The sequence below is a fragment of the Streptomyces sp. NPDC048185 genome, from assembly GCF_043202495.1.
Taxonomy (GTDB): Bacteria; Actinomycetota; Actinomycetes; order Streptomycetales; family Streptomycetaceae; genus Streptomyces.
Genome location: NZ_JBIDAN010000011.1, coordinates 1 through 56,255 on the forward strand (window position 1 = coordinate 1; position 56,255 = coordinate 56,255).

Sequence of the window (56,255 nt, forward strand, 5' to 3'; positions counted from 1 at the left end):
CGCGATCTCCGGCATGCCCGTGACCGTGCGCTCGGCGGTCGGTGCGGTCGTCGTCACCATGATGTGCCCTCCCTCTCCGTCGGCCCCGTCATTGTCCCTTGCCGGCCGACGAGAGGGCGTATACCCCGAACACGGATGCGCATGCTGTGATCTTTCCGGTGAGCCGCCGCGGCCTCGGGGCCGGGCCTGACGCCGGCCCCGGTCGCCCGGGTCAGGGTTCCGAGACCTCGGCGTACAGCTGCGACAGTTCGGGGACGCCGTCCGCCGCCCAGGCACAGCCGGACGCCACCACGTCGAACTCGCGTCCCGAGCCGAGCCGGACGACCGGCCGGCCGTCGGCCCGAAGGAACCAGGCGGCACCGGGCACCGTGCGCACGATCACGGTCCCCAGGTACAGGCCCGCGTCGTTGCCGAGCCAGAGCATGATCTCCTCGTCGGCGCGCCAGCGCGGCAGCATCTGGTCGAGCTGCGCCAACGAGGCCTCGGAGTCGTCGAGTCCGATCCCCTCCTGCGACGCCTGCGAGCGGAGCAGATCACAGTCGGCGAGCAGCTCGGCGATGCCTTCCGGGTCGTGGACCCGGTCGGGCTCGCGCCGTCTGCCCAGGAAGGGGATGTTCATACTCCCAGACTGACATTCGTACCGTCGTGCGCACCACAGGGCACGCGAGGCGGGGCACCGCCCGGGTGTACGGGAGTGCGGACGACGCCTACACGTCCAGGTCGACGACGACCGGCGCGTGGTCCGAGGCGCCCTTGCCCTTGCGCTCCTCGCGGTCGACGTAGGCGTCGGTGACGGCCTTGGCGAACGGCTCGTTGCCGTAGACCAGGTCGATGCGCATGCCGCGGTTCTTGGGGAAGCAGAGCTGGCGGTAGTCCCAGTAGGTGAAGGGGTGGTCGTACTTCAGCGGGCGGGGCACCACGTCGTTCAGCCCGGCCTGCTGCAGGGAGGCGAGGGCGGCGCGCTCCGCGGGGGTGACGTGGGTGGCGCCCTCGAAGGCGGCGCGGTCGTAGACGTCGTCGTCGGTCGGTGCCACGTTGTAGTCGCCCATCACGGCGAAGGGCCGGCCGCCGGCCGCGTCGCCCTCGACGGCCGCGCGCAACGCCTGGAACCACTGGAGCTTGTAGGCGTAGTGGGCGTGCTCGACCTCGCGGCCGTTCGGCACGTACACCGACCAGACGCGGACCGGGCCGCAGGTCGCGGAGACGGCGCGGGGCTCCTGCACGCCCTCGTAGCCCGGGTCGCCGGGCAGGCCCTTGACGACGTCCGCCAGGCCGACGCGGGAGAGCACCGCCACGCCGTTCCACCGGCCGGTGGCGTGCACGGCGGCCTCGTAGCCCTGCTCGCGCAGCTCGTCGAACGGGAACTGCTCCTCGGCGACCTTGGCCTCCTGGAGGCACAGCACGTCGGTGCCGCTGCTCTCCAGCCAGGCGAGCAGCCTCGGCAGTCGGGCGGTGATCGAGTTCACGTTCCAGGTGGCGATGCGCATGTCCTCCAACCTACCGGGCGGTGCTGACAACCCTGCTCCGCCCGGTACGGGCCGGCAACGCCCGGGCGTTCACACCCGGACGGACTCCCCCGGGGCCAGCCGCAGGTGCTCGCTGCCGCCCAGCTGCCCGATCTGGCGGTCGTAGATGGGACGGGCGAGGTCGGTGAGGAGGGCGTCGTGGATGTCGTAGGCGCGCCGCGGCTTCACCTCGCGGAGGTAGTCGATGACCTCGGAGATCTTGTTCCAGGGGGCCATGACGGGCAGCATCAGCGTCTCGACCGGGTGGTCGGGGACGGTGAGGGCGTCGCCGGGGTGGAAGACCGTGCCGCCGTCGACGAGGAACCCGATGTTGGTGACGCGCGGGATGTCCGGGTGGATCACCGCGTGCAGTTCGCCGTGGACCTGCACGTCGAAGCCGGCGGCGGTGAAGGTGTCGCCGTGGCCGACGGTGTGCACGCGGCCCGGGAACGCCGCCGAGATCTTCTCCGCGACGGACTTCAGCGTCCAGATCCCGGCGGCCGGGTTGTGCTCCATCGCGGCGCGCAGCCGCCGCTCGTCGAAGTGGTCGGGGTGCTCGTGGGTCACGAGGACGGCGTCCGCGCCGAGGGCGGCGTCCTCCTCGCTGAATCCGCCGGGGTCGAGGACGAGCGTCCGCCCGTCCTTCTCGAGGCGGACGCAGGAGTGCGACTTCTTGGTGAACCTCATGGCCCCATCCTGCCGCCGGACCTCACGCCCGCGCGAACGGCCCCGCGCGCTCACTCGGGCGGCGTGGTCTCCTCCCGGACGACCCGCTGCGCCACCCGGAAGGCGCTGTTGGCGGCCGGTACCCCGCAGTAGACGGCGGCCTGGAGCAGCACTTCCTTGATCTCGTCCGGGGTGAGGCCGTTGCGCAGGGCGGCCCGGACGTGGAAGGCGAACTCGTCCAGGTGGCCGCCCGCGACCAGGGCGGTGAGGGTCACGCAGCTGCGGGTGCGGCGGTCCAGCCCGGGGCGGTCCCAGACCTCGCCCCAGGCGTAGCGGGTGAGGAACTCCTGGAAGTCCCCGGAGAACGCGTCCGCCTGCGCCAGTTGCCGGTCGACGTGTGCGTCACCGAGCACCTCGCGGCGGACCTTCAGCCCCGCGTCGTACGGGTCGGGCCGCCCCTGCGCGAGCTCCTGCGGCGGTACGACGGCCGGGGCGATCTCGGCGACGGGCACGACCCTCGGCGGCGCGGGCGCGGCCTGCGGCGACACGGGTGCGGCCTGCGGCGGTACGGGGCCTGTCTGCGGAGGCACGGGGACGGCCTGCGGAGGCACCGGGACGGCCTGCGGCGGCACGGGAGCGACCGGTGCCGGCACCGGCGCGGCGGCCAGCGCCGGCTGGACGGGAGCCATGGAGCCGGCGGGAGCGGCGTGGACGGCGGGCGGGACCGGGATCTGGCCCGTGGAGGCGTCGTGGGCAATCTGCCACGCGGTGTTGAAGTGGCGTACCAGCAGGTCGGTGACGGCCGCGGGCTGCTCGACCGGCACCAGGTGGGAGGCACCGGGTACGACGGCGAGGCGGGCGTCGGGGATGCCGGCGACGAGGGTCCGGGCCTCCGCCGGGCCGGTGACCTGGTCGTCGGAGCCGACGAGCACCAGGGTCGGCACGCCGACGTGGCCGAGTTCGCCGCGCACGTCGAACGCGGCGAGCGCCTCGCAGGCGGAGATGTAGCAGCCGGGGTCGGTGGTCCGCACCATCTGCACCGCCCACTCGGTGATCGCGGGCTGCGCCGCGGCGAACCCGCCGGTGAACCATCTCTCGGGCGCGCTGCGGGCGATGGGGTCCAGCCCGTTCGTCCGGACGATCACCCCGCGCTGCCGGAACTCGTCCGCCGTGCCGAAGCGCGGCGAGGCGGCGATCAGCGCGAGCGAGGCCAGTCGCTCGGGGTGGCGCAGGGCCAGCTCGATGCCGACGGCGCCGCCGAGCGCGCAGCCCGCGTAGCCGAAGCGCTGCACGCCGAGTCCGTCGAGCGTGGCCAGCAGGCGGGCGGCGAGGTCGGCGACGGAGCCCGCCGCGTGGGCCGGGGCGCCGCCGTGTCCGGGCAGGTCGAAACGGAAGACCCGCCACTGCTGAGCCAGCTCGGGCACCTGCCGGTCCCACATGTGCCATGTGGTACCCAGTGAGGGACCCAAGATCAGGACCGGAGCGTCTTCTGGCCCGTCAAAGCGGTATTGCAGGATGTTCGGGGGTGTCTCACTCACGCCCCAGACCCTCTCACGTCTCACGAAATCTCACACGGCCAGGTGAACCCGGCGGCTCGTGACCCTCGCGGCGCGGCACGCCCGGCACCGCCGAGACCCTCATGGGTCCACCTACGGGTTCTTCGATGTGCACGCCTGACCGTGGGGACAGTACGTCCTCCCGGCTCGCGCACCCTCCCAATCCCTGCGCCGCACAGCTTCCCACCCTCGGCACGGCTTCCAGACGGTCTGGTTTGCAGCAAAGCGTGTAGTGCCGTCCCCAAGGATCGGCATGACGCACCTGAAAACCTTCCGGGATTCACCGACGAACAGCCCGAACGCCACACGGCGGGCAAGCTCTGCGTTGCCTCGCAGGAGGGGAGACGTTGGCCGTAGGCTGGCCGCCCCTCCCCCCTTGCCGTCGCTGGTCCACAGCCAGCAGCGGCCTCCGGGTCCAGTCGATTTGACTGCCATACGGCTGGGCAGGTCGCTCAATCGGCAGGCCGCCTGAGTCACGCTTGCCCCTCCGTCGCAGCACCGTGCAGGCCGTCCCACGTTGTGGCGGCTCCGCGGAGGTCCTCCACGTCCGGCTTCACGTACCACTTCTTGGTGGTCTTGACGTTCGTGTGTCCGGCCCACCGGGCAAGGATGTGATCCGGCACGCCTTTGTTGGCGAGGTATGTGAGGCAGGAGGAGCGAGCGTCGTAGAGGCGCACTCTGCGGAGTTCAAGGATCTCCATGAGCCGGTAAGCGCGTCTGCGGAGCTGCTTGATCGTGAAGGCTTCCCCGGTCTCGTGCACCACGACGTATCCGGAGTCCAAGTAAGCCTCACCGAGGACGAGCTTCTCCTTGGCTTGGAGAGCCCTGAACGACTTGAGGGCAGCCAGCACCGGTGCCGGCAAAGGAAGATCCCGTTCCCCGGCCAGGGACTTGGTGTCCTTCTCCACAACGTACCGATTCCCCATCATTGTCCGCGTGTTGGCTATGGTGATCGTGGCGGCTTCCAAGTCCACGTCTTCCCATCGGAGTCCGCAGACTTCAGCCGGACGTAGACCCATGAGAGACAGCAAGAGAGCAGCGTAAAGCCGTTCTGTCCGGACACCGTGAATGAACGTCTGAATCTCCTGCACGTTCCACGGCTTCACCTCCTGCTTCTTCTTTCGCTCTTCTTTACGTGCCCTACGTGGGATGGTCACATGTTGGGCTACATTCATGGTTACTAGCCGACGCGTAACGGCTCGATTCAGGGCGTCCTTCAATCGGGCGAGACTCATCTCCACGCTGGTCACTCCAAGCGGAGTACCTGCTTTGTCACCGCGTACCCGCCCATGCTTCAACGCCCAGTGCATCCAATTTTCTACATCTTCCTCGGTGAGTTCTTGAAGCCGGATGCGCCCCAGCCTCCCCCGAACTCGATCGAGGGTAACCCGATAGTTGTAAATAGTGGTCTCTTCCAGATCCTCTGCCTTCATGGCCAGCCACTGATCAAGCCACTCATTTACATTTATCTGGTTGGGCGGTACGAACGTCCCTTCCTCGCGGCGGTTGGTGATGCGCGCGTACTCAGCCTTCGCCTCCTTGAGAGTGGCGAACGTACGAGTCAGCTGTTTGCGCCTCCCGGTGGCAGGGTCGATGCCTACGTCGACTACGAACCGGTAGCGCACCTGTCCCCTGGAGTTGGGTGGAAGCTTCTTGATCGGAACGGACAGGGGGGTACTCACTCTCCTTCAAGGGGACCTGCACGAGCAGGGCGCCGGATCATCTGGCTGGCACCGGACCAGTGCCATTCCGTTTCACGGGCTGCTGAGTTCGCTGCAGCTCCGCCGCCAAGCACAGCCGCGCATGCGAACGTCCTCAAGGAACCTCACAATCGCCGGTTTTGCTAACCGGCGATCGTCGTCTATGTTGCGCACCGCATCACGAAGGCAGCATCGGCTTAGGCTCGCCGCAGCCAGGGCCAGCCGACGCGCAACCAGGTGCGCGCCGTCCGTGGCGAGCACGAGCAGACCGTCATCGGTGAGGCGGTCGAGATTCCGGGCAGCGAGTCGCTCGTCCTGATGGCGAGTGCCACTTGCCGTGTTGCGGCGCCAAGACGTGCCGCACGGTATGCGAGGGCGGCACTGACGCTGCGATAGCCGGGTTGCAACAGGTCCTCGCCGAACAGGCCAGCCACGCAAAGGCAGACGTACAGCTCGGCGGAAAGGGTCCCGTAGTCGCCGGCTGCCTGGCTGTACCAGGCGTTCAGACGCGCCGCGGGTATAAAGAGCGGGTGCAGTGAAGCGAGCGGATCGAATAGCGGGGTCAGACAGGCGGACCTCCCCAAGTAGGAGCCTGCCAGCAAGGCAGTTAAACGGGTGCAGGATTCCAAGGCATTTCGCAACCCGAGCCGCAGTGGACCATCTGCACATCCTGGCCTGGTGTTTTCCGGGACGTTGTACGTTGACATGGTCCGGACGGAGGTATCCAGTCCTGTGGTCCTATTTCTCGTCTGCCGTGAGCGAATGGCCGCCGACAGCCAGCAAATCTTCCTGTCGTGGGCTTGTGAAGCGCACGAGCCCCGGCGCCTGCCTCATGCAGCCGCACGACCTCGTTGATGAGAACCTGCCACCGCGGTGCCGAAGCGACGCGCCACCCCGCATGGCCCACCGGCACCTGACTGGTACAGGCACGTGGTCGAGCCTCACTCGCCTTGAGGGGTGGCTACCAGCTTTCGGTGCGCCCTGGACGGCTGGGTAGGGTCGCGGTACCCAAGCTGGAGAGGTAGTTGCATGGCCCACGATATTGTGATTGCGCAGACGACCAGCGACGACGAGGGGCAGGCGACGATGCTGGCCCGAGGTGCGGTCGAGAGCAAGCTTGCAGCGGGAGTTCACATTGATGCGCCAATCACCGCCTTCTACTGGTGGAAGGGGAAGGTCGAGGCGGCGCGGGAGTGGCGCATCTCGTATATGACTACGACGGACCGTCTACCCGCGCTAGAAGCGTGGGTGCACGAGAAGCACTCGTACGAGATCCCCCAATGGATCACTCTGCCCGTAACCGGCGGGTCGGAGGCGTACCTGTCCTGGGTCTTCGAGGAGACGGAATCGGACTGAGGAGCCACGGGCCGGGCGTCGGCGGCGTTGGCGCCCTGGGCGTGCCGCGTGCCACCCGAGGTGGATCAGGATGCGAACCGCCGGAAATGAACGGCAAGTTCGTGTTCGCTGTCAGGAAGCAACGCTGCAATAGCCGCCGCCCGCTCCTTGCCCATGGTGTTGGGCTTGGCCTGTACCGCTGCAGCAAACTGGCGTGCCACGTAGACGCCTTGGTCGACGTCACCCCCACGCAGTAGGGCCGAAGCGAGATCACCGAGGACCACGACGCCCCCGTCCGGTAGTCCGTCTCCGAGGCGGTCGACCGCGGTATCAGCTGTGGACGTGAGCTCGGGACGCCTCAGCTGGCCGTACACGGACAGGGCCAACGAGTCCATGCGGTATGGGGTCACGAACCTGACCCATGCCTGCTCGCTGGCGTGGTCCGCGAAATCGTAAGCGAAGCAGGCTCGGTCTAACGCCCGGAGCGCCCCCACCTCGTCGCCGGCCGCCGCAGCTTCTTCCGCATGCCTACCGAGAACCCAGGCGGCAGCAGTAGCGTTACCGTGGCCGCGCACGTCGTTGGCGGCTTGGGAGAGGAACTCCATCTTCGCCTTTGGCGTCAAAGCGCCGTAGCTGCTGTAGGTCAGGGCCAGGGCTCGGAGTGGAGGATGCCCGGCAGCCGCCGCGCACTGCGACGTGACTTTGTAGTAGGCGTTGGCTTTGTCGTGCTCCCCCAGGTCCCAGGCCACCCAACCGGCCAGAGCGGCGGTTTCACCGGCGGCGATGGTGAGAGCGCCTTCGTGATCGCCTGCACGAGGCAGGGCCGCAGTGATCGCGTCAAGATGCGACTCGACCGTTTTTTGTAGCCGCCGCGCGCTGAGGTTGAGTTCCTGGACGTGCAGTTCAGCGGCTCGGTCGATGAGCGCGGCGGCAGCGGGCGAATCGATCTTGGCCCCCTTGCTGAGGGCGAAGGCGAGGCGCCCCCAGGGCTCGGCGGCCACGCTCACGCCGATGGTGGCGCTACCCAGGAGCGTGCGACGCTTCACGGCGTCTTGCTCCTCCCATGCATCGGCATGCCCCTTTCTCTTCCGAGCGCGGGCGGCCTTGGCCTCTCGCTGTAGTTCCTCGAAGGGGACACCGCAGGCCGCCGCGATGTGGCCGATCGTGTGGTTGGTAGGAATGTTCTCGAAGTTCTCATAACGGCTGATCTCTCGGCGGGTCATGGTGTCCCGGCCGGAGACAGCGTTGATCGCCTCCGCCTGCTCCTCCTGAGTCCGGCCCGCCTCCTGCCGAAGCCGGAGGAGCAGGTCGGCGAACGGGTCTGGCATGAGTGTGACCTCTGTTGGTGGGCGGAATCCAATCATGGCCTCAATTCCCCCCTGCAGTTTCCCCCTTGACATATTTTTCCCCCTCTGGATTCCCCTGGTCGACGGCGTCGCCGCGCGGTGCCATAGCCCACATGACCAGGCTCCAAGAGGCGGCCCCGCCCGGCGGGGGCATCCGTAGCTGTGCGGCTACAGCAGGCGCGTCATGCGTCAGGGCGGTTCAGGAAGACGAGCCCGGCGCATGGGCGAGGGCAGAGGTACCGGCGGCATCCCATGCCTGTCAGGCAGCCCTTCTCCCCGACCTCGCGAAGGTCGGGGAGATGCGGCGCATAGCCAGGGCGTTCCTGCGGCGGTGCCGTGTTTCGGAGCCGGTGGCGGGGCTCGTCGTACTGGCCGTCTCGGAGCTGGTCACCAACGCCGTAGTCCACGGTGAGGGCGAAGTCGTGCTCCGCATCACGGTGGGCGTCGACGTGGTGCGTGTCTCGGTAACCGACGACAACCCGGCGCCCGCTGTGCTCAAGGAAGCCGGACCCGACGGTGAATCGGGGCGCGGGATCCGGCTGGTCGATGCGATCTCAGACGCATGGGAGAGCAGCGGCGAGGAGACGTGGTGTGAGTTCCAAGACGCGAGGGCTGCAGCTTGAGCCAGACCTCCAGTTGGTTGTCGACGATGCAAATGGCAAGCCGGGCAGCTCAGTCGCTTCTGTCACACAGGGCGCTCCGAGGGCCGTTCGCTTGCCTTCGCCCAGTAATTCGGTTCGAGCATCTCGCCGGGCCAGGCGGGCTGACGGATCGGGCCACGAGGCCCCATCTGTTCGAAGTACGGTGCCAAGTCGATCACGGGCGTTCCGTCTACAGCATCGAGATCGGTGACCAACAGGTCCCGTCCCTCGACCTCGAGCAGCCGCGGGTAGCTGATCGCCAGTTGATTGGGACGCCGATGGTTGCGGTGGACGAAGGTACCGGTCGACGGCCAGTCCGGATTCCCGCGGGGGCTGCGTGCGTGGAGCTGGACGTCTTCCGGTCGCGCCAGGTGGAAGAGCCAGGTCACCGTCAGGTGGGAAAACTCTTCGATTCCCTGCAGCGTCTCAAGGGGGTACGCCTCGTTGAGTCGGATGACCGACTCGACTCCGCCCTGGTAATCGTCCTGAACGCGGGTGTGGCCCCCGACCACCGTTGCGATCGATTCGACCTCGTACGTTGCCATCGGCGCTCGTTCCTCTCTAACGGGGTCGCGTGTTCAGCAGCTGCCGTCAATAGCTGCGGACGTGCCCTGTGGTCAGCCTATGGCGCGCAGCATTTCCCGCGCCCGGCGGTCCAGTTCGGCGACGTGGCGGCCACCACGTTGCCGCACAGGCGAGAGGTCGCTCTGCATGCGGACGATGACGTCGCGGGCGCGGCCGGACTGGACGCCAGCCATGGCGTCCAGTGCTTGTCCCCAGGTACCACATGCCTCATCGAGGCGTCCCTGCTGGACCTGGACAGCACCGAGGTAGCCGAGGGTCACACTGTGGGTACGGGCATACTGCTGCCGCCGGCGGGTGGCGACGCTGCGCTGGAAATGCAACTCCGCGTCGAGAGGATTTCCCAGGTCCCGCAAGGCACACGCAGTCTCGTGGGCGAGGGAGGCTTCCTGGAAGAAGCTGACGCGGTCGGGGGCACCTTCGTTATCGGCACGTGCGAGGTCCCTCTCCGCGCGACTGATGGCCGCGAGAGTGCCGCGGCGGTCGCCGCCGGCGGCCAGGGCGCGGGCATGGACTACCGCGAGCAGGGCCTGCTCCCGCGAGCTGGCCTGGCCGTAGTGGGTGCGGGACATGGAGGCATCGGCCAGGTCGAGCGCTCTGCGTGGGTGCCCGAGGTCGACTGCTTGATGGGCGAGGGCACGCAGGATGTGGCCGCCCAGCGGTCCGTCTGCGGCTTCGGCCGCAATGCGTGCGGCGAGGGTGAGGTAGCGCTGGGCGGTCCGATGCTCGGAGGCGTCGAAGGCCATCCAGCCTGCGAGGTAGGTCATCTCTGCCACGGCCGAGTACGTATCCCGGCGGTGCTGTTCCGTTCGGAACCTGCTGCCCAGGAGCGGCACCGCTTCGTCGCGAAGATGGCCGGCCAGGGCCGAGCGCCCCGAGGCTCCACCGCGCTGCTGGTCCCTCGCGGAGTAGAAGGTGGTCAGTTTGCGGACATCGTCGATGTCAGCCTGAGTCACCAGCCGGGAGGAGACTGCAGGGCGCGAGGCCGCCGCGGCCGGGGCGGCTGCCCACCATGGAGCGGCAGGCAGGACGAGGCCGGCGGCCGAGTACGCGGTGGTAGCCAACAGCTTGCGTCGGTGCATGTCCAGATCGTCGCTTCCCAGCTCGGCCAGCACGGTCAGAGGGTCGACGCTCCAGTCAGAACTACTGTCAGTGGATCCTGTCGGCCCATCTTCCAGTCCGAGGTCAGCGAGGGTGAGGCGTCGGCCGAGCCTGCGGGACAGCGTCTCACGCAGGATATGAGGCGCTCGTCCACTGGGCTTCGTGCCCTGGACCCACATGGCGATGTGGGAGCGGGAAATAGCCTCCAGTTCGCGTACACCGCTCTCCGCGGCAACGCGAGCGACCGCGGCGGCTGCTTGGGGCTGGGACCAGCCCGCTTCGCGCAGGAGCGCGGCAAGGGCGACGTTTCTCTCACGGGCCATGTACTGCCCCTCGGTTCCGAAATGATCTTTGACGCCTTTGACGACCTTGAGGGCCGCGTAGGCATACCCCCTGACAGGGATTCGCGGTTCGCTCAACGTAGCCGCAGGATCACTCACCTTGCACGTCAGTTGCCTGCGGTGCACAGCGTTCCTCGCTCAAGTTGGCTTGATTCACCTAGGAGTTGCGTCATGCGTCCCTCGCTGGCCCTTCGCCGGGCGTGCCAACTCAGTGATCAGGGAAGGAGAAGCCACGCCCTTGGTGAGCCCATCCTGCGACGTGACCCGGCGGCCTCGGCGACGGAAACGGTGGCGCTCGTGCTGGGCGAGGACTCGCCGTTACCCGATACTGCCGCCGATGTGGAAGACCTCGCACTGCGGCTGCGAGGACACGTCAGCCAGCTCGGAGCTCTGACGCCTTCGCAAGAGCCGGCCCTGCTCCGTGCGCAGCAGCTCTGTTCGGGCGGCCTCCCCGATGGCTACATGCCCAGCAGGGTTCATCTGGTCAGGCTGGCCGAGGCGACCCAAGACCTTATCGCTGCCGTGCAGGCCCACGACGTGGCCCCTGCGAAGTCGGTCCAGAGACGGCGCTGGGGGAAGCCGCCGATCAACGTGCTGCGCGGCGCGGTCTTCGCTATCGCCCTCGCGTGCGTGGTTCTGGCCGCGTCGGTGCCCCGGACATGACCGCCGCCGGGGCAGTTCTGATCGCGCTGATTCTCGGTCCCATGGCGTGGCTGGCTCTTCGTGCTGAGCGAGTAACCGGCCCCATTGCTCCACGGGACGTGGATCCCCGGCCGGGGCAGAACAGACCTCCCCCGGACCGGTAACCACCGTGCCTCTCTCACCGACACTTCCCGGCCGCCCCGGCGGCCCCGAAGCCACCCCCGGGTCCACGGGGACTACGGAGACCCACACGATGAAACGCCTCCCGCGCATCGAGCAGTACGGCCTGATCGGCGACATGCAGACCAGTGCCCACGTCTGCGACGACGGTTCGATCGACTGGCTGTGCCTGCCCCGGTTCGACTCGTCGGCCGTCTTCGCCGGCCTGCTCGGCACGCACAAGCACGGCACCTGGCAGATCGCCCCGGCCGCGCCTGGCCCCTCCGGGCCCGGAGCGGTCACCGAGCGCCGGTACCGCGGTGACACGCTCGTCCTCGAATCGATCTGGCGCACACCGGCCGGGTCGGTCCGCGTCCTGGACTTCATGCCGCCTCGCGACGGGACACCGCAGGTGATCCGGATCGTCGAGGGTCTGGCCGGTGAGGTGGCAATGGTTTCGGCCATGCGTCCGCGGCCGGGATACGGCAGCGTCAGCCCGTGGATCCACGAGGCCGATGGGCGCATGGTCGCGGAGGCCGGCGCGGACGCACTGTGGCTCGACACCTGCGTCCCGCAGGCGGAGAAGGACGGGGTCGTCGTCAGTGCCTTTGCCATCCGCGCCGGGCAGAGCGTGGCGTTCGTGCTCAGCTGGTGCCCGTCCCACGCACCGGCTCCGGAGATCCCCGACCCGCACGCGGCGCTCACCGAGACGCTCGCCTTCTGGCAGGACTGGACGCAGCAGTGCACCTACGACGGCCCCTACCGTGAGGCCGTGGTCCGTTCCTTGATCGCACTGAAGGCACTGACCTACCACCCGAGCGGCGGGATCGTCGCCGCGCCGACCACCTCGCTGCCCGAGGAGATCGGCGGTCGACGCAATTGGGACTACCGCTTCACCTGGCTGCGCGACGCCGCTACGACCCTGGCCGCGTTACTGGAGACCGGCTACCGGCAGGAGGCGCAGGCATGGCGGCGCTGGCTTCTGCGTTCCGTGGCCGGCGACCCAGAGAACCTGCAGATCATGTACGCGATCACCGGAGAGCGTGATCTTCGGGAACGGGACTTGCCCTGGCTGCCCGGGTATGAGGGCTCGACGCCGGTGCGGGTCGGGAACGGGGCGGCGGACCAGCTCCAGCTCGACGTATACGGCGAGGTGATCGAGACCCTGTACCTCGCGCACGAGAGCGGTGTGGCCCACTGTGCCGACACCGCGGTCCTGCACCAGCGGCTCGTCGAGCACCTGGCACAGCGCTGGCGGGAGCCCGACGAGGGGATCTGGGAGATCCGCGGGGCACGCCAGCACTTCGTCCACTCCAAGGTGATGGCCTGGGTGGCGATCGACCGCACCATCCGCCTGGCCGAAGCCGGCGCGCTCGACATCGACCTGGCCCGCCTGACCGAGCTGCGGGCAACCATCCACCACGAGGTCTGCACCAGGGGCTTCGATCCGGTGCGCAACACCTTTACCCAGTCCTACGGTTCCAAGGAACTCGACGCCGCCACGCTGCTGATCCCCCGCGTTGGCTTCCTACCGCCGAACGACCCGCGCGTCATCGGCACCGTGGACGCAGTGCGCCGTGAACTCTCCACGTCTGACGGGCATGTGCGCCGTTACCCGACCATCGGCGACCACACCGGGGTGGACGGCCTGAGCGGAGACGAGGGCACATTCGTCCTCTGCTCCTTCTGGCTCGTAGACGCCCTGGCCCTGACCGGCCGCCTCGACGAGGCCCACGCCCTGTTCGAACGCCTCCTCGCACTGCGCAACGACCTCGGCCTCCTGGCCGAGGAGTACGACCCCGTCCAGCAGCGCCAGCTCGGCAACTTCCCGCAGGCATTCAGCCACATGGGCCTGATCCAGAGCGCCCGGCTGCTTGAACTCCTGGCGGCGCAGTCCTCCCACCGCGGCGCGGTCGCGTTTCCGTCACCCCGCTCGACCGCACGCAGCACACACAAGACCTGCGCAGACCTGACGCTGCAGCACGCCTAGCCACCCCCACCCTGACGAGGATTCCCATGCCTGACAGCGCCTTTTCGGCACGGCCGGCCGCCACCGGCCACCGCCGACGGCGGCCTCCGATCAACGCGTTCACCCTGCACCGTGTCCACCGCGCCGTCGCACTGCCCCTAGTGCTCCTTGCCGCCCTGCTGGGTGCCGCCTTCACCCTCTGGTCGGTGTCCGCGGTGGGCCCCGGCTGGCTCCTGGCCGGCCTGATCTGCGGACTCGCGGGCGTCGCCACGATGGCGGCTCGCGGAGCGCGAACGGCCGCAGGAGCCATACAGGCAGCGGCGGAGGAGGCCCGGGCAACGGCACTGGCAGCAATCGCAGGGGCAGCCGCGGCCATCGAGAAGTCGGTGCAGTGGTCGGCGGACGAGCTGTGCCGCGGGGGACGCCCGCCGCTGCCGGACCTGCAGGCGCCACCTGCCAGCCCTGACGCCGAGATTGACAAGGCGTTGAGTGCTCTCCAAGTGCGGGCCGTCGCGTCGCTGATACGGGTGCACGACGAGTCCCAGTCCGTCGTACTCCTGGAAGTGCTGCGTCGCCTGGCCATGCGCGAGCACGCGCTGGTCGGCAAGGCGCTTGAGGCACTGAGCCAGCTGGAGATGCTGACCGACGACCCGGAGCTGCTCGCCAAGATCTTCGAGATCGATCACCTCGTGACGCGGATGCGTCGCCAGGTCGAGAGCACGGCGGTGCTGGGCGGGCAGTCTCTGCGCAGCGTGCGTCGGCCCGTTCCCGTCAAGAGCGTGCTGCGCGGCGCCGTCTCCGAGGTCGTGCAGTATCCGCGGGTGGCGGTTGCGGCGGGGTCCGTGGGCGCGGAGCTGGGCCTTCCCGGCCATGTGGGTCCGGACCTGACGCACCTGCTGGCTGAGCTGATCGAGAACGCCTGTGAGTGTTCCGATCCGGCTACGAAGGTGATGGTGCGTGCGCAGCGGGTGGCGAACGGGTTGGCGGTCGAGGTCGAGGACCGGGCTATCCCCATGCATCCGCAGACGCGGGCGCAGATGAACCACCTGCTCCAGGCCCCCGAAGAGGTCGACGTCAGCGGCCAGGTGCGAGCGGGGCAGCTCGGCTTGCTGGTCGCCGCGAAGATCGCCCAGTCGCACGGGCTGTCCGTTCTCCTGCAGGAGAACGTGACGGGAGGCACCACCGCCCTGGTGGTCATCCCGGCACGGCTCCTAGTAGCGATTCCCTCCGTCGACGATGCGAGCGCGCTGCCCCAGGACGCCCGCCCCTTGGCGCCGCAACCGCAGCCGGTTGCCGCGACTCCAGCCACTCCGAGGCCGGGGCAGGTCCCACACCCCGGTACCGCAGGGGCTCCGGAACCCGCACGGGCAGGTCACTCTGCTGATGCGCCCGCCCTTCCCACGCGTAGACGCCAGGCCGGCACCTTCCATCCGCCACACGAGCGGGAGCAAGCCCCCGTGATCGCGGCGACGCCAGGGCTCGCTGCCGCCTTCCGCACCGGCATCCAGGCCGGCGGGCAAGCCGGTTCTCCCACCGCTTCGACAGAGCACACCAGTCCCTGAACCTCGTCCCTCCACGTTCCCGCTGGCCGTTACATCCGCTGGCCTTTCCCCCCTTCTGGAGCGATCCCTGTGAGCACCCACCCCGCGATGAACAACGTGACCGGCGACGCACCCGCAACCGAGACAACGGCAAGCGGACAGCGGGACAACATGGCGTGGCTGCTGCGGCAGTTCGCCTCCGACACGACGGGCGTCACGCACGCCGTCCTGCTCTCGCGGGACGGACTACGGCTGCTGGACAGCGACGTCGACAAGGACTGGGCGGACGAACTGTCGGCCGCCATCAGCGGAGTGGCCTCACTCGCGGCGAACATCACCGGTCCCACCCACAAGAAGAGGCCGGCGAGGCAGGTCGTCATCGAGCGAGACGACTGTCTGATCTTCGTCCAGAGCTCCGGTCGCAGCGCGGCCTTCGAGGGCCATCCCGGCAACGAACGGGGCGTGGTGGACACGGTCCTCGCGGTGATCGCGACCATGGACGCCGATGCCGGCACCGTCGGGTTCGAGATGGGTCGCCTGGTGCAGAAGTTCGCCCCCTACATGCAGATCCCCGTCCGCGTCGGCACGGGTGATGAGGTCCGGTGACCGCACACGGCAGCGCGGCCGAGGATTCGACGTTCGTACGGACCTATACCCTGACGCGCGGTCGCACCCGGCCACGGCATCTGCTCGGCCTGGACACGGTGCTGGATGCCGGACCCGGGCGGCCCGGCCCGGGCCAAGCCGAGGAATGCGCAGAGATCCTCGCCCTGTGCCGGGAGCACCGGCGTTCGGTGACCGAGCTGGCGGGCCGACTCGGCCGTCCCGTAACCGCCGTCAAGATCCTCATCTCCGACCTCCTGGACGCCGACGCCCTGGTCGTCCCTGTCACCGCCTATGTCGCGTCCGACGCGCATGCACGTCCCTCTGCACAACTGCTGGCGGCCCTGTCTGCCGGCCTGAAGAGGAAGTGGCCCGATGCCATCGCCTACCCCCAGGCCGGGTGACCCGGCCGTGGTGCTGCGGCCGTCGTCGCGCCCGCGTACCGGTGCACCGACCATGCTGAAGGTCGTGATCGCCGGTGGTTTCGGCGCGGGCAAGACCACCGCCGTGGGTGCCGTCAGTGAGATCACGCCGCTGAGCACGGAGGAGTATCTGACCGAGGCGAGCGCGGACGTGGACAGCCTGGCGGGCGTCGAGGCCAAGCAGACCACCACGGTCGCCTTCGACTTCGGTCGCCTCAACCTGCCCGACGCGCCCGTGCCCCTGGAATTGTTCCTGTTCGGCACGCCCGGCCAGGACCGGTTCGTCGACCTCTGGTACGACCTTTGTCGCGGAGCCGTCGGCGCGGTCGTCCTGGTCGACACCCGCCGCCTGGAAAGCAGCTTCACCCCCGTCGGTTTCTTCGAGGACATCGGCCTGCCCTTCGTCGTGGCGGTGAACCAGTTCGACGGAGCACATCGCTACCACCCCGAAGAGGTCCGCACCGCCCTCGAACTGCCCGCCTCTGTGCCGGTGGTCACCTGCGACGCCCGCGATCCGAACCACGTCGCTGGCGTCCTGCTGACCCTCGTTGGCCACGCCTTGAAGAGCGCATCGGCAAGCCCCGCTCGCCCCGCATCCACTACCACCTTTCAGGACGCCTGATGTCGTATCAGCCCAACGACCCCTACCGCGCGCGGCAGACCGCCCCCCTCACGCAGTCGCTGCCGCGACGCACCATGCGGGACGTCACCCATGGGCCATCCTTCCCCGCCGGCGCCGCCGTCCCCGTCCCGCAGGCCCAGCAGGCGAGCGAGCTGGGGCAGCGATACGAGCTGCTGGATCGCCTAGGCGTGCCCACCGCTGCCAGCGAGGACTTCGACGAACTGGCCCGCGACATGGCCACACGAGCCGGGTTCCTGTACGGCTTCGTCAACCTCTTCCTGGAGGAGCAGACCTTCGTCGGGCTGCACCAGCCGCCCGCGGACAGCGGGTACGTCATAGTCGGCCGCACCATGAGCCGCGACCACGGCTGGTGCCCGGAGGTCATGGCCCGCAAGAAGGCCCTTCCGCTGCACGACGTGCACGCCAGCCCGCGCTTCAGCGGCAACCACGTGGTCGACGCGGTCGGGATCCGCTCCTACTTCGGTGCCCCGCTCATCCACGACAGCGGCACCGTGCTGGGCACGGTGTGCGTCATCGACCCCGAGAAGCGGCCCCTGAGCGAGGCCCGACGGCTGAGAGACATCGTCATCGACGCCGGCGTCCGGGTGATGGACCACATCGCCCGCGCGCCCGTCCGCTAGTCCGTTCCACGACCCCCCACCCGGGAGCCGCAGGCGATCCCCGGCCGCTCCACCGTGCGACCTTCATCCAGGGAGAGGGAGACGACCATGCCCGCCACACCCACCACGCCGCCGCCGGCGCTGCGCCCCTATCTCACCGCCCGCCACGAACTGCTGTGGGACGAGGCGGACGCCTTCGCGGCCGAGCACATCGCGCCGCGCGCCGCACGCATGGAGGCCGCCCCCGGCAGGGTGGAGCGCAAGGTCGCCGACCTGATGGCCGCACGACGCTGGTTCGCCGTCACCGTCCCGTCCTCCTTCGGCGGGCTGGGCGCCGGACACGTGGCCAAGACCATCCTCCTCCACCGCATTGCCCGCGTCTCGGCGGCTGCGGCGGCCATCCTCCAGGCCACGCTGATCCCCGTCGGCGCCCTGCTGCACTTCGCCACCTACGAGCAGAAGGGCCGCTGGCTGCCCCGCGTAGCGGACGGTTCACTGCTCTTGTCGATCGCCGTGACCGAACCGCGAGCCGGCGGGCACATTGGCGGCATCGAGACCATCGCCGAGCACGTCGGCAACCAATGGGTGATCACCGGCAGCAAGATCCACATCGGGAATAGCCACCTCGCGGGAGCCCACCTCGTGGTCGCCCGGACCGCCAAGGCAGGCGTGAGCACCTCCCAGGCGCTGACCGCGTTCATGGTCGAATCCAAGCGCCGAGGGCTCTCAGTCGCCGACCACCGTCCCGGCCTCGGCCTGCACGGCTTCTCCGTCGGCCGCCTCGACCTCGATCACGTCCGCGTCCCCGAGGAAAACGTGGTCGGAGAGATCGGCCAGGGGCTGGGCGTAGCGCAGAGCAGCAGCATCCTGTATGGCCGTCCCAACCTGGCCGCAGTCAGCCTGGGAATACACGAGGCAGTCGTGGCCGCCTCGACCGCTTACCTCAAGGCGCGCTCCCGCTACCGGGGCGCCCTCTCCGATCTGCCGGTTCTGCGGGACCGCATCGGTGACATGGAGGCCCGCCTGCGCGCCGGTCGAATCCTGGCCTATCAGTCCGTGCACCTCCTCGACCAGGGCCTGCCCTGCGACACCGACCTGATCAACGCCAAGTACCTCGGCCACCAGTGGGCGATGCAGTCAACCCAGGACGCCATGGAGCTGCACGGCGCCCACGCCCTCAACGGCGACTACATCCTCCAGCGCCTGTGGCGCGACATCCAGTTCACCTACCCACCGGCCGGAACCGGCGAAGTCCAGCGCATACGCCTCGCCGACGCCGCCTTCGACGAGGCCCACATCCAGTGGTCAGAACGTCTCGCCGCCGAAGCGGCGTGGGCCCGCCCCGACCCGACAGCCGCATGAGCCCCCGTGTGCGGCGCCCCGTGAATCCAGACCGCCGCGCACGGGCCCGTGTCGCCGGCCCCCGGCCCCCGCGGGGTCCGGCGACACCCCACCCGATATCCCTCAACCCAGCCGCGAAAGAGACACCCGTGACCCCGCGCATGACGACCAGCGCACCGATCACCCCCCTGACCCCGACCCAGCAGCGCGTCGCCCAGCACCTCGTGGACGGCCTCGGCCCTCAAGAGATCGCCGCGAGGACCGGGCTGTCGGCCGTGACCGTCCGCCAGTACGTACGCGACATCCGGGAGAGCCTCCACTGCCCGCCCCGCTGCAAGCCCCCGGTGATCGTGCACTTCCTGTGCAGCGCCCGGCAGGTCGCTCCGCCCGCGACGGACAGGTCAATGCCGGAACTCAGTCCAGAGCAGCAACTGTTGCTGCGGGCGGTCGCTGAGCACAGCAATCCCAGCGACATTGCTGCCATAGCCAAGATCGCGCCCGCCGACGTGCGAGCCGCACATGACGAACTGCTCGCCAAGACCGGGGCGGCCAACACCACCCAACTTGTCGTCTGGGCCCACGCGTGGGGCCTGCTGGGCGCCAGGCGGGTCACCACGTTGGAGAGCGGAGCTAGCCAGTGAATGCCTCACCCGCTTCTACGGCCATCGAGTCCTCCCCCGCGCCTCGAAGCCAGTGCGCGACAGGGTTACCGGCCGTGTACGAGATGCGGTCGTTGCGCACCGACGCCGAACGGGATGAGGCCGCGGCCCTCGTCCAGGACCGTCAGCGCTGGCTCGCCATGCGCGGCGTGCCTACACCCGCCCGGTCCGATATCCCGGCCCTGTTCCGCGCCCCGCAGGTGAAGCCGGCTGGACTGTTCGAGGACGGGCTGCTGCTGGCCTGCATGATCCCGCAACGCGGGCCCGACCTCGGATGGGGCGAAGGCCCGTGCCTCTTCCTGGACTGCGTCCACACCCTGCCCGGTCACTCCGATGACACCGTCCGGCTGATCACTCTGTGGGCCTCCGACTTCGCCGCCCGGCTCGAGGTACCGCTTGTGCGGGCCGAGGCCATGGTCCGCCATCCTCTCGACGTCGATCCGATCGCCACATTCCTTCGTCGGCTCACCGACATGGGCTGGGACGTCCGTGGATCGGGCACCGGACAGCACCATGAGCGAGTCGCGCGCCTCGAACTCACCGCCGAGCTTCGGCCTGGGCTGAGCGCGCTCATCGGCTGCCAGGTCCACGAGCCGCAGTCCGCCGCCGACCAGCGGAGTATCGCGTGAGGACCGCGGAACCGCTGCGGCCGGACCTCGCCCGCGAACTCATCGCCCGCGCCGCACAGTCGGCAGCACGCCGGGCAAGACGCGTACGCAACCAGCTCGACGCCGTCCACCTCGGCCAGGACCGTCACGCTGAGCACGCCGACACCAAAGTGCTGCGCCGCATCCTGGCCGAACATGACTGGCCCGGCCACCGTCTCGTGGGCCCCGACGCAGCACGTGCCGCCTGGAGCATCGCTCTGCACGCCGACGACGAACCCGACTTCCAGCGGGCGGCCACCACCCTTTTGAAACGTGCGGTCCAGGACGGCGATGCGCGCATCCAGCACTGGGCCCACCTTCACGACCGTTCCCTGGTCAACAGCGGGCGACCCCAAGAGTTCGGGACGCAACTCGTCCTCAGCGCAGCAGGGGTGGAGCTGTGCCCACTGCGTGCGCCGCAGTTGCTGGACCAGCGAAGGGCCGCCGTCGGACTGCCGCCGATCGCCGTCGCTTTGGACACTGTGCGCCGCCGGTACGCCCTGGATCGCATTGACGGCGGCTCACCGGCCGTCGTGCTAGCGGGGGTCGCATGACGCAGCGAGCCCCGCAGGCTTCCACAGACCCGCCCTCGCCCCAGATCACTTTGCGTGAAAGGACCGTTAAAGCATGAAGCTCACCACCGCCGTCCTCGCTGCCGACGCCGCGGTTTCCCTCGCCACCGTCGTGGTCGGAGCCGCCCGGCTGAGGCAGGACGCGCGGCACCAGGCCGAACGAAATGAGGCGACCGTCGCGCGCAACCAACTCGACTGGCTGACGCAGATGTCCGCCAACCCTGACCTCGCCAAGCTCTGGACGCCCGAGGACCTGGATGTCGAGGAGTACATGCAGCTGCTGAAGGCCAACCAGCTCATCTGCATGCTCAGCCTGCGCGACCGCCTCGGCTTCGTCCGGGACGGGCGTCTGCCGTTCTACGCCTCGAAGCTGATGGAGAGGGACGTCTGCCGGCGGTACTGGGCCCGTTTCGGGGGCCTCCGCGCTCAGGAGGCCGAGGGCGACGAGCGCGCCGAGCACTTCACCAAGGTGCTGGACAAGGCCGCGAAGAACCACCTGGGGGCACAGCCCGTAGCCGCCTGAAGAGGCGGCTGCCCCACCCCGCCCGAATCAGCCACACCCTCACCTCTCGGAGAAATCGAATGGGCTTCACTGCTGTTCCACTACCGCCCGGCAATTTCACCATCGGTAAGAAGTTCGCCTTCGAGGCTGGCCATCGGCTTCCCCGGCTGCCGCATGAGCACAAGTGCTCCCGCCAGCACGGGCACAGCTACGAGGTTGAGGTCATCCTCACTGCATCCGCGCTGGAGGATCCCGGGTTTGTCACGGACTTCGGTGCGCTCGCCCCGTTCAAGTCGTTCCTGGACACCGAGCTCGACCACCACAACCTGCACGAGATCCTGCCCTTCGAGCCCACCTCGGAGCGCCTGGCCCAGTTCCTGGCCGGCTGGTTCGTTCAGAACCTCCAGTCGGAGATCCCCGGCCGCCTTGTCGCCGTCCTGGTCCGCGAGACCGCAAGCAGCTGGGCCCGCTTCGATGTGGTGGGCCAATGACCACAACCAAGCCGCTCAACCTCGAACCGGAAGCTGCCGAAGGCGAATCCCTGATCGTCGCGGAGTGCTTCGGTACCGAGGTGCCGACGTTTCAGGGCGAGGGCCCAAGCTGCGGACACCCGGCCCTGTTCATCCGCCTGTCCCGGTGCAACCTCACTTGCACGAGATGCGACACGAAGTACACCTGGGACTGGTCTCGTTTCGACCCGCACGAGGAGTCGACGAGGCAATCCGTCGCGGGCCTGGTGGCCTGGGCCACGTCTTCACCGGTCGAGCTGGTCGTGATCACCGGCGGCGAGCCGTTGATCCAGCAGGCGCGACTGGTGCCTCTCGTCCGGGGACTGATAGCAGCCGGCAAGCGGATCGAGTTCGAGACGAACGGCACCATCGCGCCCACTCCCGAGCTGGTGGCCGACGGGGTCCGGTTCAACGTCTCGCCCAAGCTTGCCAGCTTCGGCGTGAAGGAGACCAAGAGCATCGTGCCAGCCGCGCTGGAGGCGTTTGTGGCCTCCGGGCGGGCGGCGTTCAAGTTCGTCGCTTCCACGGTGGACGACCTCGACCGGATCGCCGAGCTGGCCGACGCCCACCGGCTCGCGCCGGTGTGGGTGATGCCGGAGGGCACCACCCCCGAGGTGATCACCGCGACTACCCGGGTCCTCGCGGACGGGGTCGCGGCCCGGCACTGGCACTTCACCACCCGCCTTCACGTGTTGGCCTTCGCGGACGCCCGAGGCCGCTGACCGCACGCGACTCCACGCCCCATCCGTTCCCCAGTCCCCGGAAACGAGAGACGCCCATGACGACCTCTATCGCCAGCCCTGCGGCGGCGCCGACCGCTGCCGTCGCCGGGCCCGCTGCGGTCATCGACACCGGCCGGGTCGCCGGCCTGATCCACCAGCTCTTGGTCGAGCTGGGCGAGAACCCCGCCCGCGAGGGGCTGACCGGCACCCCGGACCGCGTCGCGGCCTGGTGGAAAGCCTTCCTGTCCCCGGACGGCGCCGAAACGGCCACCTGCTTCACCGAGTCCCAGCTGGGTGGTCAGCTAGTCATCGTGGGCGGCATGAGCGTGTGGTCGCTCTGCGAGCACCACATGCTGCCCATGAACTTGCAGGTCACGGCTGGATACGTGCCGGATGGCGAGGTGGTGGGCCTGTCGAAGTTCGGGCGGATCGCCCAGCACTTCGCCGGCCGACTGCAGGTCCAGGAACGCTTCACCCGCCAGGTCGCCGAATACCTCAACGGCGTGATCGGACATGAGAACATCGCCGTCGCCGTACGCGGCGTGCACCTGTGCATGAGCATGCGGGGCGTACGGATGGAGGAGGCTCGCACCACCACGGTGCACTCGGGCGGGCGCTTCGGCACCGACCCCGTCCTTTCCCAGCAGTTCCTCACCCTCACCACCGGCCTGTGGGGGGCGTCGTGATCACCACCGCGGGCATCGACTTCTCCGTGATCGCTCCGCCTGCCTACCTGAAGAACTTCGTCGCCCAGGAGCCGGCCCGCGTCCACCACGTGGCCGCCCAGCACGTGCTGTCCGACGAGAGCTACCGGGCCTTCTTCGCTCGCGAGGCCGAGCGCGGCGCCGAGATCATCGTCGACAACGGGCTCTTCGACCTCGGCTACGCCCTGCCAGCGGAAAGCCTCGTCGAAGCCGCGCTGGCGGTGTCCGCGAGGGAGATCATCCTGCCGGACGTCATGCGGGACGGGGCGGCGACCTTGAAGGCGAGCGAGAAAGCCGCGCGAGAGATCCGGAAGCTGTCCGGCGACGCATTCCGGCTGTGCGCGGTCCTGCACGCCGCGGACGACGACGAGTGGCTGCGCACCTACGACGCCTTTGTGAGCAGCGGCTGGGCCGGGGCCATCGCCCTGCCGGCCTCGCGTCGACCGGATCCCGACGGGCAACTGTGCCGCACCCGCTGGTTGGCGACCGCCTACCTGCAGGATCGCGGCCTGGTCGACGATCTGCTCATCTACCGGCTGCTCGGTCTGGGCCGGAGCGGGCACCTGGAGCTGATCGAGCAGCGCGAGCACGAGTGGATCTCCTCCGTGGACGGCGCAGCCCCGGTCATCCTCGGCGCTATGGGCATCGCCCTGCTGCCCGAAGGGCCATACGAGAAGCCCTCCACGCCCCGCATCGAGAAGCTCGGCCCGATCCCCGAAGACCGGTTCGACCTCATCCGGAAGAACATCTCCGTCGTTCGCGCGGCGGCCGGCAGCACCGTGACGATCGCCGAGGAGCACCGATGACGCCCTTACTCGCCGACCCGACCCCCGGACTCCTGCGCGCCGCCCCGATCGAGCCGGCCGGGCACACCATGACCCACGCGAGGCTGCTGCGCTACCTGGAGATCAAGGTCCACCACCTCATCCAGGACCAGGACTGGGACAGCATCCGCGTCATCGGCGGCTACGACCGCACGGCGGTGATCTCCCGGTACGAGAAGACCGGGAAGCTGTTCAACATCGAACGGCCCACCGCAGAGATCCACGGCCGTGACCTCATCGTCAAGGCGTTCCCCGGAGCCGACTACGTCCAGCACTACGCCCTGATCATCGCCACGTATCTGGCCATGACCGGCCGCCCCGCCGATACCGTCACCTATCAGCCGCCCGAGCAGGAGGAGTGCCGAACGGCGCTCGACGCGCTCGACCTGGAACTGGACGGCGACCTGGTGATCGTCGGCTGGGGCCTTCAGTACCTTGCTCCCGAGAACGGAGTGTGGACCCGCGGACCCGGCTACGCCTGGCAGCGCCTCGACGTCGCCGGCCGTCGCGTGGTCTACCTCGGGTTCCTCCACAGCATATGGGGAGACGTGGCCGGACGGGTCGTCGCGCGCCTTGCTGAACTCGGCGCAGGCGATGTCGTCTACGTCGGCAAGGTCGGCTCGCTGACCCCCGGCGTCGAACCGAACGCCTGGCTGGCGACCGGCAACACCAGCCTGGTACGCGGGGCGATGGTGAGCTGGGACGACTTCTTCGGCGACTACGCCGCCGCCCACGACGGGGTGCGCAACGGCCTGCACGTGTCCTCCCCGTCGATCCTGCTGGAGAACCGCGACTGGCTGGCCCAGCACACCGCCTCGTACGCCTTCGTCGACCCGGAGATCGGCCCTATGGGGGCGGCGGCGCGCCAGGCGGGGATCAGATTCGGTTACCTCCACGTCATTTCCAACAACCTCGCCACCCACTATCCCGCCGACCTGTCCAATGAGCGTCACAGCGACGTCCTGCGCCAGCGCGCCGTCCTGGTGGACCGCATCCGCACCATCATCACCGGCCGCCTGACCGCCAGCCCGACCCACCCCCTGGGAGAATCCCGATGACGGCGAACACGCCGGCCACCACCGCAGCCGGGAAGCTGATCACCTTCGTCGGCGGTGACGGGGCCGGCAAGTCCACCCTCGCCGCCCGCCTGCACCAGGCCCTCAACGACGCCGGCCACACGGCAGTCCTCATCGGCAAGCACAGCACCGACGTCCCCCAGGACCCGGAGCTGTCCGGCTACCTCGACCGCCTCAACGAGCTGGTCTACCGGCGCGACGCCGGCGTCGCCCAGGCATGCGGCGACCACTACTGGCTGCTTGCCATGGCCTCCTGGTACACCCTGCAGGACCGGCTCGTCATCCAGCCGACCCTCGCCGCGGGCACCCACGTGATCCTCGATAACGCGCACCACAAGATTCTCGCCCGCTATGCGGTCAACCCCGAGGTCTCTCCCCGCCTGTGCGAGCAGGTCTTCGCGCATCTGACAAAGCCGGACCTGGTGTTCTTCCTGAACATCGGGGCCCGCGAGGCTCTCGTCCGCAAGGGCTCTTTCACTTCCCTGGAGGCCGGCCACGCCGGCGGCGGTGACGAGGACTTCATCCGCTACCAGGACACCGTCCTGGAGCAGATGCGCGAACAGGCGGAGCGCGGCGCCTGGCTGACGCTGGACGTGGCCCAGTTGGACCGCGACCAGGTCTTCAAGGCCGCCTCCGCTGCCCTGGCCGACCGTCTGCACCTGACCGTCTGACCCAGCCCCGATCCCGATCGACAAGGAACGCACCATGGACCAGGCCCTGCCCGCGAGCGGGACATACGTCTGTCACGGCATCACCTGGGCGAGTGGAGACCCCCGTCTTCTGCTCGCCCCCGTGACCGGCGGACCACTCGTCTACGCCCCGGTCATGGGCAGGCGCCTGGGTTACCAGGTGAGCGGTACCGGCCGGTGGTGCACCGGCCGGTACCGGTTCGCCGACCGCGTCCGCGTCGAGGCGGTGGCCTGCCCTGACCGGGCCCCGGCCGAGGCCGGCGGACAGTGCGCGGCCTGCGCCGGGCGGGACGACTTCCGCTTCGCCCACCGGTTCCACTCCGGCGGGCACGTGCCCGACGCCCTGGCGGCGTACATGGCCCAGCCGCACTGGCTGTACCTGGCGACGTTCGCCGACGGCACCACCAAGATCGGCACCGCGGCCGAACCCCGTAAGCGCTCCCGCCTCGACGAACAGGGTGCCCTGATCGCTACCTACCTCGCCCGGACTGCTGACGGCCGCGCCGTGCGGTTCCTGGAGGATGCCCTCACCCGCCACCTCGGCCTGACACAGACCGTGCGAGCCGCGGCCAAGCTGACGGCCCTGGCCGAGCTGCGCGACCTCGCCCCGGCCGGCGCCGCCCACCAGCAGCACCTCGACCGCGCCACCGCGGCCCTGAGCGGCCTGAGCGTCCCGGCCACACCGGAGCCGTGGACGCCGGCCGGCGAAGGCGACCTGCTGCGGACGCCGAAGACCGGGCGCGCCTTGTACCCGCACGACCCACGCTCCGCTGAGCACGGGCTGACGGTGCTCTCCTGCCTCGGCTCCCAGGTCCTCGCCACCCTCGACGGCGACGGTGAACAACTGCCCTACCTGCTCGACCTCGGCACCCTCAAGGGCCGGCGCATCGTCCTCGGCGCACAGTTCTCCTCACCGCCCGCCGCCGTACAGTCCGCGCTCTTTTGACCCTGTCCGAACGCCCGGCCTGCACTGCCGGGCCGCTCTGAGAAGGGAGGCCACAGCGACATGGCACCCCAGGACGCCATCCTCGGCTGGGACGAGGACAGCAACGCCGAGGCGTACGACGCCTTCACCCGCGCCCACCCCATGTACGACGCGACCAGCCGCGACCTTGCCCGCCGAGGCCATCTGGCCGACGCCAGCCTGGTGGTCGACCTGTGCGGCGGCGCCGGCGCGACCGCCCGCGCGATCCTCGACCTGATCCCGGCCCGCGCTCGGGTCGTCTCCGTCGACAACGCCGCCGCGATGCAGCGTGTCGGTCGCCGCACCCTGACCGACGCCCGCCTGACCTGGATCACCTCCCCGGCCGAACGGCTCGCCGACCACCTGCACGCCAGCAGCGCCGACGCCGTAGTGTGCAACTCCGCGATCTGGAAGACCGACACCGCCGCAGTGTTCGCAGCCGTCGCCCACATCCTGCGCCCAGGCGGGCGCTTCGTTTTCAACATCGGCGGTGGCTTCGCCGGCGTCCGGCACCCCGACGAACTGTCCCCCCGCACCGGGCCTACCCTGAACGCCCTCATCCGCCAAGTCGCCGCTGAGATCCACGGATACATCCCACCGCCGCGCGACGCGGACATGTCGCCGAAGCTGCCGCTGAAAACAGTCACCGAGCAGCTGACTTCAGCCGGACTGACGGTCGTCGGCACTGAGGTCACCGCCCAGCACAGCACCATGGCCGAGAAGAAGGCGTGGCTATCCATCCCCGTCTTCGCGCGGCCCGAGGGCGACTTCACCCACGCCCAGCGGATGCAGATCCTCGACACCGCCTACGCCATGACCACCCCCGATGCCCCGGCCGTGACGAGCTGGCTCGTCGTCGTCGCCCAACGGCCGGAGGCCACCGCATGACTCCGGCCGCCCCGGCTCCCGGCAGCGGGGCCCGCCTCTGTGACCACGCAAGCGTCGGGGTACTGATCTCCTCCCCGAGCGGCCTGCTGGTGTTCGAGCGGGCGATTCCTCCGGCCGGAATCGCCCCGGTCGCCGGCCACGTCGACGAGCATGGCGGCCCCGAGCAGGCCGCCCGCGACGAAGTCACCGAAGAGGTCGGTCTTACCGTCACCCACCTGCACCTGCTGCTGGACCAGTGGCGGCCCAACCACTGCCACCGCACGCCCAGCGGTCCGGTCGGCCACCACTGGTGGATCTTCCAGGCCGAGGTTTCCGGGTCGCTGTGCCCCTCGCCCCGGGAGGTCCTCGCCCCTCGGTGGATCCACCCTGCCCAGCTGCAGCAGCACGCGCTGCGGACCGCCGCGCACGCCAACGGATGCCTGGACCGTGAGGAGTTCGAGCGCGAACCCGGCCTGGAGCCGGTGTGGTGCCGCTTCCTGCACGACCTTGAGCTCGTCACCCTGCCCTCGGCGGACCTCGACCGGATCGAGGCCCTCCTGTGAACGGCGGCCAGGGGCCTGCCTCAGCGGGAGCCGACCGCCCGGCCGGCTGCCAGACGGCGAGCGTGCGCACGGATCCGCTCGCGGTCTTCGGGGAAGACGCTGTCCCAGCCTGTGTCCAGACGGAACCATGCCGCCGGCTGGTTCTGCTCCCCGGCGAGCGGAACGTCGCGTCCGACGATCGCGGCGTAGGACAGGCCCAGCGTCGGAGTCCAGTCGGCCCGGTAGGAACGCACCGCCACGGCCGCGGGCTCGGGCAGCAACTCGGTGCGCAGGCCGGTCTCCTCCAGCAGCTCTCGTGCTGCTGCCGCACGCGGCGCCTCGCCCGGCTCCACCTTGCCGCCTGGCGGCACCCATCCGCGCACGCGGTGCTTGACCAGCAGGACGTGCTCGAAAGCAGGGTCGGTGACCCACACCTCGGCCGCCAGCGGCTCCATGGGATGCCTGCGGGCTTCCTCCAGCCAGGCCCGTGCACCGTCGAACTCCCATGCGGCGAGGCGGGCATCCGCAACAGCCTCGTCCAAGATCACCTGACCAACTTCACCATGACTCACCCGCCCCACCCTAGGCCGACGAACCGGCCGGACGTCGCAGCGACGAGCAGGCAGCCATACGGGGATGTCCGGCCGACCCGGTTGCCCCTTCAGGCTGCAGGGCGATCCCCCGTGGCTCCCGCTTCACACGAAGGAGACCAGCGTGCACGATGAGCAGCCCTCGTACCGGGGAGCCTGGGTCGTCCTCGGCGGCGTCCACCTCCTCAACCGCACCGCGCCACGGCGACCAGACGAGCCGATCGTGCTCGTACGGGTGCCACCGCAGGAGGTATGCCGGCCGGCCACCACCGTGATCATCCGCTGGAACGCGCTGGGACTCTGCCCGGCCGAAGCGCTGCACCCCGGCGGCACCCGGCTCGGGGCGGCCAGGATCGACGGCGGCGAACTGTTCCCCGACGCCATCGCCGGCCCCGCCCTGCGCGGCCTGGTCGGCACCGAGGCCGCCCCCGGCCTGGTGCCGCTGTGCTACCTAGCCGAACACCCCGGCGGCGGCTACCACGCGTACGCGCAGATCCGCTTCCACCCCGAGGACGCCTGCTTCGTCCGCACCACCCGGGACCCAGTAGGCCACGGCCCGGTCGAGGAACTGCGCTGGTTCGACCCCGTGCTGGCGGCGCACGCAGAGTCGAGCACGGCGCTCAACAATCATCTGCGGTACTTCCGCAAGCACTTCTCCGGCACCGAGCTGGAGTTCAAGTACACCCTCGACCCGGCACCGGACATCTGGTCCGCGTCCATGGAACTGCTCAAGGCACTGCGCGACGGCAAGCTGGAAGGCTGCCGTCCGGAGTACCGGGAAGAGTTCCAGATCCACCACACCGAGAACCATCTGTTCGACGTCACCGGCCCCGAGCCCGAGATCGGCTACGCCTCCTTCATCCCCACCGTCACCGCCGGGCACGTGCTCAAGCGAAAGTGGTTCACTGAGGACGCCTTCGCCCGCCGCGAGGAACTCACCCCTGGCCTCGACATCACCCCCGACCGCTTCGAGACGTTCCTGCGCGAAGACTTGAACCTCCAGGTCCGGGCCATGCCGCCCTTCCAGCGCGTCCGCTACGACATCCAGTGCGAGTCGCTGCGCACCGGACACGTCTACGGCATCTTCCTCGACCGCTGCGCCCTCCTGGCGGCCCCCGACGTGGTGCTCTCCCAGTGCGAGCTGGAGTACCTCCGCTCACGCAGCATCCTCGACCACGACCAGGACGAGATCCTCATCGAGATGAAGCGGATCGACAGCTGGCTCTGCGAGTACCTCGCCAGTCACGGTTGGGCCGCCGAGCACACCTTCTACTCCAAGCGCAGCTTCCTTCGCGACGCCGTCGCCCTCCGCCCGGACCTCGCCACGCGATGACTGACCAAGCGCCCCCCGGCAATCCCCCGCAGGAGGTACCGCAACCCACATGAGTGATCGAACACTGCATCACAGCCCGCCCCACCCGACCGCACAAGGAGAGAGCCCGGTATTCGAAATCATGTTCTAGATTTCGCCCCCCTCCACCCGTTACGGCTACAGCAGGACCGCCGTTACCCGATCACCTGTCCGCATCTCGCCCCGAGGAGTCCCCATGCATCCCGTACGCCGTCCTGGACTCATTCATCCTGCGTTCGAAAATGCCGCTACCTCCTCGGGCGCCAGCCTTCGCCTCACCTCCAGTCGCGCAGCTCTGCTCGCCGACGGGTCACGACCGGATACGAGGTACCTGGCATGACACAACCCACACCTCTCCCGTCCTCCGTCCTCACCTATAGCTTTCGGCACGGCGGTGCCCTCGTGACCAATGGTCGGCACACCGTAGAACGCCTGGTACAGGAGGGCCGCCCGTGAGCGACTCGCCTCACCAGCTGATCGCCGACGTGGCACAGGTCCTGCTCCGTACGAACGGCGCCGCCCTGTGCGTACGCCGCGCGCTGGACGCCGCCCTCGCACCGGGACAGCTCACTGTCGTGGGCGGTCACCTGGAAGTCGGTGAACCACTCGACCATGCTGCGCGACGCGAGGCCATGGAGGAGGTGGGGGTCCTTATCACTGCTGAGCATCAGGAGTTCTGCGGGCTAATTCACCACCGTGACTCCGACGGTGGCCTGGACCGGATCACCGCCGTGTTCGTGGCGCAGTCGTGGACGGGTGAGCCGTACAACGCCGAGCCACACAAGCACGAAGGGCTCTTCTGGGTGCCGATGGAACGACCGTCGCCGGACTGTCACCCCTACACCGCCACCATCTTCCACATGCTCACCCACGGCCCGTCCTACCGGGCCATCAACTGGCCTGCGGGAGGCGCCCGGTGAAGAGATTCTTCGGCCCGGTCACGATGGCCGATCCGCAGGTCTCCGACGCCGAACACGAGCTGTTCGGCGGCCCCCTGCGCTACGACATGGGCTGGTCCCAGCACGAGCACGCGACCTTGGACCTGACCATGAGGTCCGCGCTGCGCTCCATGCCCACACTCGTCGGCGCAACGCTGCGCATGGCGTGGCAGGCCGACCGGCGTGCTCTGCTCTCGGTCGGGGTCAGCGAGATCGGCCAAGGCATCGCCGCAGCCGCCGGCCTGCTCGCCGTCAACGCCGTCATGCACGCTCTGCTCGCCGGCAACGGCAGCGCTGCCGAGCGGCTGCACGCCCTGTTACCCGGCCTGTTGGCCGCCGCCGCTATCGGCGTCATCAACTCCGCCCTGTCCGCCTGGTCCACCTCCCGCGCAGGGCGGCTGGAGCCGAAGGTCGAGCGGATCGCTACCACGCAGTACCTGGCCGCCGCAGCCAGCGTCGAACTGGAAGCCATCGACGATCCCGACTTCCGGCGGCTCGTGGACATCGCCCAGCATGGCCCGGGTTCGGCCCGCCGCATGATCAGCGCCTGCGTCGCCGCGCTGAACGGCCTCATCTCGCTGATCACCACCGCCGGCGTCCTCGCCGTACTCCACCCCGTACTGCTGCCCATGCTGATCCTCATCGCCGCCCCGCGCGGCTGGGGCGCCATGCGCGTGGCCCAGGAACGATACGTGTCGGTGATGAGCTGGATCGAGCACGTGCGGGCCAGCCGCCTGATCGGCAACCTACTCACCGAACGCACCGCCGCCCAGGAAGTGCGCCTCCACGCCGTAGGCGACTTCCTCCTGAGCCGCTACGAGCAGATGGCCGAGAGCGCCGAGGCCGAACAGGAACGCCTCGCCTCCAACAAGGCCCTGACCGAGTGGGTCGCCTCCGCGCTGTCCGGTCTGGCGATGGCGGCGACCTACGGGGCCATGTTCTGGCTGATCATGGCCGGGCACATGAGCCTCGCCGTCGCCGGGACCGCCGTCATCGCGGTACGCACCGGCTCGGCGAGCCTGGGCGCGCTGGTCATGAACATCAACCAGCTCCACGAGGAGAGCCTCTACGTCCGCGACCACGGCCGCTTCCTCACCCAGGCCGCCCAGCGGACGCTGCCCGCCGGCGGTGCGCCCGTACCGGAACGCGTCAGGGAAATCGTTCTGGACCAGGTCACCTACCGCTACCCCGACCGGGACACCGCCGCCCTGGACAGCGTGTCACTGACCCTGCCTATGGGATCGGTCACCGCCGTGGTGGGTGAGAACGGCTCCGGCAAGAGCACCCTGATGAAGATCCTCTCGGGCATGCTGCTTCCCGAGGCCGGCACCCTGCGCTGGGGCGACGCGGACCTCACCGGTCTCGACCGCTCCCAGGTCTTCGAGCGCGTATCCCTGCTCACCCAGGACTTCCAGCGCTGGCCCGTGACCGCCGCGATGAACATCCGCCTCGGCCGCCCCGACCACCACGCTACAGACCAGGACCTCAAGCCCTCGGTCGACTACGCCGTTGCCAGCCCCGTCATCGCCAAACTCCCCGACGGCCTGCGCAGTCTGCTGGCCCGCATGTTCCGCGGCGCCATCGAACTGTCCGGCGGCGAATGGCAGAAAGTCGGCCTGGCCCGCACGCACTGGCGCAGTTCAACATCACAGGCAGACGGCGTCCTCATCGTCGACGAACCGACCTCCGCCCTCGACCCCGAAGCCGAAATCGAAGCCTTCGACCGCATCCGCCGCCTCGCCGCACCGAACCGAGCCGTCGTACTGGTCACGCACCGCATGTCCGGCGTCCGCCACGCCGACCACATCTACGTCCTCAACAACGGACAACTCGCCGAGCACGGCACCCACGACGAACTCATCGCCACCCGCGGTCGGTACGCCGCCATGTTCGACGCCCAGGCCGCCCAGTACGCCCCGACCGCGACCATCCCGAACCCTGCAACGCCCACCGTCTCGGACCAGGTATGACCCGCACGACCGAAAGGCCCGACGTGACCACACGCCCCACCACGGACCTCGACGAAGCCACCGCTCTGCGCCACCAACTGGCCGACGAACTCGCCGCCGCCGGACACATCCGCACCCCCGCGGTCGACCGCGCCCTGCGCACCGTGCCCCGGCACGCCTTCGCCCCCGAAACGCCCCTCCATGCTGCGTACGCCAACGAGATCATCGCCACCCGCCACAGCGACGACGGCACCGTCATCAGCTCCATCTCCGCACCCTGGCTGCAGGCCGACATGCTCGAAGCCGCCCGCATCCAGCCCGGCCACCACGCTTTGGAGATCGGCTCCGGCGGCTACAACGCTGCTCTCATCGCCGAACTCGCCGGCCCGACCGGCCACGTCACCACCCTCGACATCGACCCAGCCGTCACCGACCGGGCCACCCGCTTCCTGACCCAGACCGGATACGGCCGCATCCGCGTGGTCACCGCGGACGCCGAGCACCTGCCTGCCGAGGTGGTGCCGGACGGCGGATTCGACGCCATCGTGGTCACCGTCGACACCTGGGATCTGCCCTGGATCGACGCCCTGGCCGAGGGCGGCCGTCTCGTCGCACCGTTGCGTCTGCACGGGTACCACTGGGCCATCAGCTTCACCAAGCACGACGGGGCCTTGCACAGCGACGAGCCGCTCATCGTCTGCGGCTTTGTCGCCATGCAGGGCGACGGCGCCTGGCACAGGAATCGCCGCACCGTCCCAGGCACCGGCGTCCACCTGTCCTGGGAAGACGGCACCCCGTTGCCCGTCGACGAACTCGCCCCAGCCCTCACCTGCGAGCCGACCGTGACGCACACCCACGTCACCGTAGGCGGCCAGGAACCCTTCGACGCCCTCACCCTCTACCTCGCCGGCGCCCTGCCGGGCTTTTGCCGCCTCTCGGCCGACTCCGACGGCGACAACGGGGTCCTGAACCCGCCGCCCAAGCACTGGCCCGGCGCCGCGATCGTCCGCGGCAACTCCCTCGCGCGACTGGCCACCGAGCGCATCGGCGACGGAGACGACGGCAAGGGCCTGTACGAGTTCGTTGTCCATGGCCACGGCACCCGAGGACACCTCGCTGCACAGGAGATGGCCGAGCAGGTCCGGCACTGGCAGCACAACCACCGCGGCGCCCTCTGCCCCCGCATCACCGCCCGACCGGCCGCCAGTTGCGCCCCGCCGACCAGAGACCACGAACTGCACGTATTTGCCAAGAAGCACACCCGCATCACCGTGGACTGGCCGATCGTTCCCGGCCCCGCTGCACTGCTCACCGGCCGAGGGAGCTGCAGCGCCAGATGAACGGCCGTACCTCCTGATCACCGCTCCCGGCCCGTGCCGAACCCATGCCCGCCCCACCGATAAGGAAGGCACCGCCAAGTGACCACTCCCGTCTCAGGTTCGGATGACGTCGCACCGCGTGCCGCCCTGTCCGCAGGGCAGCACGCCGTCCCCCGGCACACGGTGTGGGTCGGCGCCGCCGCGCTCGTCACTGACCAAGTCGGCCGCGTCCTGCTCGTTCACCCCACCTACCGCGAGGACGACCGGTGGCTGCTGCCCGGAGGAGTCGTCGAACCCGGCGAACACCCGCACGTCGCCTGCCGGCGCGAGATCACCGAGGAACTCGGCCTGACAAGCCTGCCCCTGTCGGGCGTGCTCGCCGTCCACTCCCTCTCCCCGCACCACCCGGACAGCCAGCACAGCACGCGTTTCCCCGGAGAGATCCGGTTCGTTTTCGATGGCGGAACGCTCACTCCTCACCAGGCGGAGGCCATCCGCCTCCCGCGCGAGGAGCTGTCCGAGTACGCCTTCCTGGAGACCCGGGACGCGGTGCAGCGGCTGCGCCCCGTGGACGGGCAGATCATGCTCGCCGCCTACCGTGCACGGCTCGGGAACACAGCCACCGCTCACCTCGCGGACGGCCGGCACATCCTCGACGTCCCGGTACTGGACCGCCATGACGTGCACGTTCGCTACCGGCCTCTGTGGGAGAGCCCCTTCAACCACGACCCCGTCCCCGAACGGCTCCCCGTGCAGCAAGCCTGGGCGTGGTGCTTCGTCCCCGATGGCCGGGTCGTCCTCTTGGCCGACCCCGGCCCGCAAGGCGCGCTGCCGATGCTGCCAGGCGGCACGGTGGAGAAGACCGACGCGACTCCCGAGGACACCCTCCACCGAGAAGCCGCCGAGGAAGCGCAACTCGCTCTGACTGACCCGGTGCGACTGGGCTGGGTGCTGGACGAAACCGGTGAGGTCTACGGCGGGGTGGGGCCCAACGCCCGGCTCCGCTTGGCCGCCCGGGTCACCGCCGTCGGGCCGGCGGCCGTCGACCCTGCCACCGGCCACCCCTTCGCACGCCTGCTCGCCTCCCCCGCCCAAGCAGCCGCCCTGCTCGGATAAGGGCCGCCCGGAGCGCGGCAAGCCCTGCTTGCCGCTGAGACGGCCCGGGAGCGGTGGGGTCTGCCTGCCGCTCGGCCCGCTGCCATCGAGGAGATCCCTGCTGAGGGGATGCGGCTGAGCTGACACGAACGACTACCCCGCCTCCATCTGTCCCGCTTCACGCTCCTCTGAGGTAGCCGAATGCCGCTGTCACCCGACCACATCCGCACCACCGTCGAGACCTACCTCGCTCGCCACCCTCACGAGCGCGCGCAGCTTGCCTGCCTCCTGGGCGCCCTCGACCGTCCCACCGATATCGGCAGCCGCTCCACCTTCACCGGACACGTCACCTGCGGCGCGATCGTCATCGATCCGCTCGGCCGCGTCCTGCACGTGCTGCACCTGGCGAGCGGCAAAGTCCTCGCTCCCGGCGGACACACCGAGCCCGAGGACGAGTCCCTGGCAGGGGCGGCTCTTCGGGAGCTGCACGAGGAGACCGGAATCCCGCCCCAGGCCGTGGCACCGTGGCCCGGCTACGAGACTGTCCCGTTCGACATCGACATACACGACCTCGACGCCCACCCGGGCAAGGGGGAACCCGGCCACCGGCACTTCGACCTCCGGTTCCTCTTCCGCCTGCAGACCGCGGCAGAGGTGCCGCTGGTGCTGCAGGAAGAAGAGGTCGGCGGCATCGAATGGCGTCCCGCGGACAGGGTGGCCTCCCCCTCCCTGCGCCAAAAGCTGCTCAAGCTCCCGCCCGGAACCGGACCGGCGACCGCCAACGCCTCGGCCCTGATCTACAACGACCGTGGCGAGTACCTGCTCCACCTGCGCGACTACTTCCCCGGCCGGATCTGGGAGCCGGGGATGTGGTCACTGCTGGGTGGTGGCCGAGAGCCCCAGGACGCCACCCTGGAGCACACTGTGCGGCGCGAACTGGCCGAGGAAGCCGACCTCCACATCGCCGACCTGACCCCGTTCGGCATCGAGGAAGCAACCGACGACGCCGGCGTGACCGTACCCATCGCCATCTACGCCGGCCGCTGGAACGGTGACCCCCGCGAACTCCACCTGACGGAAGGGGTGATGCTGGCCTGGTTCGCCCCCGACGACCTCCACCGCCTCCGCATCGCAGACCCCACCAGCGCCCTCGTACGGCGCCACGCCGCCAGCCGCCCGGCCGGCGCATCCCGCACCACGTCGCAGAGCGGGCCCGCATCGCACGAGGGGCGCCGCCCGGCCGCTCCGCACGGCACGGTTCCCAACATCATCGGCGTTCACCTCTACCTGGAACGGCCTGACGGGACGGTGCTGCTCGGGCTGCGCCACCCCGATTCCAACTTCGCGCCTTCCACCTGGCACGTCCTGGCCGGCCACTGCGAGCAGGAGAGCGCCATTACCTGCCTGATCAGAGAGGCTTGGGAGGAGGCCGGTCTGCGCATCGAACGACAGGACGTCGAACTCGTCCACGTCGTCCACCACATCGACCGGGCCGGGGGCCGGCCCCGCATGGGCCTGTTCTTCCGCGCTCGGATCTGGGGCGGCGAGCCGGAACTACGCGAGCCGGACAAGTGCACCCAGTGGAAGTTCTGGGATCCGGCCGCCCTCCCCGAGGACCTCGTCCCCTATACCAGGGTCGCCATCGAGGGCATCCGGGCCGGCCGCTCCTACTCCGAAACGGGCTGGGTGTGAACATGGCCGCTTCCATGCACCCGGACCTCCCGCCCGAGGAAGTGCGGCAGCTCGCCGAAACAAGCAGTGGGCTACATCGCCAGCTGGTCGGACACCTCCGCGGCCCGCGAGAGCAGCCGGGTGTGACGGGCCGACGGAGCAGGGGGCGGGACATGGTCCACCCTGAAGATTCCGTCACGGAGCACCCCCTGTTCACCTTCCATGGGCCGCTGAACGCAACGAACCACACCGTATCTATCGGAGGCATGTGTGCCTGACGACACCCAACAGGCGATCCCAGCCGTACCGAGTCCGGCGGCCAGAGAGGAACGGCAAGAGCACCACATGCGCCTGCTCCCTCGGTACTACCGCCTAGTGGAAGCAGGCCGCAAGACGATCGAAGTGAGGGTGGCCACCCCGCGGAAGCGCGCCGTTGCCGTCGGCGACACGGTCGTCTTCCACGACCGCGACACCGGCCGGGAGCTCGACGTCATCGTGCAGCGGATCACCCCGTACCCCTCCTTCGAGGATCTGCTCAGTTCAGAGGACCCCGCGCGCATCGACCCGAACGGGCCGCCCGGAGAACTGCTCGCCAACCTGCGAAGCATCTACCCGCCAGCCAAGGAGGGCCTCGGCGTCCTCGCCTTCGCATTCGACCACCGCCCTGCACGGCCAGGCCGACCGATGCCGATGACGCCCGCGCAGTACGCGCACACCGTCCCCCACCACACGGTGTACGGCTGCCTGTACATCCGCGACGAACACGACCGGCCGGTTCAACTGCGCTCGGTCTACGGCTCGCGCCTCTGGCAGTTCCCGGGCGGCAACCTGGACGCCCAAGGAGAGGACCCGCTGCAAACCGCTCGCCGCGAAGCAGTCGAAGAGACCGGCCTCGAACTGGGCCTGGATACGCCGAAGCTTCTCCTCACGCACTTCCTGCACGCCGGGCCCCGCCTGCCGCTGAACAAGGTAGGGCTCATCTTCGACGGAGGGCGGCTGACCGCAGAGCAGCTCGGTCGGATCCGACTCGATCCCGCCGAGCACGACATGTGGGCCGTGCACGACCTCGCCACCTGGCAGGGACTGATGGCGCCGCGCGCCTTCGCCCGCCTCGACGCCATCGAACAGGCCCGTCGTGGCGAAGGCCCCGCCTACCTCACCACGCACACCTGATCCCCAGCGCACCCACCCAGGAGGCAATCGTGGCCGCCGAGGACACCAACACACGGGCCTGGCATATGTATGGGCAGCGACAACTGGCTCGCGCCTACACCCCGCCCGTCCCCGACCAGCTCACCTGGACGCCTTGGGAAGGGGTCGGACCGGGAGCAGAAGTCCTCGGTGACGTCACCGGCCGCCGCGTCCTGGACATCGGTTCGGGAGCTGGCCACCACGCCGTCCATCTCGCCCAGGCGCACGGAGCCCGCGTCACCGGAATCGAGCTGTCCCCGACCCAGCACGAACGCGCCATCTCCGCCCACACGAACGTGGAGGGCGTGGAGTTCGTCCAAGGAGACGTGGCCGAGTACCTGGCTGGCACCGCGCCGTTCGACGCCGCATACGCGATCGGGACGCTCGGGTTCATCGATCCGCACCGCTCCCTGCCCGCGCTGCGCGACGGACTGCGCCCCGGTGCCCCTCTGATCCTCTCGCTCCTCCACACCGACTTGCACGGCCGCGGCCCGACCACGGAGGTGGCGCCGCGCGAGCAGATGATCCTGCTGCGCGACGATCCGCCCCTGCCGGCGCAGATGTGGGTCCTGTCACCGCAGCTTTGGGAGGACCTGCTCACCGAGTACGGCTTCCGCGTCGAGGCCATCGACCTGCTGCCTCACCCCGACGAGGGCGCCACGGTTATCCAGCAGCTCATCCACGCCCGGCGCCTTCCCGACCGGCCGGCGCGAGTCTCCAGCCGGCCCCGCAGCACCCGAGCGCCAGCAGCCCACGCAGCCGTCGGCGTCGGAGCGATCCTGCTGAGCGAACAGGGCATTCTGCTGGGCCGACACCGACGCGGCACCCTCGAACTGCCCGGTGGGAGTGTGGAGGCCGGGGAACCCTTCGAGGACGCGGTGATCCGAGAACTCGGCGAGGAAACCGGTCTGGTCGCTCGGACCGGCGACGTCCAGCTCCTGGGCACGCTGGTCGACCACGTCGAAGGTGTCCTGCGGGTCACCGTCGGCGCACTCGTCCACGCCTGGCAGGGGCAGCCGACCACGCAGCCGGACGAAAGCGTCGGCGACTGGGCTTGGCACCCGCTCGATCAGCTGCCCGACGGCCTGTTCGTGTGCAGCGCCCAGATCCTCACCGCATGGCGGCCCAACCTGGCCATCGACCACTCGCCAGCGCACCTCACGCATTTCGCATCCAGACCAGCGGCCACGCCTGGCGACGGCCTGGCCTGACCGCCGACACCGACGTACACCTGTCGCGCCGCTCCTCTTTTAGCGTCGAAGGAGACGTAGTTGAAGATCGTGCTGATGTCCGACCCTCGGGTCGCCGCCATCCCTATCCAGGAATGCGGCGAGGAACTCATCGACACACGGGCGTCCGGCCTGTTTCTCGTCGATCAACGCAAGCAGGACCCCGGCGGCCACTTCGCGCACCTGCGGCACGGGCTCATCGAGCGCCTGGAACACGCCCAGCGACTGCTTCCCACTGAGTTCCGCCTGCTCGTCGTCGAGGGGTACCGGCCTCCGGCGCTCCAGCGGGCGTACTTCGAGGAGTACGCGACCAAGCTGCGTCGCGGAAACCCCGACTGGAGCGACAGCCGCGTCCACGAGGCCGCAAGCCGCTACGTCTCCCCGCCGGAGATCGCGCCGCACAGCGCCGGCGCGGCCGTCGACCTGACCCTCGCCGCCCCGGACGGCCAGGAGGTGGACATGGGGACGAGGATGAACGCCTCCCCAGAGGAAAGCGACGGCGCCTGTTACACCCACGCGAACTCGATCACCGGCGCCGCCCGGGCCCATCGCGACACGCTCTGCCGCGTCATGTCAGCCGCCGGTTTTGTGAACTATCCAACGGAGTGGTGGCATTTCAGCTACGGAGACCGATACTGGGCCCTCCACACCGGCCAGGCAGCCGCCGTCTACGGACCACGCGACCGCACGTAAGCAGCAGCTATCAGCAGTACCGCGAGGGAGCGCGACATCGTGAGCAAGCCGACCGCCGTCCTGCTCATCGGGATCACCGGCTCCGGCAAGACGCACCTTGCACAGGCCCTCGCCGCGATGGGCCTTGTCCGCCTCAGCGTTGACGAGGAGGTCCACCGCCTCCACGGCCGGTATGGGGTCGACTACCCCGAGCACGGGTATTTCGCGCGCGAGGCTCCTGCGGTCGAGACCGTACGTGCGCAGCTCACGGAGCACCTGCGCGCGGGCCGTGCCGTCGTCCTCGACCACGGCCTGTGGCGTCGTTCCGATCGCGAGGAATGGAAGAAGACAGTCCAGGCCGCGGGCGGACTCCCGCTGCTCGTCTACCTGTCAGCCTCCAGGGAGGAGCTCCTGCGACGCCTCGCCGCGCGCAACCAGCGCAAGGACGCCAATGCCTTGAACGTGACTCCCGAAGCCTTGGACGACTTCTTCGCTCGGTTCGAACCGCCTACCGACGATGAAGGTGCCGTCATCACCTGCAACGGCGACGCAGAGGTCATCCGCTCCATGATCCGATGACGCCCGCGGCCGTCCCGCCGAGCAGAGGCGCCAGGTGCTCGGCCATCACGAGCAAGGACCGCTCCGAATAGGCCGGTCCTACCAGCTGCACACCGATCGGGAGGCCATCGGCACTACGCGCAGCAGGCATGACCAGGCTGGGCAGACCGACGTGGCTGGTCAGGTTGGCCCAGCCGGTCTGGTCGAAGAAGCTCCGCTCGACGCTGTCGACCACGAGAGAGCGGCTCCCGGCTGGGATCGCCGCAGTAGGAGCGGCGGGCGTAATGAGGACGTCGTGCTGGGCGTCGGCGAAGAACCGGTGCCACGTCTGCCGGAGCCGGAGGCGCTCCTCGTTGGCGCGGAGCCAGACACGGTGTGTCTGCGTTCGGTGGCGGAGGAAGGCGGCTCGAGGACTCGCATCGTCCGTGTGCAGGTCACGGGCAGCGGCGAGTTCAGCGGCGCCGACGTCGTCATCGGTGGCTGCGGTCGTGGTGGCGTAGAGGAGCTGCTCGAAGAGGCGCAGAGAGTCAGCGAAGCCGACCGGTCCCGTGGTGTGGCGGACACTCGCGCCGGCGGAGGTCAGCGTCCGCTCGACGGTGGCGAGAGCATCGGCGGTGTTGCGGTCGACTGGGCAGCTCGCGTCGTCGGCCCACACTGCCACGCGGAGCTGGCCGATCGGGCGTTGCGCTGTGGGCAGCGTGACGCTCCAGGGGTTGTTCTCGTCGGGTGACGGTGTCGTCAGTGCGGCGAGGAGCAGGTCGAGGTCTCGGGGGTGGCGGGCCAGGGGGCCGGGGGTGACCATGTCACTGCTGGTGATCCAGCCCGGCGGGCGAGGGACGTGGCCGCGGGCCGGGATGAGTCCCTGCGTGGGGCGCAGGCCGTAGACACCGCAGTAGTGGGCGGGGAGCCGCAGGGAGCCGGCGAGGTCGCTGCCGAGGTCGGCGGGGGTCAGACGGGCGGCGACTGCTGCGGCGGGGCCGCCGGAGGAGCCGCCGGTAGTGCGCTTGGGGTCATGCGGGTTAAGCGTGGGGCCGAACAGGACGTTGTCGGTGTGCAGGTCTTGGCAGTAGGCCGGGGTATTGGTCTTGCCCATGATGACGGCGCCTTGGTGGCGGAGCCGGGCGACTGCGTCGGCGTCGTGTGCGGGAACGTGATCGGCGAGGTCTTCGGCGCCACTGGTGGTGCGCAGGCCGGCCGTCTCGAAGCTGTCCTTGATCGTGAGGGGAAGGCCGTCGAGGATGCCGGTGCTCTCGTTGCGGGCGCGGCGTTCGTCGGCCGCGTGTGCGACGGCTCGGGCAGCGCTGTCGTCGCGGGTGACGACGGCGTTGATCTGGCTGGCGTCGATCTGCGCCAGGTGGAGGTCGAGCAGTTCGCGGCTGGAGATCTCGCGACGGTCCAGGGCCTGGAGCTGGACGTGGGCGGGCTGGTGGGTGAGGTCGGTCGTCATGCAGAGACCTGCTCAAGGTGGGGGGCTCGTGCGGGCTGGCGGGGCAGGTGGCGCGCGACGTCGAGGAGAGCGTCGATGTCGTCCATGGGCCTGCTGGTCTGGCGTTCGGAGTCGGCGAACTCGGTGAGCTGGTCGGTCTCCGGGCGGGTACCGGCTGCCCGGGCGGCAATTCCGGCGAGGATCTGGTCGGCGGTGACGGCCGCGGACAGCTCTTCTCCGTGAAGCCCTCGGGCCCGGTGGCGGGCTTCGCTGGCTTCGCGGACTGCGGCATCAAGGTACTGACGGATCACGAACCGTCCATCTCTGATCTCGACTGCTCGGCGGTAGAGCCTATGCTGCGGAAGCGGCGCCTCTGGGCCGGGTCGACTCGGTCGATCGGCAGTGCGATCTCGGGCGCCTCGCTGTAGAACGCCAGCCACAGGGGGCGTAGGCCGTAGTAGCTGCGGTATTGCTTGATCCGGTACTGGAGGCTCTGAGCCTGATCGTTGATGGTGGGCACTAGCCAGCCGATGAGCGTGAGCATGGCGCCGACATCGCCGCAGGTCCACGCGAAGCCCTCCCACTCTGTGAGCGACGCGTTGAAGGCACCGGCGATCACGTTCCCGATGCGCACGGCGCTGTACCCGAGAGTGACGGTCGCGCCGAGGGCGACGATGCGCAGGCCGATACGGACGGACCCGCGTGTGCTGCGGTGGGCCAGGCGCCAGCAGGCACGGGCGAGGGACAGTTCACCGATGGTGTAGGCCGTGACGTACAGGGTGAGATACGCGGCGTACCAGCCATCATGCGCGTAGTACAGCGTGAAGTTGATCGGTCGCGGCGCGTTCGGCGTCAGCAGGGCGAACAGCACCAGCAGCCCTGCGATCACAGTGAAGCCTGCGGCTAGCCACTCCCGTGCCCTCCTGCGGGCAACTTCGGGGGGTGATCCCCAGTAGGTGAGGACGATCTGCTGGCAGGCGAGCAGCGCGACCACGCACCCCATCGCCAGGGGTACGGAGAGGTTCACCACGCCCAGGACATGGTCGAGGTACTGCCACATCAGTGTGATGGAGAACAGGAACGACAGCCCTGACAGCAGGAAGACGGCGGCCAGCGCGGTGAAGGCGGGGTCTCGGCGGCGGGTCGGCACGTCCCGCAGCAAGCAGAGGAAGCCGAGCGTGGCGACGACGAGGCTGATCGGGTGGAGCAGGTCCTTCACGGCCGGGCCTCCCGTCGGCGCAGCAGCGTGTGCGTGACCCGGTCCTGCACTTCGTCTCCGGAGGACTCGTCGCTGCGCAGCCACCGGTCGATGATCCGGCGCTGGATCAACGAGGCGAGGAGCTCGGTGTCCCGCTCCTCGTCCTCGTCGTACTTGGTACGGCCCAACATCATCTCGACGGTGGCCGAGCCCACGCTGGTGAAGATCGTTGAGGAGAGCGCGGACGCCGGGCGGTTCTTGTGGTGGCCGAGCAGCAGGTGGCTGAACTCGTGGGCAATGATGTGGTCCTGGTGCAGGGAGCTGGTCCGCGGGTCGTAGTACACGTGGAAGGCACTCTCCGTGATGGCGCATGCCCCGCACACGGAGGGCGCCTGCTCACGGGCCTCCAGGACCACCTTCCGTCCCGTGCGGCGTGAGACCTCGTCGCTGAGGTCGCGGATATTGGTGACGTGCGGGAGCTGCAGCTCGGCCAAGAGGTCAGGCCGGCGCAGCCTACGTGCGGACCACATTGCTTTTCCTTGATCACTTACTGAACGCGGCCGTTTTACGAGCCAGTTGAGGGTGGCAGCCCCTCGGATTTTCGTACGCTCTCGACGATTCCCAGGACGGCATCCTTTCCGTCTGCGGAAACGTCGGACAGGCGAAGGAGCACGTTTTTGATCTTCGTGTCGCGAAGCAGTGCGAGCAACTCAAGTTCCTGCACGGTCTTTTCGGCGACGGCGTCGTCGAACCAGTATGCGGGGTCCACGCCGAAAAACCCTGCTAGCGCTTCGAGGTGACGCTTCGTCGGGTTATCGCGCTGCCCGGTCCGCAGGAGCCAGAGGTACTGGGCCGACAGTTTGCCCAGCCCGCGCTTCTCCATGAGTTCGGCCACCTCGGCGTTGCTGAAGGGGCCACGGTCGGGCGGGTGCACTGTGTCGAACAGGCGGTTTAGGCGGTCCATGAGCCCCTTGGGGCTCACCTGGCCTTCGGTCGAGTCTTTCATGATCCTTTCCTGGGTGGACTTCGTCGTCACTTCAAGCACCCTACCCCGCGATAAACGTGAGTTGACGAGCTGATCCACTGTATGGAAAGTTCTTCCTCACCAGCACGTTTCCGTGTGACGCGTACCGCCTGTTTCAGGTCGGCCTGTCCGTTTCTACCGGCAGGAGTATGCCGGGTGAGTGGCACAAGCCACATTCAGCCAGCGACATAGGTCACGTCTGGCACGCAGGATTTCATCTTCGACCGGAAAGCGCGGAGGTGGCAGTGGAAACTCCCCATCCGCCTCGCATTTCCGCTGCAGGGAATAACGGACACCCGTTCCAATTCGGACACAGTGACACGCTCTCGGCGTTCGAGGCGACCGCGGCAACGGTGCGCTTCGACGCGGGGGTGCGCCCCAGGTCGCGCCGTACGGACACTTGCGGCACACGATCATCCGATGACTCTCTGCAACCAGTACAGAGTTTAAGAACCAAGTCTGGATCTTGATACGGGTCCGTGCGTATGTTCGTCGTCCCCGGGCAGCCCGCCCGCAGAGCGACGGACATGAGGAGAGCACGAGGACGGACCGGACCGCGAAGGTCCACAAACAGCGACGGCGCCCGGGAGCGGTAACTCACGGACGCCGAACGCTAAGCGGCATACCCGCCCCGGCAAGGGCGGAGATTGCCCACCATCACCACGCTGAGTCCTTCCAAGGGGCGCGTCAGCGTGGCAACACTGCAAAGGGGAGTATCGCATGCCTCCTGCCCTGCGCAAAAGGCCCTTTCGCCTGGCCTGCGCGGCAGCCATCTCCGCCTCGGCGCCTCAGCGCCCCGAGCCGGACCGCACGTTCATGGCCCCGTCGAGCTGCGGGATCCGCCCGCTCGTCGGGAGCTGCCGATGAGCAGCGAAGCCCGCGACTGGGTGTGGGAGCACAGTTGCAGCCGGGGGACGGCGCGTCTGGTCCTGCTGTCGATCGCCGACCGGGTGGGCGACGAGCAGTGCGTCTCCTGGGCCTCCCTGTCGAGCCTGGCCAAGCGCACCCGCGCCTCCGTCTCCACGGTCCGCGAAGCCATCGACCGTCTGGTCGACGCCGGTGAGCTGGAGCAGCTCGAAGACCTCACCGGCCCGCAGCGCAGCACCGTCTACCGCCTCCCCCTCGCCGCCAAGGTCCTGGCGGAGACCGTGGACGACAAGGACCCCGACCAGACGCCGGCGGAGGGGACCGAAGCCACCCCGGCGCTCCGGATCTCGGCCCTGCGGCGCTACAACATCCGCCCGCGTGAGGTGCCGGAGTCCCCTGCGAGGGCCCGGAAACCGGCAGTACCGGAATCCGGCAGGTCCGGACGGAAACCGGCACCTCGACGTGCCGGGAACCGGCACAGCGATGTACCGGAAACCGGCACACAGAACCGTAGTGAACCGGATTTGAACCGGAGGTACAGCAGTGGTGGTGCTGCCGTCCTCTCAGCTGCCGAGTGGCAGGTCGACCCAGCCACCCACACCTGGGCCCGCGAGCAGGGGCACCTCGACCGTCTGGGCGAGCAGGGCCTGCAGGCGGCCGACGCGAAGTGGCGTGCCCACCGCTCCGGCTTCAAGCCGAGGCCGGCGGCTGCGTGGGCTGCCGACTGGCGTTCCTGGGTCGCCCGGGAGCACCCCCCTGGCCGCCCGAACCTCTACGCCGTGCCCGGCACGGGTCCCGGCCAGCCCGGCGGCATGACGCGGGCAGAGGCCCACACCGCCGCACTTCTCGCCGCCCTGAACGAGCCGACCGGAACGGAGCAGTAGTCGTGGACCGCCGTGAAATCGCAGCCCTGCTGGCCTACATCGGCCGACTCGACCCCCGCACCATCCGCACCGACCAGGGCGAGGCACGCGACCAGCTCGCACAGTGGCACGAGCTGCTTGGCGACGTGCCGATGGCCACTCCGCACGGCTGGGACGCCCGCGTCGCCGCCCGCCAGCACATCAGAGTCTCGCCGTACCAGATCCTGCCCGCGGACGTCGCCCGCCCCTGGGAGAGCTACCGTCGCGACCGCCTGGCCCGGCACTCCGATCCCACGCCGTCCGCCGACCCGGACGACCAGGCCGCCTGGACCGCCGAGCTGGTCGGCACCCGCCGCGCCGTCGCCGCCGGCACCGCGCAGCCCGCCCAGGCCAGAGCCATCACCAGCGGTCGCGACCGCATCGACCCAAGGTTGGAGGCGAGGCTGCGGCAGATCGGCTCCTGCATACCGCCCGCCGCCCGCGCAGCCCTCGCCCCCTATCGGCCCGCTCGCGCAGCCCGCGAGGCCGCCGTCGCTCAGGGGCTGCCCGACGCCCTGAGCGTCAAGTGCGAGTGGTGCCTGGCCCAGCCCGGTGAGCCGTGTCGTCGCCGCCGGATCGGTCCCGACGACGGGGTACGCACGACCGCCCCGCGCGCCACCCCGCACCCCGGCCGCGTCGACCTCGCCGCCGCCCGGCAGGCCCAGCCGAGCGAGCAGGTCCAGCAGCCCGCCGTGGCCTGACCGGCGCATCGGGCGCGTGCATCCGGCCCGATGCACCGCTCCCCCCCAATCACCGTCCCGCCCCGGCTGCGGCGCACGCCCGCGCGCTGCGGCCACCCGACGCCGCGCCCAGCACCGCCCCAGCCGGCCGACGCGGCAGCACATCGGAGACCACCCTTGCGTCACATCACCACCCACGACGCGCCGGCCACCGGCCTGCGCAGTATCGGAGACACCAACTGGCACACCCAGGGAGCGTGCCACGGCATGGACGTCGAGGACGCTGACGCCGTCTTCTTCCCGCTCCCGCGGGACCACGAAGCCATCGCCGAGGCGAAGGAGCTGTGCGGCTGGTGCCCGGTACGCAGCGACTGCCTCAACTTCGCCCTGGAGAACGTCCTCAAGGAGGGCATCTGGGGCGGCCTCACCGAGGCCGAGCGGCGTCCCTGGCACGACGGACTGCACCAGCGCCTCGACTACCGACGCGTAACCTCCTTTTTCCTGGGACGCGACGTGCATCTGACCGAGGCCGAGCGGCAGGTCGTCATCGACCATGCCTACGTACGCGGCTGGCGGCCCGACCGGCTCGCCACCGCCCTTCAGATCAGCCACAAGCACGCACGCGACCTGCTGCGGCAGGCGGCCAACAAGGTGTTCGACCGCGACCGCACCTACGGCGTGCCGCGGCCCAAGAAGAAGCGGAAGAAGACCGCCCCAGCAGCAGGCGGCCCCCCGCCCGCCTCAGCACCCGGCACACAGCAGCCAGCAGCCCGCCCGGCAGCGTCGACTCCGGCGCACGCCTCTCTCGGAAAGGCCGCATGACCCACCCCTTCCTGTCCCTCGGCGCCGCTCCGGACCTCTCTCTCCTCCTCGCCGCCGTGGTGCCCGCCGCCGTCGTGCTGGTGCTGACCGCCTGGACGATCCGGCGCCAGGGCACACGCCCGCAGAAACGTCTCAGCGGTCCGGCGGTCAAGGTCGCTGCCCTTGCCGCCCTCGGCTGTACTTGCTACTCCGCGGACACGAGCTGGCGGTTCGCCGCCGACTACCTCGACATGGCCGGCACCGCCGAGCGGGCCGGCATGTTCGCCGCAGCCGAGCTGGCGCTCTTCGCGACGGCGCTAATGGCACGGCAGAACCTGGCCACCGAGGGCGCCCCCGGCCTTCCGGGCACGTTGGTCTGGGTGATCACCGGAGTGCAGGTGATCCCCGCCTATGCCGAGAGCGGTCCTATCGGCGGCACGGTAAGGGCCTTCGTCGGGCCGGTCATGGCGGCGATGCTGTGGCACCTCGCCATGGGGATCGAGCTGCGCCTGCGCACCCCGGGTGCCGCCTCCCACGGACTGATCGCCGTCCTGGGGCGGGAAGCACGCGAGCGGCTGCTGTCCCGCCTCGGGATCGCCGCACGCGACCGCGACGCCGCACAGATCACCCGGGACCGGGCCACCGCCCGCGCAGTCGCCCTCGCCGCCCGCCTCGCCGAACGCACACCCGAGCAGCAGCAGAGCCGACGCGGCCGGCGGCTGACGCGGCGCCTGTCGAAGGCGGTCGGCAGGGCCTCGGTCGGGACCGACGCCCGCCAGCGCGCACAGCTGCTCGACCAGCTCGCCGCGCGCCGGCACGCACTCGCGCTCGCCACGGTCCCGCTTCCCTCGCCCTGGTCCCCGGCGCACATCACCGCGAGGGCAGCCGCCGTCCCCTCGCATCCGGCCTCGACGGCGCCGGTCCCCGCAGCCGATCCCCCCGGCCCCCACGAGTCGTACAGGGACCGGGGACCGAGCGCCCCGAGGGGACCGGTCCCCAAGATTGCGGACTCTAAGGCGTCGGATGGCGCGGGGACCGGGGGCGAGAACGCGGGGACCAGGGTGGGGACCGAGGTTCCAGCCACAGGTGGGGTCCCGGGGACCGGTCCCACCGACCCGGAAGCCTCACAGGGGGACGCCGGAGGCGTGGGGACCGACCGCACTACGCGAGAAGTAGCTGCTCAAGGCCCTGATTCGCATCCAGGACCGAACGCCGCCGAGTCGGGGACCGAGCCCACCGGGGACCGGGGACCGAACGACACCGACACGGGGACCGAGCCCACCGGGGACCGGGGACCGAACGACACCGACACGGGGACCGAGCCCACCGGGGACCGGGGACCGAACGACACCGACACGGGGACCGAGCCCACCGGGGACCGGGGACACACGGTGCCTCTGCGGAGCAAGACGGCCACGAAGCCCCGGACTAAGACCAAGGGGAAGCGCGCCCGGTCCCGCAGCCCGCAGACGCAGCGCGCGCCGCGGGAGCTCGAGCAGTCGGTGGACCAGCTCGTCCAGCAGGTCCGTCCGCACGTCTCTGCCCTGCTCGAACGGGACGGCAACGAGTCCGTCACCCGGGTGCAGCTGCGGGAGATTCTCCGCCGTGAGGGCCTGAAGGGCGGCCGGAACGACCGGCTGAGCCTCGTCCTCCAGGAACTGCGGTGTGACGCCACCACGACAACAAGGAGCTCCGCCCGATGAAGACCTGCCACCAGTTCGACACCGTCCGTGCGGAGTACGAGCGGGAGATCGGCTTCATGCTCGCCCACTCAAAGCGGCACGAGGGCAGGCCGGCGGCGAAGTCCAGCGCGAAGCAGGCTGCCTCGACGAAGCAGCGGATGGCCCGCGCGCTCAACAGCCACGTCGGTCGCTGCCCCGAGTGCGGCTGAACCGGCAAAACCCCGCTAAAGGCCGCCTAATCGCAAAGGGTGGCCCGGCTCCGTGCCGGGCCACCCGCCCCGCTTGAGGAGACACGCCTTGATTCCGCGTCCTGTTCGCTCATCCGAGGCCACGGTCGTCGAGGCCAGCGCCTGGGCGGACGTCCTGGTCCGCCGGAGACTCCTGCACGCCGCCGTCCTCGCGCCTACCGGCCAGTGGCTCGTCCAGGGCCACTCAGAAGGATCCGTCCGCGTCCTTACGGGACCGGCCGACGTCCTCGCGCTGGCCGCGAGCATCCAACAGCACACCCGCTCCACGAGGCCCGAATCCTGATGACGAACCCCACCCAGACCGGCACCGCCCCGGAACCTGCTCCCAACTCCAACTCGGTCTCGGGGCGAGCAAGTTATCGGCCAAGACACTCTTCCCCGTCGGGGAAGCGCGCCTTGGCCAAGCCCGCCCCGGGGGTGGCGAGAGCGGACCAGCACCGGGGGGTGCTGGTCCGTGAGACAGCGACCGAGGGCGGATCGCAGCCGGAGGAGACGCCTTCACTGCACAAGCCGCGCGCCGCGAAGAAAACCTCGCGCAAGCGCTCGCCCAAGCCGCCCTCACACAAGCGTGATTACGTCTGCAGCGTCCGCCTGAACGGCGACGAGAAGACCCTGCTCTGCGCTGCCGCCACCGCGACCCGTACGAGCCTGCCAGGCTTCCTCGCCCGCAGCGGGCTCGCCGCCGCTCACGACCTCGACAGCACCGCCGCCGCCATCGCCGGCCACCGCGAGCTGATCGCCGAGCTGTTCGCCGCACGCCGGCACCTCGGACAAGTCGGCAACAACCTCAACCAGATAGCCCGGGCCATCAACTCCGGCGGCCAGCCAACGGAAATCGACGCGGTCGTCGCGGCGGTCCAGCGCGCCGTGACCCGCGTACAGGCAGCCACAGACCGACTGCTGGAGCAGCGCTGAGCTGGCTCCCCTTACCGCCCCGCATCCCGCCACTCCCAGCGACGACCTCGGACAGCAGCATGATCCCCCGGATACAAAAGCGCGGGCAGCGCACCATCGGTCTCCTCTACTACCTCTACGGGCCCGGGAAGCACGAGGAGCACATCGACCCGCACCTGGTCGCCTCGTGGGACCACAACGCTCCCGACCCCGGCCGCGACCCGTCTGCCACCCTCAAGCAGCTCCAGCAGCTCCTGGACCAACCCGTCGAGAACATCGACCAGGCTGACCGGCCGAAGAAGCACGTGTGGCATCTGTCCGTCCGCAACAGTGCCGAGGACCGGATCTTGACCGACGAGGAGTGGGGCGAGGTGGCCCGCCGGATGGTCGCCGCCACCGGTATCGACTACCCCGAACAGGGCGCGGGCTGCCGGTGGGTGGCCGTCCGGCATGCCGACGACCACATTCACATCGTCGCCACGCTCGTCCGTGAGGACGGCTACAAGCCCGTCCTCGACCACGACGCCGCTCGCGCCCAGGCCCAGGCCCGCGCCTTGGAAGCGGAGCTGGGCTTGCGCCGGCTCAACAAGGGCGACGGCACCGCGGCCCAACGCCCCACCAGCGCCGAGCGCCACAAAGCCGAACGTCAGGGCCGCGAGCGCACCGCGCGGGAGGAGCTGCGCGAAACCGTGCGCCGCGCGGTGGCCGGCGCCAGCAGCGAGACCGAGTTCTTCGACCGGCTGGCCGCCGCCGGCCTGATCATCCGTAAGCGCGTCGCCCCCTCCGGCGACCTGCTCGGCTACAAGGTCGCCCTGCCCGACGACCGCAACAAGGACGGCGAACCGGTCTTCTACCCCGGCGCCCGCCTGGCCCCCGATCTGTCCCTGCCCCGTATCCGGGAGCGCTGGTCCGCCGACACTCGCGACCAGGACGCCACACCGGCAGACGTGCCCGCCCCTGCGGCGCCGAGCGACCCGGCCGCCGCCCGCCGACGCACGGCCTCGGCCGCGTGGAACGCGGTGCTCGTCATCGAGCACGGCGACGACGCCATCGCCGCCGCGTACATTGCCGCTGCCGGCGAGGTCCTGGACGCGCTCGCGAAGACCTCCGCGGCCCGCACCAGGCGCGAACTGCGTGACGCCGCCTTCGCGTTCGAGCGGGCCTCCCGCTCCCACGTCCGCGCCGAGCGTGGCCACGACCGAGCGCTGCGGCAGGCCGCCCGTGACCTCGTCTATAGCGGTCCGGCGTTGGGCCGCGGCGAGGACGGCGCGACCACCGCGATGGCGATCGACATGCTGTTCTTCCTCATCACCGCCGCCGCCCACTGGCACGCGAAGAAGAACCACGCCCAGCAGGCCGCCGCCGCCCGCCAGGCCGCCGAACATCTGCGCGCCGCCTACCAGGCCGCCGCCGCCCAACCCCTCGGTGCCCTCTACCAGCGAGGCCGGCGCCTGAGCCGGGCGCTGCGGCAGCGGCAGACGACGGTGCTGCGCACAGCGCTGCCGGAGTTGGCCGAGCAGATCCTCGCCGAGCCCGGCTGGTACGCGCTCGCCGCCACCCTCGCCGACGCCGAAGCCGCCGGCCACGACCCGGCCGCCCTGCTCGCCGACGCCGCGGGTCGGCGGAAGCTGGACACGGCGGAGTCCGTCAGCGACGTCCTGGTGTGGCGGCTGCGCCGGGCAGCGGACCTGCCTGCGGATACCACCGGCATGGTGCCCGACGCTCACGCCGCACAGCGCTCGGCACAGCGCGCCGGGCAGCACATCCCCGGACAGGCCCGGCCTGGGCGTGGCCGGTCGTGACTGTGGACTTTGTGAATTGAACAGGTCAGCGGACTTCGCGCACGATCATGACGCGTGCAGGACGAGACGAGGGAGGACACCGGGTGTTTCACCGGATACGACGACGCCGCCGCGCGGAAGAGGAAGAGTTCAGTGAGGTGCAGCGCCAAGCGTGCGAGGCGTGGCTGCGGATGGCCGACCAGGTGCCGCCGGTCCTGCACATGCAGGAGGAGCATCAGCTCGCGGAGCCGGCGCCGGTTGTGGACGACTTCCTCCCGCCGGAGCTGCGCGTCCCCAGCCACGACCAGCTCGACGGCCGGGCGATGCCCTGGCCGTGGCCGGTCGTCCTGGACGGCGAGGTCGTCGCCTGCGCCGAGTGCGGCGCCTATCGCGAGTGGCTCATCCTCTCCACCCACGACCAGGTCTGGCTGCGCTGCCAGGCCGGCCACGAGCAGCACGAGACCCGTCTCGACACCGCGTGGTTCAACCGACACTCCGGCCCGGGAGATGCCATCCACGCCACGTTCGAGGACTGCCTGCGGCACCTCGGCCACCGCTGACCTCCACTCCTTCGACCCCTTCTCGGGCCCACGGGCCCGCACTGTCCAACCGTCACCGAGCACCACAGGGGTCAGTTCACCCATGCGCGTTCGCCTCACCATCACTGCCCTCGGCCTCACCGCCGCCGCCCTCACCCTGCCCGCCTGCTCCGCCGGCACCAGCCAGGCGAAGTCCACCTCCCCGTCCTCCGCCCCCGCAGACCACCCGGCCACCACCAAGCAGAGCGACGCCCCGCTGTCGTCGGCCGCGCTTCAGCCCCGCCTGCTCGACGAGAGCGACCTCGGGTCCGACTACACCCGCAAGCCGGAGGGCACCTCCAGCCACGACGACGTCACCGTCACCGGCTGCCCCGCCCTGGAGAAGCTGGGCGGCGACGCGGCGGCCAGCGGCTCCCTCGACTTCCCCAACAAGGCGAAGGTGTCCTTCACCTACACCGGCGGCAGCGCCGGTTCGGAGGTCTCCGAGGAGCTGTACAGCGACACCTCCACGAAGCTGTCCGACGGCATCGATCGGATCTTCGACGCCATGACCGGCTGCCCGACCTACCAAGTCGTCTCCGGCAGCACCGCCATCGACGTCACGTCACAGAAGACGACCGCGCCCCGGCTCGGCGACCAGCAGTGGAGCCAGCTGATGACCTTCACCTCCGGTGGGCAGGACAGCGTCGTCAAGCAGACCGCGATACGTGAGGGAAGCCTGCTCCTCATCGTCTCTGGCGCGCCAGCCCTGGTCGGCCAGCATCTCGACAAGGCCCTCGCCAAGGCGACAGCAACCCGCTGACGCGCCCGCAACGGCGCTCTCGATCACCACGGTCGAGGGCGCCGTGTCGACCGAGGATTCAGAGCCTCCGGGTGAGCGTGTTGGGCGTCGCCGAGCAGCGGCCGGCCTAGGGTGGCGGGTCAGAGGGCCCTCGACTTGAACCGCCATACCGCGTGCTCCATCCCGCCCGGTTCGTGTCCGAGGGCGGCGGCGGCCTCCTCGTACACAGCTCGCAGCTCCTCGTACTGCAGGCCCGTGACGCCGGCATCCGCAGCGAAGGCCCGCAGGTGTACGTCCACAGCGACGTGCGATCGACCGAGGAGCTCACGGCCGTCCACAGCCGGTACGACAGTCTCCGGTCGACAACGCTGGGTCCTCCGGTGATGCCCCGCGGCCGGGTGGGGACGGCAAGCTGGACATAGCCCGTGCGCGACGCGACAAGGGCGAGAGCGTCACCAGCATTGCCAAGGCGCTGGGAGTCCACCGCGCCACCGTCTACCGCCACCTGGCAGAGAGGGCCTGAGAGAGGCGCGCAGGGGCGCAGTCAGGCGCTCACCTCGGAGTGCACCGGAACGGGCGGGCGCACTCCCGTGAGTGCCTCCGCTCGGGAGAGAAGGTGGGGCGCAAGGTCGGGGTACCAGCCACGGGCCACGGCTTGCAGCATCTCGGCCAGGGCCGCGAGTTCCCCGATTCGACCGGCGGGGGTGTCGAGGATGGCGGCGAACTCTTTGCGGATGCGGGCGGCTACGTCGGGTACAAGCAGGCTGTTGGCGTGGAGAAGCCCCGCGTCATAGCCGAAGGGCACCAGGCCCCACCGCTCCCAGTCCAGCAGGCACAGGGGCTCGGCGGTGAGGTTGCCCCAGTGCAGGTCACCGTGACCGGTCACCCGCTCCACGTTGGCGGGGGCCGGGATGCCGAGGAACTGGGGGAAGGCTCGTTCGATCCATCCGTCCCGGACGGTCGTCTTCACACCCTCCGCTTCAGCGAGCAGGGCAAGGGCTTGGCGAAGGTCCGCCCACCATTCGTCAGGCAGCGCCGGATCGTGGTCGATGTCGGCTCTGTCCGGGGACACCACAGGTTGCGTGAGGTAGTCCAGGACTTCGGCCTCGAAGGCCCACTCGCCGTCAGTCCAGTCGTGCACCCCGTGAAGGCGGGGGCGCGGGACGCCTTCGGGTAGGAGCTGGGAAGCCCCGACGATGCCCTCCCCCTGCTTTCTGCCCGCGTTCCTTTTCGCCGTCCGGCTCACCCGTAGCCACCGGTCCTCCGCTCGGCGTCCGAGGGTGACGCCGAGGAAGCCCCACGCCAGCGGCCCCGTGCAGCTGAGGCGCAGTGCCTTGGCCGCCCGGTCGTGGGCTGCCTCCATCAGGGCTCGTACCTCCTCATTCACCGGCGAGTTCATCCGTCACCCTCCTGAGTTCCTGGGCCGTCAGCGGCGCAGCCAGAGCCTTGGCCATATCGTCCCAGTGCTCGCGGGTGCTCGCGGAGGTGAGGACGACATCGAGGCCGGGGCACGAGCCAGCGGCCAGCAGGGCAGCGGCTGCGGCCGACAGGCCGGGGCGGATGAGGTTCACCAGTTCGGGTGTCATGGCGTCGAGGAGTTCGCCCCCGTGCAGGGGCGCGGAGCCGAACGTGATCAGCCCGGCGTCCTTCGCCTGTACCAGTGGTCCGCCGCCGTTCAGGGCCTGTGTGATCGGGGCATCCATGATCAGGCTGACGGGCATCTGCATGCCCGTGAAGTAATGCTCGGCGGAACCAGCCGCCTGGCGTGCGAGCGCGAGCAACTCGGCGACACTGAACGCTCCGGAGGTTAGGCCCGACCAGGTGGCGACGCCGTACCCACCGATCCTGCCCGCGTGGGCGAACTCCTCCAGCGCCGTGAAGGCTTCCCGCACACGCCCGTGCAGAGCGGCGCGGTCAAGGCCGTGCCCGTGGTGCTCGGGGTTGTGCACGAACACGAGGTCCACGCGCCCGAGCGCGGCCAAGGATCGCTCCGTCTGCCAGCGGACGAAGCCTCGCTCAAGGCTGTGCCTACCGGCCGCCTCTTCCCGGGTGAGCACGCCCTCAGCCAGGGCGCTGTGGCCTTGCTCCTCCGTGAAGAACCCCGTCTTCGTGGCTACCCGCACGGTCGGGTATTCCCCGAGCACCGGCCGCAGCTCCTCATGCGCCTGACCACGACCATAGTTGGGTGCCGTGTCCACCCAGGGGCTGCCGGCGGCCAGGGCGGTGCGTGCCGCCTGACTGACGGCACGCACGCGGTATGTCCCCAAGCAGAGCGCGGCGGTCACAGCGCCGTTCCCACGACTGCGACGGCGTGGCCGTCAATGAGGACGGAGACCAGTTCGGCCACCTCCTTGACCTCAAGCCCGGCGGAGTCGGCCACCTCCCCCAGCGTGGTCGGCTGGTTGGTCAACAGCGTGCCTAGCGCGGGCGCTGCGGACTCGGCGAAGTCCCACGCGGTACCGGCCGCCGAGAAGGTGACCGTGCCCTGTTCTCGGTTGGCCGTCAGGCGACCTCTCGGGGCGGTGAGCTTGACCGTGATCTCTCTCCGTGCGGGGAGTCCGTCCACGTAGGGCAGGGACGGAATCGCGTGGCCCAGGTCGGTCGTGTCGATCGACTCCGCCCACCGCTCCACGAGGCGGGGGTCCGCCATCATGTCGGCCACCTCACGGCGTACGGCGTCGATGAAGTCCGACTGTTCCGCCAGCGAGCCGAAGCGCGGGATGTCCCTGCGCAGCGCGAGGGACGCCCGGAGCTGATCGACGACCCACAGCATCAGGTCAGCGCCCGTGTGCGGGACCATGCCGAACGTGAGGTGAAGGGATTCCGTCCCCTGATCGGCGGTGACCGAGTGCCACCAGCCGCGCGGCAGATAGAGCACGTCACCCGGGGACAGAACGAGG

Annotated in this window: 61 protein-coding genes (1 of these 61 running past the window's edge); 43 read left to right on the top strand and 18 right to left on the bottom strand. The window is 69.6% G+C overall.

The window, feature by feature from the left end:
• Positions 1–211: 211 nt before the first annotated feature.
• From ACGF3H_RS27530 to ACGF3H_RS27550, 5 genes are all read right to left on the bottom strand, one after another.
• Positions 212–619, bottom strand: coding sequence for a DUF6278 family protein (locus ACGF3H_RS27530; RefSeq protein ID WP_362490937.1), 408 nt, complete (start codon positions 617–619; stop codon positions 212–214).
• A gap of 88 nt (positions 620–707) precedes the next feature.
• Positions 708–1,487: an exodeoxyribonuclease III gene (locus ACGF3H_RS27535; protein WP_362490939.1), complete on the bottom strand. Its 780-nt coding sequence runs from the start codon at positions 1,485–1,487 to the stop codon at positions 708–710.
• A gap of 69 nt (positions 1,488–1,556) precedes the next feature.
• Complete coding sequence (locus ACGF3H_RS27540) at positions 1,557–2,192, bottom strand: MBL fold metallo-hydrolase (protein ID WP_362490940.1); 636 nt, start codon at positions 2,190–2,192, stop codon at positions 1,557–1,559.
• A gap of 50 nt (positions 2,193–2,242) precedes the next feature.
• The gene (pcaC, locus tag ACGF3H_RS27545; RefSeq protein ID WP_362490943.1) at positions 2,243–3,709 is read right to left on the bottom strand and encodes a 4-carboxymuconolactone decarboxylase; all 1,467 of its coding nucleotides are present in this window, start codon (positions 3,707–3,709) and stop codon (positions 2,243–2,245) included.
• Between the two features lie 491 nt (positions 3,710–4,200).
• Positions 4,201–5,409 carry a tyrosine-type recombinase/integrase gene (locus ACGF3H_RS27550; RefSeq protein ID WP_362490946.1) on the bottom strand — a complete coding sequence of 403 codons (1,209 nt, stop codon included), beginning with the start codon at positions 5,407–5,409 and terminating at the stop codon, positions 4,201–4,203.
• A gap of 1,047 nt (positions 5,410–6,456) precedes the next feature.
• On the opposite strand from ACGF3H_RS27550, the gene cutA reads away from it, so the two are divergent.
• Positions 6,457–6,783: a divalent-cation tolerance protein CutA gene (cutA, locus tag ACGF3H_RS27555; protein ID WP_362490949.1), complete on the top strand. Its 327-nt coding sequence runs from the start codon at positions 6,457–6,459 to the stop codon at positions 6,781–6,783.
• Positions 6,784–6,848: 65 nt separating this feature from the next.
• On the opposite strand, the gene ACGF3H_RS27560 is transcribed toward cutA, so the two are convergent.
• Positions 6,849–8,090, bottom strand: a complete 1,242-nt coding sequence (locus tag ACGF3H_RS27560) for a helix-turn-helix transcriptional regulator (protein WP_362490952.1) — start codon at positions 8,088–8,090, stop codon at positions 6,849–6,851.
• A 131-nt stretch (positions 8,091–8,221) separates the two neighbouring features.
• On the opposite strand from ACGF3H_RS27560, the gene ACGF3H_RS27565 reads away from it, so the two are divergent.
• A complete protein-coding gene (locus tag ACGF3H_RS27565; protein WP_362490956.1) occupies positions 8,222–8,731 on the top strand; it encodes an ATP-binding protein in 510 nt (169 codons plus the stop codon).
• Between the two features lie 62 nt (positions 8,732–8,793).
• Here ACGF3H_RS27565 and ACGF3H_RS27570 read toward each other — a convergent pair whose 3' ends face one another.
• Complete coding sequence (locus ACGF3H_RS27570; protein WP_055493703.1) at positions 8,794–9,294, bottom strand: SAM-dependent methyltransferase; 501 nt, start codon at positions 9,292–9,294, stop codon at positions 8,794–8,796.
• Between the two features lie 72 nt (positions 9,295–9,366).
• Complete coding sequence (locus ACGF3H_RS27575; RefSeq protein ID WP_362491348.1) at positions 9,367–10,755, bottom strand: Tat pathway signal protein; 1,389 nt, start codon at positions 10,753–10,755, stop codon at positions 9,367–9,369.
• A 189-nt stretch (positions 10,756–10,944) separates the two neighbouring features.
• On the opposite strand from ACGF3H_RS27575, the gene ACGF3H_RS27580 reads away from it, so the two are divergent.
• The 21 genes from ACGF3H_RS27580 (at position 10,945) to ACGF3H_RS27680 (ending at position 27,990) form a co-directional block, all read left to right on the top strand.
• A complete protein-coding gene (locus tag ACGF3H_RS27580; protein ID WP_362490959.1) occupies positions 10,945–11,436 on the top strand; it encodes a DUF6415 family natural product biosynthesis protein in 492 nt (163 codons plus the stop codon).
• Between the two features lie 232 nt (positions 11,437–11,668).
• Complete coding sequence (locus tag ACGF3H_RS27585; RefSeq protein ID WP_393816541.1) at positions 11,669–13,564, top strand: glycoside hydrolase family 15 protein; 1,896 nt, start codon at positions 11,669–11,671, stop codon at positions 13,562–13,564.
• Positions 13,565–13,590: 26 nt separating this feature from the next.
• Positions 13,591–15,105: an ATP-binding protein gene (locus ACGF3H_RS27590; RefSeq protein WP_362490962.1), complete on the top strand. Its 1,515-nt coding sequence runs from the start codon at positions 13,591–13,593 to the stop codon at positions 15,103–15,105.
• Between the two features lie 69 nt (positions 15,106–15,174).
• Positions 15,175–15,690, top strand: coding sequence for a roadblock/LC7 domain-containing protein (locus ACGF3H_RS27595; protein WP_061916021.1), 516 nt, complete (start codon positions 15,175–15,177; stop codon positions 15,688–15,690).
• Positions 15,687–16,091, top strand: a complete 405-nt coding sequence (locus tag ACGF3H_RS27600; protein ID WP_362490964.1) for a DUF742 domain-containing protein — start codon at positions 15,687–15,689, stop codon at positions 16,089–16,091. The genes ACGF3H_RS27595 and ACGF3H_RS27600 overlap by 4 nt, the downstream gene beginning before the upstream one ends.
• Positions 16,092–16,143: 52 nt before the next feature.
• Positions 16,144–16,731 carry an ATP/GTP-binding protein gene (locus tag ACGF3H_RS27605; RefSeq protein ID WP_362490967.1) on the top strand — a complete coding sequence of 196 codons (588 nt, stop codon included), beginning with the start codon at positions 16,144–16,146 and terminating at the stop codon, positions 16,729–16,731.
• Positions 16,731–17,372 carry a GAF domain-containing protein gene (locus tag ACGF3H_RS27610; protein WP_362490969.1) on the top strand — a complete coding sequence of 214 codons (642 nt, stop codon included), beginning with the start codon at positions 16,731–16,733 and terminating at the stop codon, positions 17,370–17,372. Before ACGF3H_RS27605 ends, ACGF3H_RS27610 begins: the two co-directional genes overlap by 1 nt.
• Positions 17,373–17,459: 87 nt before the next feature.
• Positions 17,460–18,713: an acyl-CoA dehydrogenase gene (locus ACGF3H_RS27615; RefSeq protein ID WP_362490972.1), complete on the top strand. Its 1,254-nt coding sequence runs from the start codon at positions 17,460–17,462 to the stop codon at positions 18,711–18,713.
• Positions 18,714–18,841: 128 nt separating this feature from the next.
• Entirely contained in the window at positions 18,842–19,333 is a 492-nt protein-coding gene (locus ACGF3H_RS27620; RefSeq protein WP_362490974.1) for a LuxR C-terminal-related transcriptional regulator, read from the top strand.
• Between the two features lie 74 nt (positions 19,334–19,407).
• The gene (locus ACGF3H_RS27625) at positions 19,408–19,980 is read left to right on the top strand and encodes a hypothetical protein (RefSeq protein WP_388653405.1); all 573 of its coding nucleotides are present in this window, start codon (positions 19,408–19,410) and stop codon (positions 19,978–19,980) included.
• Positions 19,977–20,552: a DUF6624 domain-containing protein gene (locus ACGF3H_RS27630; RefSeq protein WP_362490976.1), complete on the top strand. Its 576-nt coding sequence runs from the start codon at positions 19,977–19,979 to the stop codon at positions 20,550–20,552. Before ACGF3H_RS27625 ends, ACGF3H_RS27630 begins: the two co-directional genes overlap by 4 nt.
• A 73-nt stretch (positions 20,553–20,625) precedes the next feature.
• Positions 20,626–21,093, top strand: a complete 468-nt coding sequence (locus ACGF3H_RS27635) for a DUF6082 family protein (RefSeq protein WP_362490978.1) — start codon at positions 20,626–20,628, stop codon at positions 21,091–21,093.
• A 59-nt stretch (positions 21,094–21,152) separates the two neighbouring features.
• The gene (locus tag ACGF3H_RS27640; protein ID WP_093593327.1) at positions 21,153–21,563 is read left to right on the top strand and encodes a 6-carboxytetrahydropterin synthase; all 411 of its coding nucleotides are present in this window, start codon (positions 21,153–21,155) and stop codon (positions 21,561–21,563) included.
• Positions 21,560–22,303: a 7-carboxy-7-deazaguanine synthase QueE gene (locus ACGF3H_RS27645; protein WP_285557734.1), complete on the top strand. Its 744-nt coding sequence runs from the start codon at positions 21,560–21,562 to the stop codon at positions 22,301–22,303. Before ACGF3H_RS27640 ends, ACGF3H_RS27645 begins: the two co-directional genes overlap by 4 nt.
• A gap of 56 nt (positions 22,304–22,359) precedes the next feature.
• Positions 22,360–22,989 (top strand): GTP cyclohydrolase I FolE, encoded by a 630-nt coding sequence (gene folE / locus ACGF3H_RS27650; RefSeq protein ID WP_360964859.1) that lies wholly within the window; start codon positions 22,360–22,362, stop codon positions 22,987–22,989.
• Positions 22,986–23,813 carry a hypothetical protein gene (locus ACGF3H_RS27655; RefSeq protein ID WP_334540803.1) on the top strand — a complete coding sequence of 276 codons (828 nt, stop codon included), beginning with the start codon at positions 22,986–22,988 and terminating at the stop codon, positions 23,811–23,813. The genes folE and ACGF3H_RS27655 overlap by 4 nt, the downstream gene beginning before the upstream one ends.
• Complete coding sequence (locus ACGF3H_RS27660; RefSeq protein ID WP_362490983.1) at positions 23,810–24,889, top strand: hypothetical protein; 1,080 nt, start codon at positions 23,810–23,812, stop codon at positions 24,887–24,889. Before ACGF3H_RS27655 ends, ACGF3H_RS27660 begins: the two co-directional genes overlap by 4 nt.
• Positions 24,886–25,578 carry a thymidylate kinase gene (locus ACGF3H_RS27665; protein WP_362490986.1) on the top strand — a complete coding sequence of 231 codons (693 nt, stop codon included), beginning with the start codon at positions 24,886–24,888 and terminating at the stop codon, positions 25,576–25,578. The genes ACGF3H_RS27660 and ACGF3H_RS27665 overlap by 4 nt, the downstream gene beginning before the upstream one ends.
• Positions 25,579–25,612: 34 nt before the next feature.
• Complete coding sequence (locus ACGF3H_RS27670) at positions 25,613–26,542, top strand: DUF2797 domain-containing protein (protein ID WP_362490988.1); 930 nt, start codon at positions 25,613–25,615, stop codon at positions 26,540–26,542.
• A gap of 60 nt (positions 26,543–26,602) precedes the next feature.
• Positions 26,603–27,448 carry a class I SAM-dependent methyltransferase gene (locus ACGF3H_RS27675; protein WP_362490991.1) on the top strand — a complete coding sequence of 282 codons (846 nt, stop codon included), beginning with the start codon at positions 26,603–26,605 and terminating at the stop codon, positions 27,446–27,448.
• Positions 27,445–27,990, top strand: coding sequence for an NUDIX hydrolase (locus ACGF3H_RS27680; protein WP_362490994.1), 546 nt, complete (start codon positions 27,445–27,447; stop codon positions 27,988–27,990). Before ACGF3H_RS27675 ends, ACGF3H_RS27680 begins: the two co-directional genes overlap by 4 nt.
• Positions 27,991–28,010: 20 nt before the next feature.
• Here ACGF3H_RS27680 and ACGF3H_RS27685 read toward each other — a convergent pair whose 3' ends face one another.
• A complete protein-coding gene (locus tag ACGF3H_RS27685; RefSeq protein ID WP_362490997.1) occupies positions 28,011–28,511 on the bottom strand; it encodes an NUDIX domain-containing protein in 501 nt (166 codons plus the stop codon).
• Between the two features lie 172 nt (positions 28,512–28,683).
• On the opposite strand from ACGF3H_RS27685, the gene ACGF3H_RS27690 reads away from it, so the two are divergent.
• The 10 genes from ACGF3H_RS27690 (at position 28,684) to ACGF3H_RS27735 (ending at position 40,553) form a co-directional block, all read left to right on the top strand.
• Complete coding sequence (locus ACGF3H_RS27690; RefSeq protein ID WP_362490999.1) at positions 28,684–29,892, top strand: hypothetical protein; 1,209 nt, start codon at positions 28,684–28,686, stop codon at positions 29,890–29,892.
• Between the two features lie 470 nt (positions 29,893–30,362).
• Positions 30,363–30,830, top strand: a complete 468-nt coding sequence (locus ACGF3H_RS27695; protein WP_362491002.1) for an NUDIX domain-containing protein — start codon at positions 30,363–30,365, stop codon at positions 30,828–30,830.
• Entirely contained in the window at positions 30,827–32,818 is a 1,992-nt protein-coding gene (locus ACGF3H_RS27700) for an ABC transporter ATP-binding protein (protein ID WP_393816542.1), read from the top strand. The genes ACGF3H_RS27695 and ACGF3H_RS27700 overlap by 4 nt, the downstream gene beginning before the upstream one ends.
• A 23-nt stretch (positions 32,819–32,841) precedes the next feature.
• Entirely contained in the window at positions 32,842–34,137 is a 1,296-nt protein-coding gene (gene fxlM / locus ACGF3H_RS27705; RefSeq protein ID WP_362491005.1) for a methyltransferase, FxLD system, read from the top strand.
• Between the two features lie 78 nt (positions 34,138–34,215).
• The gene (locus ACGF3H_RS27710; RefSeq protein ID WP_362491007.1) at positions 34,216–35,232 is read left to right on the top strand and encodes an NUDIX hydrolase; all 1,017 of its coding nucleotides are present in this window, start codon (positions 34,216–34,218) and stop codon (positions 35,230–35,232) included.
• Between the two features lie 180 nt (positions 35,233–35,412).
• On the top strand, positions 35,413–36,903 hold the full coding sequence (locus ACGF3H_RS27715) for an NUDIX domain-containing protein (RefSeq protein WP_362491010.1): 1,491 nt from the start codon (positions 35,413–35,415) through the stop codon (positions 36,901–36,903).
• A 249-nt stretch (positions 36,904–37,152) separates the two neighbouring features.
• Positions 37,153–38,055 (top strand): NUDIX domain-containing protein, encoded by a 903-nt coding sequence (locus ACGF3H_RS27720; protein ID WP_362491012.1) that lies wholly within the window; start codon positions 37,153–37,155, stop codon positions 38,053–38,055.
• A 29-nt stretch (positions 38,056–38,084) separates the two neighbouring features.
• The gene (locus ACGF3H_RS27725) at positions 38,085–39,284 is read left to right on the top strand and encodes a bifunctional class I SAM-dependent methyltransferase/NUDIX hydrolase (protein ID WP_362491014.1); all 1,200 of its coding nucleotides are present in this window, start codon (positions 38,085–38,087) and stop codon (positions 39,282–39,284) included.
• 75 nt (positions 39,285–39,359) lie between these two features.
• Positions 39,360–39,995 carry a M15 family metallopeptidase gene (locus ACGF3H_RS27730; RefSeq protein WP_362491353.1) on the top strand — a complete coding sequence of 212 codons (636 nt, stop codon included), beginning with the start codon at positions 39,360–39,362 and terminating at the stop codon, positions 39,993–39,995.
• Positions 39,996–40,034: 39 nt separating this feature from the next.
• Positions 40,035–40,553, top strand: a complete 519-nt coding sequence (locus ACGF3H_RS27735; protein WP_362491017.1) for an ATP-binding protein — start codon at positions 40,035–40,037, stop codon at positions 40,551–40,553.
• Here the strand turns inward: ACGF3H_RS27735 and ACGF3H_RS27740 are convergent.
• Genes ACGF3H_RS27740 through ACGF3H_RS27760 form a run of 5 tightly spaced genes read right to left on the bottom strand, consistent with a single transcriptional unit; the run spans position 40,531 to position 44,192 of the window.
• Entirely contained in the window at positions 40,531–41,979 is a 1,449-nt protein-coding gene (locus ACGF3H_RS27740; RefSeq protein WP_362491020.1) for an amidase family protein, read from the bottom strand. The two genes, ACGF3H_RS27735 and ACGF3H_RS27740, sit on opposite strands and share 23 nt — an antisense overlap.
• Positions 41,976–42,269, bottom strand: coding sequence for a DUF6545 domain-containing protein (locus tag ACGF3H_RS27745; RefSeq protein ID WP_362491023.1), 294 nt, complete (start codon positions 42,267–42,269; stop codon positions 41,976–41,978). The genes ACGF3H_RS27740 and ACGF3H_RS27745 overlap by 4 nt, the downstream gene beginning before the upstream one ends.
• Positions 42,266–43,177: an MAB_1171c family putative transporter gene (locus ACGF3H_RS27750; protein WP_362491026.1), complete on the bottom strand. Its 912-nt coding sequence runs from the start codon at positions 43,175–43,177 to the stop codon at positions 42,266–42,268. Before ACGF3H_RS27750 ends, ACGF3H_RS27745 begins: the two co-directional genes overlap by 4 nt.
• A complete protein-coding gene (locus ACGF3H_RS27755) occupies positions 43,174–43,686 on the bottom strand; it encodes a hypothetical protein (protein ID WP_362491029.1) in 513 nt (170 codons plus the stop codon). Before ACGF3H_RS27755 ends, ACGF3H_RS27750 begins: the two co-directional genes overlap by 4 nt.
• 35 nt (positions 43,687–43,721) lie before the next feature.
• Entirely contained in the window at positions 43,722–44,192 is a 471-nt protein-coding gene (locus ACGF3H_RS27760; RefSeq protein ID WP_229924139.1) for an XRE family transcriptional regulator, read from the bottom strand.
• An 851-nt stretch (positions 44,193–45,043) separates the two neighbouring features.
• Between ACGF3H_RS27760 and ACGF3H_RS27765 the strand changes: the two genes are divergently transcribed.
• From ACGF3H_RS27765 to ACGF3H_RS27805, 9 genes are all read left to right on the top strand, one after another.
• Complete coding sequence (locus ACGF3H_RS27765; RefSeq protein WP_073946781.1) at positions 45,044–45,931, top strand: helix-turn-helix domain-containing protein; 888 nt, start codon at positions 45,044–45,046, stop codon at positions 45,929–45,931.
• A 2-nt stretch (positions 45,932–45,933) separates the two neighbouring features.
• Positions 45,934–46,650 (top strand): hypothetical protein, encoded by a 717-nt coding sequence (locus ACGF3H_RS27770; RefSeq protein WP_362491032.1) that lies wholly within the window; start codon positions 45,934–45,936, stop codon positions 46,648–46,650.
• 156 nt (positions 46,651–46,806) lie between these two features.
• A complete protein-coding gene (locus ACGF3H_RS27775) occupies positions 46,807–47,451 on the top strand; it encodes a WhiB family transcriptional regulator (protein WP_040896654.1) in 645 nt (214 codons plus the stop codon).
• Positions 47,448–49,133: a hypothetical protein gene (locus tag ACGF3H_RS27780; protein ID WP_393816543.1), complete on the top strand. Its 1,686-nt coding sequence runs from the start codon at positions 47,448–47,450 to the stop codon at positions 49,131–49,133. Before ACGF3H_RS27775 ends, ACGF3H_RS27780 begins: the two co-directional genes overlap by 4 nt.
• A complete protein-coding gene (locus ACGF3H_RS27785; protein WP_055493674.1) occupies positions 49,130–49,321 on the top strand; it encodes a hypothetical protein in 192 nt (63 codons plus the stop codon). The genes ACGF3H_RS27780 and ACGF3H_RS27785 overlap by 4 nt, the downstream gene beginning before the upstream one ends.
• Before the next feature lie 483 nt (positions 49,322–49,804).
• On the top strand, positions 49,805–50,275 hold the full coding sequence (mobC, locus tag ACGF3H_RS27790; protein WP_393816544.1) for a plasmid mobilization relaxosome protein MobC: 471 nt from the start codon (positions 49,805–49,807) through the stop codon (positions 50,273–50,275).
• A gap of 59 nt (positions 50,276–50,334) precedes the next feature.
• Positions 50,335–52,056 (top strand): relaxase/mobilization nuclease domain-containing protein, encoded by a 1,722-nt coding sequence (locus ACGF3H_RS27795; protein WP_362491042.1) that lies wholly within the window; start codon positions 50,335–50,337, stop codon positions 52,054–52,056.
• An 83-nt stretch (positions 52,057–52,139) separates the two neighbouring features.
• The gene (locus ACGF3H_RS27800) at positions 52,140–52,595 is read left to right on the top strand and encodes a hypothetical protein (RefSeq protein ID WP_362491045.1); all 456 of its coding nucleotides are present in this window, start codon (positions 52,140–52,142) and stop codon (positions 52,593–52,595) included.
• A gap of 82 nt (positions 52,596–52,677) precedes the next feature.
• A complete protein-coding gene (locus ACGF3H_RS27805; protein WP_362491047.1) occupies positions 52,678–53,376 on the top strand; it encodes a hypothetical protein in 699 nt (232 codons plus the stop codon).
• A gap of 119 nt (positions 53,377–53,495) precedes the next feature.
• On the opposite strand, the gene ACGF3H_RS27810 is transcribed toward ACGF3H_RS27805, so the two are convergent.
• The gene (locus tag ACGF3H_RS27810; RefSeq protein WP_362491050.1) at positions 53,496–53,654 is read right to left on the bottom strand and encodes a hypothetical protein; all 159 of its coding nucleotides are present in this window, start codon (positions 53,652–53,654) and stop codon (positions 53,496–53,498) included.
• A gap of 119 nt (positions 53,655–53,773) precedes the next feature.
• Between ACGF3H_RS27810 and ACGF3H_RS27815 the strand changes: the two genes are divergently transcribed.
• A complete protein-coding gene (locus tag ACGF3H_RS27815) occupies positions 53,774–53,878 on the top strand; it encodes a helix-turn-helix domain-containing protein (protein ID WP_362491354.1) in 105 nt (34 codons plus the stop codon).
• Between the two features lie 21 nt (positions 53,879–53,899).
• On the opposite strand, the gene ACGF3H_RS27820 is transcribed toward ACGF3H_RS27815, so the two are convergent.
• The 3 genes from ACGF3H_RS27820 to ACGF3H_RS27830 form a co-directional block, all read right to left on the bottom strand.
• The gene (locus ACGF3H_RS27820; RefSeq protein ID WP_362491053.1) at positions 53,900–54,496 is read right to left on the bottom strand and encodes a phosphotransferase; all 597 of its coding nucleotides are present in this window, start codon (positions 54,494–54,496) and stop codon (positions 53,900–53,902) included.
• Between the two features lie 238 nt (positions 54,497–54,734).
• Complete coding sequence (locus ACGF3H_RS27825; RefSeq protein ID WP_362491055.1) at positions 54,735–55,640, bottom strand: aldo/keto reductase; 906 nt, start codon at positions 55,638–55,640, stop codon at positions 54,735–54,737.
• A protein-coding gene (locus ACGF3H_RS27830; RefSeq protein ID WP_362491057.1) for a JmjC domain-containing protein crosses the window boundary here: on the bottom strand, positions 55,637–56,255 show its 3' portion. 569 nt of this gene lie beyond the right edge of the window; only the last 619 of its 1,188 coding nucleotides appear in the window; its start codon lies beyond the right edge, outside the window; the stop codon is at positions 55,637–55,639. Before ACGF3H_RS27830 ends, ACGF3H_RS27825 begins: the two co-directional genes overlap by 4 nt.

Excerpts from the sequence above, each read along its gene's own strand:
- ACGF3H_RS27610 (WP_362490969.1), top strand. The coding sequence starts at position 16,731 with ATGTCGTATCAGCCCAACGACCCCTACCGCGCGCGGCAGACCGCCCCC.
- ACGF3H_RS27740 (WP_362491020.1), bottom strand. The coding sequence starts at position 41,979 with ATGACGACCGACCTCACCCACCAGCCCGCCCACGTCCAGCTCCAGGCC.
- ACGF3H_RS27715 (WP_362491010.1), top strand. The coding sequence starts at position 35,413 with ATGCCGCTGTCACCCGACCACATCCGCACCACCGTCGAGACCTACCTC.
- ACGF3H_RS27780 (WP_393816543.1), top strand. The coding sequence starts at position 47,448 with ATGACCCACCCCTTCCTGTCCCTCGGCGCCGCTCCGGACCTCTCTCTC.
- ACGF3H_RS27795 (WP_362491042.1), top strand. The coding sequence starts at position 50,335 with ATGATCCCCCGGATACAAAAGCGCGGGCAGCGCACCATCGGTCTCCTC.
- ACGF3H_RS27590 (WP_362490962.1), top strand. The coding sequence starts at position 13,591 with ATGCCTGACAGCGCCTTTTCGGCACGGCCGGCCGCCACCGGCCACCGC.
- ACGF3H_RS27570 (WP_055493703.1), bottom strand. The coding sequence starts at position 9,294 with ATGGCAACGTACGAGGTCGAATCGATCGCAACGGTGGTCGGGGGCCAC.
- ACGF3H_RS27675 (WP_362490991.1), top strand. The coding sequence starts at position 26,603 with ATGGCACCCCAGGACGCCATCCTCGGCTGGGACGAGGACAGCAACGCC.
- ACGF3H_RS27530 (WP_362490937.1), bottom strand. The coding sequence starts at position 619 with ATGAACATCCCCTTCCTGGGCAGACGGCGCGAGCCCGACCGGGTCCAC.
- ACGF3H_RS27785 (WP_055493674.1), top strand. The coding sequence starts at position 49,130 with ATGAAGACCTGCCACCAGTTCGACACCGTCCGTGCGGAGTACGAGCGG.
- folE (WP_360964859.1), top strand. The coding sequence starts at position 22,360 with ATGACGACCTCTATCGCCAGCCCTGCGGCGGCGCCGACCGCTGCCGTC.
- ACGF3H_RS27660 (WP_362490983.1), top strand. The coding sequence starts at position 23,810 with ATGACGCCCTTACTCGCCGACCCGACCCCCGGACTCCTGCGCGCCGCC.
- ACGF3H_RS27640 (WP_093593327.1), top strand. The coding sequence starts at position 21,153 with ATGGGCTTCACTGCTGTTCCACTACCGCCCGGCAATTTCACCATCGGT.
- ACGF3H_RS27535 (WP_362490939.1), bottom strand. The coding sequence starts at position 1,487 with ATGCGCATCGCCACCTGGAACGTGAACTCGATCACCGCCCGACTGCCG.
- ACGF3H_RS27605 (WP_362490967.1), top strand. The coding sequence starts at position 16,144 with ATGCTGAAGGTCGTGATCGCCGGTGGTTTCGGCGCGGGCAAGACCACC.
- ACGF3H_RS27755 (WP_362491029.1), bottom strand. The coding sequence starts at position 43,686 with ATGTGGTCCGCACGTAGGCTGCGCCGGCCTGACCTCTTGGCCGAGCTG.
- ACGF3H_RS27670 (WP_362490988.1), top strand. The coding sequence starts at position 25,613 with ATGGACCAGGCCCTGCCCGCGAGCGGGACATACGTCTGTCACGGCATC.
- ACGF3H_RS27680 (WP_362490994.1), top strand. The coding sequence starts at position 27,445 with ATGACTCCGGCCGCCCCGGCTCCCGGCAGCGGGGCCCGCCTCTGTGAC.
- ACGF3H_RS27560 (WP_362490952.1), bottom strand. The coding sequence starts at position 8,090 with ATGCCAGACCCGTTCGCCGACCTGCTCCTCCGGCTTCGGCAGGAGGCG.
- cutA (WP_362490949.1), top strand. The coding sequence starts at position 6,457 with ATGGCCCACGATATTGTGATTGCGCAGACGACCAGCGACGACGAGGGG.
- ACGF3H_RS27765 (WP_073946781.1), top strand. The coding sequence starts at position 45,044 with ATGAGCAGCGAAGCCCGCGACTGGGTGTGGGAGCACAGTTGCAGCCGG.
- ACGF3H_RS27665 (WP_362490986.1), top strand. The coding sequence starts at position 24,886 with ATGACGGCGAACACGCCGGCCACCACCGCAGCCGGGAAGCTGATCACC.
- ACGF3H_RS27730 (WP_362491353.1), top strand. The coding sequence starts at position 39,360 with ATGTCCGACCCTCGGGTCGCCGCCATCCCTATCCAGGAATGCGGCGAG.
- ACGF3H_RS27615 (WP_362490972.1), top strand. The coding sequence starts at position 17,460 with ATGCCCGCCACACCCACCACGCCGCCGCCGGCGCTGCGCCCCTATCTC.
- ACGF3H_RS27635 (WP_362490978.1), top strand. The coding sequence starts at position 20,626 with ATGAAGCTCACCACCGCCGTCCTCGCTGCCGACGCCGCGGTTTCCCTC.
- ACGF3H_RS27585 (WP_393816541.1), top strand. The coding sequence starts at position 11,669 with ATGAAACGCCTCCCGCGCATCGAGCAGTACGGCCTGATCGGCGACATG.
- ACGF3H_RS27580 (WP_362490959.1), top strand. The coding sequence starts at position 10,945 with ATGCGTCCCTCGCTGGCCCTTCGCCGGGCGTGCCAACTCAGTGATCAG.
- ACGF3H_RS27540 (WP_362490940.1), bottom strand. The coding sequence starts at position 2,192 with ATGAGGTTCACCAAGAAGTCGCACTCCTGCGTCCGCCTCGAGAAGGAC.
- ACGF3H_RS27575 (WP_362491348.1), bottom strand. The coding sequence starts at position 10,755 with ATGGCCCGTGAGAGAAACGTCGCCCTTGCCGCGCTCCTGCGCGAAGCG.
- ACGF3H_RS27565 (WP_362490956.1), top strand. The coding sequence starts at position 8,222 with ATGACCAGGCTCCAAGAGGCGGCCCCGCCCGGCGGGGGCATCCGTAGC.
- ACGF3H_RS27805 (WP_362491047.1), top strand. The coding sequence starts at position 52,678 with ATGCGCGTTCGCCTCACCATCACTGCCCTCGGCCTCACCGCCGCCGCC.
- ACGF3H_RS27645 (WP_285557734.1), top strand. The coding sequence starts at position 21,560 with ATGACCACAACCAAGCCGCTCAACCTCGAACCGGAAGCTGCCGAAGGC.